54 protein-coding genes and 1 other RNA gene (2 of these 55 running past the window's edge) are annotated in these 55836 nt (G+C 66.8%); 27 read left to right on the top strand and 28 right to left on the bottom strand.

Features of this window, described 5'->3' with window-relative positions:
- A protein-coding gene (locus PXD02_RS05495; protein ID WP_275105904.1) for an acetyl-CoA carboxylase biotin carboxylase subunit crosses the window boundary here: on the bottom strand, positions 1-537 show its beginning. 1392 nt of this gene lie to the left of the window's left edge; 537 of the gene's 1929 nt are visible here — the first part of the coding sequence; the start codon lies at positions 535-537; the stop codon falls past the left edge of the window.
- A 95-nt stretch (positions 538-632) separates the two neighbouring features.
- Complete coding sequence (locus PXD02_RS05490) at positions 633-2237, bottom strand: carboxyl transferase domain-containing protein (protein ID WP_275105903.1); 1605 nt, start codon at positions 2235-2237, stop codon at positions 633-635.
- 134 nt (positions 2238-2371) lie between these two features.
- Between PXD02_RS05490 and PXD02_RS05485 the strand changes: the two genes are divergently transcribed.
- Positions 2372-2983 carry an OmpW/AlkL family protein gene (locus tag PXD02_RS05485; protein WP_275105902.1) on the top strand — a complete coding sequence of 204 codons (612 nt, stop codon included), beginning with the start codon at positions 2372-2374 and terminating at the stop codon, positions 2981-2983.
- A gap of 41 nt (positions 2984-3024) precedes the next feature.
- Here the strand turns inward: PXD02_RS05485 and PXD02_RS05480 are convergent, their stop codons facing one another.
- From PXD02_RS05480 to PXD02_RS05460, 5 genes are all read right to left on the bottom strand, one after another.
- On the bottom strand, positions 3025-3498 hold the full coding sequence (locus tag PXD02_RS05480) for a lysozyme inhibitor LprI family protein (RefSeq protein ID WP_275105901.1): 474 nt from the start codon (positions 3496-3498) through the stop codon (positions 3025-3027).
- Positions 3499-3509: 11 nt separating this feature from the next.
- Positions 3510-4034: a lysozyme inhibitor LprI family protein gene (locus PXD02_RS05475; protein ID WP_275105900.1), complete on the bottom strand. Its 525-nt coding sequence runs from the start codon at positions 4032-4034 to the stop codon at positions 3510-3512.
- Entirely contained in the window at positions 4034-5194 is a 1161-nt protein-coding gene (locus tag PXD02_RS05470) for an isovaleryl-CoA dehydrogenase (protein ID WP_275105899.1), read from the bottom strand. The genes PXD02_RS05475 and PXD02_RS05470 overlap by 1 nt, the downstream gene beginning before the upstream one ends.
- 102 nt (positions 5195-5296) lie before the next feature.
- On the bottom strand, positions 5297-6082 hold the full coding sequence (locus PXD02_RS05465) for a transglutaminase-like domain-containing protein (RefSeq protein ID WP_275105898.1): 786 nt from the start codon (positions 6080-6082) through the stop codon (positions 5297-5299).
- Between the two features lie 72 nt (positions 6083-6154).
- On the bottom strand, positions 6155-8443 hold the full coding sequence (locus PXD02_RS05460; RefSeq protein WP_275105897.1) for a Tex family protein: 2289 nt from the start codon (positions 8441-8443) through the stop codon (positions 6155-6157).
- 169 nt (positions 8444-8612) lie between these two features.
- Between PXD02_RS05460 and PXD02_RS05455 the strand changes: the two genes are divergently transcribed.
- Positions 8613-9671 (top strand): alkene reductase, encoded by a 1059-nt coding sequence (locus tag PXD02_RS05455; RefSeq protein ID WP_275105896.1) that lies wholly within the window; start codon positions 8613-8615, stop codon positions 9669-9671.
- A 37-nt stretch (positions 9672-9708) separates the two neighbouring features.
- Here the strand turns inward: PXD02_RS05455 and cobS are convergent, their stop codons facing one another.
- Positions 9709-10683: a cobaltochelatase subunit CobS gene (gene cobS / locus PXD02_RS05450; protein ID WP_275105895.1), complete on the bottom strand. Its 975-nt coding sequence runs from the start codon at positions 10681-10683 to the stop codon at positions 9709-9711.
- Positions 10684-10810: 127 nt separating this feature from the next.
- On the opposite strand from cobS, the gene PXD02_RS05445 reads away from it, so the two are divergent.
- Positions 10811-11560: a sigma factor gene (locus PXD02_RS05445; protein ID WP_275105894.1), complete on the top strand. Its 750-nt coding sequence runs from the start codon at positions 10811-10813 to the stop codon at positions 11558-11560.
- Positions 11561-11563: 3 nt separating this feature from the next.
- Here the strand turns inward: PXD02_RS05445 and ychF are convergent, their stop codons facing one another.
- The 6 genes from ychF to cysS all read right to left on the bottom strand — a co-directional run bounded on the left by ychF (position 11564) and on the right by cysS (position 18072).
- On the bottom strand, positions 11564-12661 hold the full coding sequence (gene ychF, locus PXD02_RS05440) for a redox-regulated ATPase YchF (protein WP_275105893.1): 1098 nt from the start codon (positions 12659-12661) through the stop codon (positions 11564-11566).
- 320 nt (positions 12662-12981) lie between these two features.
- Positions 12982-14082, bottom strand: a complete 1101-nt coding sequence (locus PXD02_RS05435) for an ABC transporter ATP-binding protein (protein ID WP_275106364.1) — start codon at positions 14080-14082, stop codon at positions 12982-12984.
- Positions 14083-14120: 38 nt separating this feature from the next.
- On the bottom strand, positions 14121-14933 hold the full coding sequence (locus tag PXD02_RS05430; protein WP_275105892.1) for an ABC transporter permease: 813 nt from the start codon (positions 14931-14933) through the stop codon (positions 14121-14123).
- Entirely contained in the window at positions 14930-15799 is an 870-nt protein-coding gene (locus PXD02_RS05425; RefSeq protein ID WP_275105891.1) for an ABC transporter permease, read from the bottom strand. The genes PXD02_RS05430 and PXD02_RS05425 overlap by 4 nt, the downstream gene beginning before the upstream one ends.
- Positions 15800-15877: 78 nt before the next feature.
- Positions 15878-16657, bottom strand: a complete 780-nt coding sequence (locus tag PXD02_RS05420; protein WP_275105890.1) for a squalene/phytoene synthase family protein — start codon at positions 16655-16657, stop codon at positions 15878-15880.
- Positions 16654-18072: a cysteine--tRNA ligase gene (gene cysS, locus PXD02_RS05415; RefSeq protein ID WP_275105889.1), complete on the bottom strand. Its 1419-nt coding sequence runs from the start codon at positions 18070-18072 to the stop codon at positions 16654-16656. The genes PXD02_RS05420 and cysS overlap by 4 nt, the downstream gene beginning before the upstream one ends.
- Here cysS and PXD02_RS05410 point away from each other — a divergent pair.
- Complete coding sequence (locus PXD02_RS05410; protein ID WP_275105888.1) at positions 18071-18271, top strand: hypothetical protein; 201 nt, start codon at positions 18071-18073, stop codon at positions 18269-18271. The genes cysS and PXD02_RS05410 overlap by 2 nt on opposite strands.
- Here the strand turns inward: PXD02_RS05410 and PXD02_RS05405 are convergent.
- The 5 genes from PXD02_RS05405 to PXD02_RS05385 all read right to left on the bottom strand — a co-directional run bounded on the left by PXD02_RS05405 (position 18262) and on the right by PXD02_RS05385 (position 24659).
- Positions 18262-19860, bottom strand: coding sequence for an ABC transporter ATP-binding protein (locus tag PXD02_RS05405; protein WP_275105887.1), 1599 nt, complete (start codon positions 19858-19860; stop codon positions 18262-18264). The genes PXD02_RS05410 and PXD02_RS05405 overlap by 10 nt on opposite strands.
- Complete coding sequence (locus PXD02_RS05400; protein WP_275105886.1) at positions 19857-20960, bottom strand: ABC transporter permease; 1104 nt, start codon at positions 20958-20960, stop codon at positions 19857-19859. The genes PXD02_RS05405 and PXD02_RS05400 overlap by 4 nt, the downstream gene beginning before the upstream one ends.
- Complete coding sequence (locus PXD02_RS05395) at positions 20960-22033, bottom strand: microcin C ABC transporter permease YejB (RefSeq protein ID WP_275105885.1); 1074 nt, start codon at positions 22031-22033, stop codon at positions 20960-20962. Before PXD02_RS05395 ends, PXD02_RS05400 begins: the two co-directional genes overlap by 1 nt.
- Before the next feature lie 94 nt (positions 22034-22127).
- On the bottom strand, positions 22128-23987 hold the full coding sequence (locus PXD02_RS05390; RefSeq protein WP_275105884.1) for an extracellular solute-binding protein: 1860 nt from the start codon (positions 23985-23987) through the stop codon (positions 22128-22130).
- A 135-nt stretch (positions 23988-24122) separates the two neighbouring features.
- Positions 24123-24659 (bottom strand): c-type cytochrome, encoded by a 537-nt coding sequence (locus PXD02_RS05385; protein ID WP_275106363.1) that lies wholly within the window; start codon positions 24657-24659, stop codon positions 24123-24125.
- Positions 24660-24774: 115 nt separating this feature from the next.
- On the opposite strand from PXD02_RS05385, the gene PXD02_RS05380 reads away from it, so the two are divergent.
- The 10 genes from PXD02_RS05380 (at position 24775) to PXD02_RS05335 (ending at position 33855) form a co-directional block, all read left to right on the top strand.
- Positions 24775-25632 (top strand): prephenate dehydratase, encoded by an 858-nt coding sequence (locus tag PXD02_RS05380; RefSeq protein WP_275105883.1) that lies wholly within the window; start codon positions 24775-24777, stop codon positions 25630-25632.
- 204 nt (positions 25633-25836) lie between these two features.
- The gene (locus PXD02_RS05375) at positions 25837-27690 is read left to right on the top strand and encodes a bifunctional 2',3'-cyclic-nucleotide 2'-phosphodiesterase/3'-nucleotidase (RefSeq protein ID WP_275105882.1); all 1854 of its coding nucleotides are present in this window, start codon (positions 25837-25839) and stop codon (positions 27688-27690) included.
- 39 nt (positions 27691-27729) lie between these two features.
- An RNA gene (gene ffs, locus PXD02_RS05370) (signal recognition particle sRNA small type) lies at positions 27730-27826 on the top strand.
- A gap of 173 nt (positions 27827-27999) precedes the next feature.
- Positions 28000-29532, top strand: coding sequence for an acyl-CoA carboxylase subunit beta (locus tag PXD02_RS05365; protein WP_275105881.1), 1533 nt, complete (start codon positions 28000-28002; stop codon positions 29530-29532).
- A 198-nt stretch (positions 29533-29730) separates the two neighbouring features.
- Positions 29731-29877, top strand: a complete 147-nt coding sequence (locus PXD02_RS05360) for a hypothetical protein (protein ID WP_275105880.1) — start codon at positions 29731-29733, stop codon at positions 29875-29877.
- Between the two features lie 81 nt (positions 29878-29958).
- Positions 29959-30378: a hypothetical protein gene (locus PXD02_RS05355; protein WP_275105879.1), complete on the top strand. Its 420-nt coding sequence runs from the start codon at positions 29959-29961 to the stop codon at positions 30376-30378.
- 130 nt (positions 30379-30508) lie between these two features.
- The gene (locus PXD02_RS05350) at positions 30509-30754 is read left to right on the top strand and encodes a hypothetical protein (protein WP_275105878.1); all 246 of its coding nucleotides are present in this window, start codon (positions 30509-30511) and stop codon (positions 30752-30754) included.
- Between the two features lie 57 nt (positions 30755-30811).
- A complete protein-coding gene (locus tag PXD02_RS05345; RefSeq protein WP_275105877.1) occupies positions 30812-31024 on the top strand; it encodes a hypothetical protein in 213 nt (70 codons plus the stop codon).
- A 99-nt stretch (positions 31025-31123) separates the two neighbouring features.
- Entirely contained in the window at positions 31124-33181 is a 2058-nt protein-coding gene (locus PXD02_RS05340) for an acetyl-CoA carboxylase biotin carboxylase subunit (RefSeq protein ID WP_275105876.1), read from the top strand.
- A complete protein-coding gene (locus tag PXD02_RS05335; RefSeq protein WP_275105875.1) occupies positions 33178-33855 on the top strand; it encodes a hypothetical protein in 678 nt (225 codons plus the stop codon). Before PXD02_RS05340 ends, PXD02_RS05335 begins: the two co-directional genes overlap by 4 nt.
- 89 nt (positions 33856-33944) lie before the next feature.
- Here PXD02_RS05335 and PXD02_RS05330 read toward each other — a convergent pair whose 3' ends face one another.
- Positions 33945-34448: a DUF4174 domain-containing protein gene (locus PXD02_RS05330; RefSeq protein WP_275105874.1), complete on the bottom strand. Its 504-nt coding sequence runs from the start codon at positions 34446-34448 to the stop codon at positions 33945-33947.
- 57 nt (positions 34449-34505) lie between these two features.
- Here PXD02_RS05330 and scpA point away from each other — a divergent pair, with 57 nt between their 5' ends.
- The 4 genes from scpA (at position 34506) to PXD02_RS05310 (ending at position 39535) form a co-directional block, all read left to right on the top strand.
- Positions 34506-36641, top strand: coding sequence for a methylmalonyl-CoA mutase (scpA, locus tag PXD02_RS05325; RefSeq protein WP_275105873.1), 2136 nt, complete (start codon positions 34506-34508; stop codon positions 36639-36641).
- Between the two features lie 186 nt (positions 36642-36827).
- On the top strand, positions 36828-37643 hold the full coding sequence (locus PXD02_RS05320; protein ID WP_275105872.1) for a glycosyl transferase: 816 nt from the start codon (positions 36828-36830) through the stop codon (positions 37641-37643).
- 2 nt (positions 37644-37645) lie between these two features.
- A complete protein-coding gene (locus PXD02_RS05315) occupies positions 37646-38167 on the top strand; it encodes a hypothetical protein (RefSeq protein WP_275105871.1) in 522 nt (173 codons plus the stop codon).
- A gap of 63 nt (positions 38168-38230) precedes the next feature.
- Positions 38231-39535 (top strand): homoserine dehydrogenase, encoded by a 1305-nt coding sequence (locus PXD02_RS05310; RefSeq protein ID WP_275105870.1) that lies wholly within the window; start codon positions 38231-38233, stop codon positions 39533-39535.
- A 12-nt stretch (positions 39536-39547) separates the two neighbouring features.
- On the opposite strand, the gene PXD02_RS05305 is transcribed toward PXD02_RS05310, so the two are convergent.
- The gene (locus PXD02_RS05305; RefSeq protein WP_275105869.1) at positions 39548-40627 is read right to left on the bottom strand and encodes a glycosyltransferase family 2 protein; all 1080 of its coding nucleotides are present in this window, start codon (positions 40625-40627) and stop codon (positions 39548-39550) included.
- A gap of 204 nt (positions 40628-40831) precedes the next feature.
- Entirely contained in the window at positions 40832-41479 is a 648-nt protein-coding gene (locus PXD02_RS05300; RefSeq protein WP_473092057.1) for a lytic transglycosylase domain-containing protein, read from the bottom strand.
- A 165-nt stretch (positions 41480-41644) separates the two neighbouring features.
- On the opposite strand from PXD02_RS05300, the gene ssb reads away from it, so the two are divergent.
- Positions 41645-42142, top strand: coding sequence for a single-stranded DNA-binding protein (gene ssb / locus PXD02_RS05295; protein WP_275105868.1), 498 nt, complete (start codon positions 41645-41647; stop codon positions 42140-42142).
- A gap of 98 nt (positions 42143-42240) precedes the next feature.
- Here ssb and PXD02_RS05290 read toward each other — a convergent pair whose 3' ends face one another.
- Genes PXD02_RS05290 through PXD02_RS05275 form a run of 4 tightly spaced genes read right to left on the bottom strand, consistent with a single transcriptional unit; the run spans position 42241 to position 46383 of the window.
- On the bottom strand, positions 42241-43449 hold the full coding sequence (locus PXD02_RS05290; RefSeq protein WP_275106361.1) for a beta-ketoacyl-[acyl-carrier-protein] synthase family protein: 1209 nt from the start codon (positions 43447-43449) through the stop codon (positions 42241-42243).
- A gap of 44 nt (positions 43450-43493) precedes the next feature.
- On the bottom strand, positions 43494-43760 hold the full coding sequence (locus tag PXD02_RS05285) for an acyl carrier protein (RefSeq protein ID WP_126155292.1): 267 nt from the start codon (positions 43758-43760) through the stop codon (positions 43494-43496).
- Between the two features lie 12 nt (positions 43761-43772).
- Positions 43773-44873 carry a UDP-3-O-(3-hydroxymyristoyl)glucosamine N-acyltransferase gene (gene lpxD, locus PXD02_RS05280; protein ID WP_275105867.1) on the bottom strand — a complete coding sequence of 367 codons (1101 nt, stop codon included), beginning with the start codon at positions 44871-44873 and terminating at the stop codon, positions 43773-43775.
- Positions 44874-44913: 40 nt separating this feature from the next.
- Positions 44914-46383, bottom strand: a complete 1470-nt coding sequence (locus PXD02_RS05275; RefSeq protein ID WP_275105866.1) for a L,D-transpeptidase family protein — start codon at positions 46381-46383, stop codon at positions 44914-44916.
- 440 nt (positions 46384-46823) lie between these two features.
- Here PXD02_RS05275 and mepK point away from each other — a divergent pair, with 440 nt between their 5' ends.
- Together mepK and PXD02_RS05265 are read left to right on the top strand one after the other, a co-directional pair.
- Complete coding sequence (gene mepK, locus PXD02_RS05270) at positions 46824-47384, top strand: peptidoglycan L,D-endopeptidase MepK (protein WP_275105865.1); 561 nt, start codon at positions 46824-46826, stop codon at positions 47382-47384.
- A 160-nt stretch (positions 47385-47544) separates the two neighbouring features.
- Positions 47545-48120 carry a TetR/AcrR family transcriptional regulator gene (locus tag PXD02_RS05265; RefSeq protein ID WP_275105864.1) on the top strand — a complete coding sequence of 192 codons (576 nt, stop codon included), beginning with the start codon at positions 47545-47547 and terminating at the stop codon, positions 48118-48120.
- On the opposite strand, the gene PXD02_RS05260 is transcribed toward PXD02_RS05265, so the two are convergent.
- Positions 48117-48734: a TetR family transcriptional regulator C-terminal domain-containing protein gene (locus PXD02_RS05260; protein ID WP_275105863.1), complete on the bottom strand. Its 618-nt coding sequence runs from the start codon at positions 48732-48734 to the stop codon at positions 48117-48119. The two genes, PXD02_RS05265 and PXD02_RS05260, sit on opposite strands and share 4 nt — an antisense overlap.
- Positions 48735-48936: 202 nt before the next feature.
- Between PXD02_RS05260 and PXD02_RS05255 the strand changes: the two genes are divergently transcribed.
- The 6 genes from PXD02_RS05255 (at position 48937) to PXD02_RS05230 (ending at position 55201) form a co-directional block, all read left to right on the top strand.
- The gene (locus PXD02_RS05255; protein WP_275105862.1) at positions 48937-50202 is read left to right on the top strand and encodes a Zn-dependent hydrolase; all 1266 of its coding nucleotides are present in this window, start codon (positions 48937-48939) and stop codon (positions 50200-50202) included.
- A gap of 71 nt (positions 50203-50273) precedes the next feature.
- Positions 50274-51725: a dihydropyrimidinase gene (gene hydA / locus PXD02_RS05250; RefSeq protein WP_275105861.1), complete on the top strand. Its 1452-nt coding sequence runs from the start codon at positions 50274-50276 to the stop codon at positions 51723-51725.
- Between the two features lies 1 nt (position 51726).
- Positions 51727-52500, top strand: a complete 774-nt coding sequence (locus tag PXD02_RS05245) for an ABC transporter ATP-binding protein (RefSeq protein ID WP_275105860.1) — start codon at positions 51727-51729, stop codon at positions 52498-52500.
- Positions 52493-53359, top strand: a complete 867-nt coding sequence (locus PXD02_RS05240; RefSeq protein WP_275105859.1) for an ABC transporter permease — start codon at positions 52493-52495, stop codon at positions 53357-53359. The genes PXD02_RS05245 and PXD02_RS05240 overlap by 8 nt, the downstream gene beginning before the upstream one ends.
- 35 nt (positions 53360-53394) lie before the next feature.
- Positions 53395-54198, top strand: a complete 804-nt coding sequence (locus PXD02_RS05235) for an ABC transporter permease (protein ID WP_473092070.1) — start codon at positions 53395-53397, stop codon at positions 54196-54198.
- Positions 54199-54220: 22 nt separating this feature from the next.
- On the top strand, positions 54221-55201 hold the full coding sequence (locus PXD02_RS05230) for an ABC transporter substrate-binding protein (RefSeq protein ID WP_275105857.1): 981 nt from the start codon (positions 54221-54223) through the stop codon (positions 55199-55201).
- 100 nt (positions 55202-55301) lie between these two features.
- On the opposite strand, the gene PXD02_RS05225 is transcribed toward PXD02_RS05230, so the two are convergent.
- Positions 55302-55836, bottom strand: partial view of a hypothetical protein gene (locus PXD02_RS05225; protein WP_275105856.1) — the 3' portion only. 230 nt of this gene lie beyond the right edge of the window; 535 of the gene's 765 nt are visible here — the last part of the coding sequence; the start codon falls outside the window, past its right edge; it ends in the stop codon at positions 55302-55304.

Raw genomic sequence — 55836 nt, 5'->3', positions numbered from 1 at the left:
GGCGGCGAAGTCCTGCGGGCGTTCCACCAGCCGCATCCCCTTGCCGCCGCCGCCCGCCACGGCCTTGATCAGCACCGGATAGCCGACTTGGCCCGCCTGCGCCTTTAGATGCGCGGGATCCTGGTTTTCGCCGTGATAGCCGGGGACGACCGGCACGCCTGCCTTGGCCATCAGCGCCTTGGCGGCGTCCTTCAGCCCCATGGCGCGGATCGCCTGGGCCGAGGGACCGATGAAGACCAGCCCCGCCGCCGTCACCGCATCGACGAAATCGGGGTTTTCCGACAGGAAGCCATAGCCCGGATGGATCGCCTGCGCGCCGGTATCCAGCGCCGCCTGAATGATCGCATCGCCGCGCAGATAGCTGTCCTTGGGCGCGGGCCCGCCGATATGGACCGCCTCGTCGGCCATGGCCACATGGCGGGCGGCGCGGTCGGCGTCGGAAAAGACCGCCACCGTGCGCACCCCCAGCCTGCGGGCGGTGTCGATGACGCGGCAGGCGATCTCGCCCCGGTTGGCGATCAGGATTTTCTGGAACATGGCGGCACCTGGATGGGGCGGGCCAAGCCGGGGGCTTCGCGCCCCCGGACCCCCGCGGGATATTTGGACCAAGGCAAAAGAGGCATGTCCGCGCCCTACATTCGGAACAGGCCGAAGCGCGTCGGCTTAATGGGGGCGTTCAGGCTGGCGCGCAGGGACAGGGCCAGCACCTCGCGGGTCTTGCGGGGGTCGATGATGCCGTCGTCCCAGAGCCGCGCCGAGGCGTAGAGCGGGTGGGACTGGCGGTCGAACATCTCGATGGTGGGGCGCTTGAATTCGGCCTCGTCCTCGGCCGTCCAGGTGCCGCCGGCGCGTTCGATGCCGTCGCGTCGCACGGTCGCCAGCACCCCCGCCGCCTGTTCGCCGCCCATCACGCTGATGCGCGAGTTGGGCCAGGTCCAGAGGAAGCGCGGCGAATAGGCGCGGCCCGCCATGCCGTAATTGCCCGCGCCGAAGCTGCCGCCGACCAGCATGGTGATCTTCGGGACATTCGTGGTCGCCACCGCCGTCACCATCTTGGCGCCGTGCCGGGCGATGCCTTCGTTTTCGTATTTGCGCCCGACCATGAAGCCGGTGATGTTTTGCAGGAACACCAGCGGGATGGACCGCTGCGAACACAGTTCGATGAAATGCGCGCCCTTCTGCGCGGCCTCGGAAAACAGCACGCCGTTATTGGCGACGATGCCGACCGGGCAGCCCTCGACATGGGCGAAGCCCGTGACCAGCGTTTCGCCGAAGCGGGCCTTGAATTCGTCGAAGCGCGAGCCGTCCACCACGCGGGCGATCACCTCGCGGATGTCATAGGGGGTGCGCAGGTCGGCGGGGACGACGCCCAGGATCTCCTCGGGGTCATGGGCCGGGGGTTCGGGCGTTTGCCAGGCCACCGTGTCGGGCATCCGGCGGTTCAGGTTGGCGATGGCGCGGCGGGCCATGGCCAGGGCATGGGCGTCATCCTCGGCCAGGTAATCGGCCACGCCGGACAGGCGGGTGTGAACGTCGCCGCCGCCCAGATCCTCGGCGGTCACGACCTCTCCGGTCGCGGCCTTCACCAGCGGCGGACCGGCCAGGAAGATGGTTCCCTGGTCGCGCACGATGATCGTCACGTCGGACATGGCCGGGACATAGGCGCCGCCCGCCGTGCAGGAACCCATCACCACGGCGATCTGCGGGATGCCCTTGGCGCTCATCTGCGCCTGGTTGTAGAAGATGCGGCCGAAATGGTCGCGGTCGGGAAAGACCTCGTCCTGGTTGGGCAGGTTGGCGCCGCCCGAATCGACCAGATAGACGCAGGGCAGATGGCATTCCTGGGCGATCTCCTGCGCGCGCAGGTGCTTTTTCACCGATAGCGGGTAATAGGTGCCGCCCTTCACGGTGGCGTCGTTGGCGACGACCATCACGTCCTGGCCGTGGACCCGGCCCACGCCCGCGATCACCCCCGCGCCGGGCGCCGCGTCCTCGTACAGGCCATGCGCGGCGGTGGCGCCGATTTCGAGAAACGGGCTGCCGGGATCCAGCAGGTTCGCCACCCGTTCGCGCGGGGGCATCTTGCCGCGGCTGGTATGGCGCTCCATCGCGCGGGGGCCGCCCCCGGCGGCTGCGGCCAGCGCCGCCTGCCGCGCGACCTCGATCAGCGCCAGATGGGCCTGACGATTGGCGCGAAAGCTGTCCGATGTGGTCAGGGCGGAGGATGTCAGCTTCATGGGCAGGCTTTCCCGACAGGGGCGCGGCGCTTTGCCGCAGCCGAGCTTTTGTTCACAGTGATTTGATCCAGATCATGTTTTCGGCGCCACACCGGATCCATGCCGCGACCTGTAACCTTTGAAGGAGTCGTGTGATGAAAACCCTGTGTCTTGCCGTTGCAGCCGCGTTGGCTGTCCTGTCCCCGGCGGCTGCGCAACAGGCGGGCGACCTGACCGTCGGTCTGGGCATCCATAATGTGAACCCCAAGTCCGACAACGGCTCGCTGGCGGGGGGCACCGTTCCGGTCAGCATCGGCGACGGCACGCGTCCGACGATCACGGCGGAATATTTCTTCCGCGACAATATCGGGGTCGAGCTGCTGGCGGCGCTGCCCTTCAAGCACTCGATCGATTCGAATGGCGCGCGGATCGGCACCGTGAAGCACCTGCCCCCGGTCGTCTCGCTGCAATACCATTTCGACGCCACGCCGCAGTTGAAGCCCTTTGTCGGAATCGGCGTGAACTTCACCGGCTTCTATGACGCCGAGGCCGAGGGGCCGCTGGCCGGATCCGACCTGCGCGTCAAGAACAGTTGGGGCCTGGCCGCGCATCTGGGTGCGGATTACTGGATCAACGACCGCTCGGCCCTGCGCGCGGACCTTCGCTGGATCGACATCGACGCCGATGTGACGCTGGACGGCGCCGATATCGGCACGGTCGAGGTCGACCCGGTGGTCGCGGGCGTCAGCTATGTGATGAAGTTCTGACAGCCGGAAAGGGCGCCCGTCCCCGGATTCGCGGCGCGCCCTTACCATTCCCGCATGTCCCGCAATTCGAATGTGCGGCGTGCCGTCGCCGTCATCCGGCAGCCCGTCCCCGCGATGGAGCGCATGGAGCCGCCGCCATAGCGGTCATACTGAAAATCGCATTCCGCGTCGCGCCAGGCGATCCAGGCCCGCTGCGCCTTGAGCAGGCTGTCCGAGGCGGTCTGGTCATCCTTGAAGACGCCACGGACCTGGTTCCATTCCTCGTTCAGCAGCCGGTCCCAGGCATCGTGTTCAGCCGACAGGCATCCGCCGATCCCGATGGTGCCGCTGCCTCCCGGCGCCTCCTGGCACTGGTTCGCGGCCGCGCCGATGCAATCGGGGTCGATCCGGCCGCGCGGCGTATCGGCAAAGCAGGCCTCGACCACGCCGGGCGGCAGGGTCGGCTCTGCCTGGGCCGGGGCGGGCGCCGGCAGCGCGGTCGCCGCGAGGATCGATGCAAGCGTTGCGATGCGCATTGGCTTCCCCCTTATTGTTCCGGCTCCCAGGCGCGCAGGCGGAAATATTGCTGCGCGGTCAGTTGCATGGCGCAATCGACACCCGCCGGACCGGCGCCGGTGCCGCCGCCCCAGCGGCTGCCCTCGTAGGCACAGGCCGAATCGTGAAAGGCGATCCAGTCGCGCTGCATCTGGCGCAGCAGCGGTTCCTGCTTTTCGGCGGCCGATCCCAGTTCCGTCATCTCGGCATCGGTGGTCCGGGCGGCGTCCAGCACGCGGGCATAGCTGTCGTTCAGCTTCCTGTCCCAGACGGCCAGTTCCTTGGACAGGCAATAGGACATGGCGACGGTGGTGTATCCCTGGGGACTGTCCATGCAGGGGCCCGAGGCCGCGCCGATGCAGGCGGCAAAATCCGCATCGCCGTCAGGACCGGCCTTCCGGGCCGCGCCCTCCAGGCAGGCGTCGATCGGCGCGGCGTCGAAGGGCGGCCATTCGGGTTCGTCCTGCGCCCAGGCGGGCGATGCCGCCAAGGCCGCCGCCGCCAGCCAGGGCCGCATCAGACCAGCCCCATCAGTTCGCGCCCGATCAGCATCCGGCGGATTTCGCTGGTGCCCGCGCCGATCTCCATCAGCTTGGCGTCGCGGAACAGCCGGCTGACCACGCTGTCGTTCAGGAAGCCCGCCCCGCCAAGCGCCTGCACCGCCTGATGGGCCTGCACCATCGCCTGTTCGCTGGCGTAAAGCACCGCCCCCGCCGCGTCCTGCCGCGTCACCTTGCCCGCGTCGCAGGCGCGCGCGACCTCGTAGACATAGGCGCGGGCGGTATTCAGCGCGACATACATGTCGGCGATCTTGGCCTGCATCAACTGGAAATTCCCGATCGGCTGGCCGAACTGCCTGCGGTCGCGGATATAGGGCATCACCTCGTCCAGGCAGGCGGCCATGATGCCGGTGCCGATGCCCGACAGCACCAGACGTTCGTAATCCAGCCCCGACATCAGCACGCGCACGCCCCGGCCTTCCTGACCCAGGACATTCTCGAACGGAATCTCGCAGTTTTCGAAGATCAGCTCGCCCGTGTTCGACCCCCGCATCCCCAGCTTGTCGAAATGGGGCGAGGTGCTGAACCCCGCCATGCCGCGTTCGACGATAAAGGCGGTGATGCCCTTGCTGCCCGCCTCGGGGTCGGTCTTGGCATAGACGACCAGGGTCTGCGCATCGGGGGCGTTGGTGATCCAGTATTTGTTGCCGTTCAGAACAAAGCGGTCGTTCTTCTTGTCCGCCCGCAGCTTCATGCCGACGACATCGCTGCCCGCGCCCTCCTCGGACATGGCCAAGGCCCCCACGGCCTTGCCGGAACACAGGTCGGGCAGGTATTTGCGGCGCTGTTCGTCGGTGCCGTTCAGCTTGATCTGGTTCACGCACAGGTTCGAATGCGCGCCATAGGACAGGCTGACCGAGGCGCTGGCCCGCGCGATCTCCTCGGTCGCGACCACATGGGCCAGATAGCCCATGCCCGCGCCACCGAACTCCTCGGGGACGGTGATGCCCAGAAGGCCCAGATCGCCCATCTCGGTCCACAATTCGTTCGGGAAGGCGTTGGTCCGGTCGACCTCGGCCGCGATAGGCTTCACGCGGTCCTGCGCCCAGCGATGCACCATGTCGCGCAGGGCGTTCACATCCTCGCCCAGATCGAATTCCATCCCCCGCGTGAACATCGGCAAACCCCCTCGCGATTTATTGAACGAACGTTCATTTCCGATATAGACCGTCCGCCCCCCGACCGTCAAGGCAAAGCCTGCGCCGGAAGGGCGCGCCGGTCAACCTCGCCGGGCCTCGGTCACATTGACCGTCTGCGTCAGCAGTTCCGTCCCGGCGAAGGTCGTGAGGAACGCCACATCCACCGCGTCGCGGCCCACGGCGATCAGCGCCATCTGGTCGGCGGTGGCCATGCCGGTCGGGTCGATCAGGTGCCAGGTGCCGTCCAGATAGACCTCGGCGACGGCGTGGAAATCCGGCGGCTCGACCCCCGGCGCGAAGACGCTGGCGATGCGGGCGGGGATCTGGGCGGCGCGGCACAGCGCGATCATCAGATGGGCGTAATCGCGGCAGACGCCGCGCCGTTCCAGAAAGGTGTCGGCCGCCGTGGTGTTCGAATCGCTGACGCCGGACACATAATCCAGCCGCTGTTCGATCCAGTCCCGGATCGCCAGGATCTTGGCCCCGCCCTGCCTGTCGCCGAATCGCTGCCGCGCGAAGGGCACGAAGCGTTCCGCCTGGCAGTATCGCGACGACAGCAGATAGCGCAGCGCGTCGCCCGGCATCTCGTCCACATCGGCCGCAGACATGCGTTCGAAGACCGGGCAGGGCCGCGTCACGATCACATCGGCGGAATAGATGCAGCGCAGATCCTCGGCCGTGCGGATGATGATCTTTTCGCCGATCCCTTCTTCGCCCGGAACGCGGGCCAGGTGTTCGACGGGGCCGAAGTCGATGGCCGCATTGCTGATTTCCTGGCCGAAGGCCCCGGCGGCCTCGACCGCCAGGATCGCCGGGCTGGGGGTGGTGAAGGTGTAGTGAAGCTCGACCTCGATCCTGATTCGCATCGCATCCGCCCTGTTGCCACCGCACCGAACGATGGCCGCGCCGCATCGGATCCGTGCCGGCGGAAAGATCGCCTATTTGCGCCGCATCGCCTCGGCCAAGGCGGCGCCGAATCCGCCCGGACTGCTGCTTTTCGGGGCAGAGACGGCGGATCCCGGCCCTGCCTTGCCCTGGGCCTTCGGCACGGGCTTCGCGGCATCGGCGTCGCTGCGCATGGTCAGACCGATGCGCTTGCGGGGCACGTCGATTTCGGTCACGCGGACGCGGACGACATCGCCGACCTTCACCACCTCGTTCGGATCCTTGACGAAGCGGTTGGCAAGCTGGCTGACATGGACCAGCCCGTCCTGATGGACGCCGATATCCACGAAGGCCCCGAAGGCCGCGACATTGGTGACGGTGCCTTCCAGGACCATGCCGGGCTTCAGGTCGGTGATCGTCTCGACCCCTTCGGCGAAGCTGGCGGTGACGAAGCCGGGGCGCGGGTCGCGGCCGGGCTTTTCCAGTTCCGACAGGATGTCGCGGATGGTGGGCAGGCCGAAATGCTCGTCTACGAACTGTTCCGCGCGGACGGATTTCAGCGCCGCCCCGTCGCCCAGGATCGCGCGGATGTCGCGTCCGCAGGTGGCGACGATCTTGCGCGCCACGCCGTAAGCCTCGGGGTGGACGGCCGAGGCGTCCAGCGGCTCCTTACCGCCCCGGATGCGCAGGAAGCCCGCGCATTGCTCGAAGGCGCGCGGGCCAAGGCCCGCCACCTTCTTCAGCGCCGCGCGCGACGGGAAGGCGCCGTTCTGATCGCGCCAGGCGACGATGTTCTGGGCCAGCGACGGCCCCAGCCCCGCGACATGGGCCAGAAGCGGGGCCGAGGCCATGTTCAGGTCCACCCCAACCGCGTTCACCGCATCCTCGACCACGGCTTCCAGCGTCCGTGCCAGTTGCCGCTGGTCCACGTCGTGCTGATACTGCCCGACGCCGATGGATTCCGGCGGCACCTTGACCAGTTCGGCCAGCGGATCCTGCAAGCGCCGCGCGATCGAGACCGCGCCGCGCAGCGACACGTCAAGTTGCGGAAACTCTTTCGCGGCCAGTTCCGACGCCGAATAGACCGAGGCCCCGGCCTCGCTGACCACCACCTTGGTCGGCACGCGGGCGCCCTTGGGCAGGCGCTTCAGCACCTCGGCCACCAGCCGTTCGGTTTCCCGGCTGGCGGTGCCGTTGCCGATGGCGATCAGGTCCACGCCGTGCTTCGCGATCAGCGCCAGCAGCACGGCTTCGGACCCGCGCAGGTCGTTTTTCGGCTGGAAGGGATAGATCGTCGCGGTGTCCAGCAGCTTGCCGGTGGCATCGACCACCGCGATCTTGCAGCCGGTGCGGATCCCCGGATCGACGCCCAGCGTCACGCGCGACCCGGCGGGCGCGGCCAGCAGCAGGTCGCGCAGGTTGCGGCCGAAGACGCGGATCGCCTCGTCATGGGCGCGTTTGCGCAACTCGGACATCAGGTCGATATACATGGTGTTCGACAGCCTGACCCGCCAGGTCCAGCCCGCCACCTGCCGCAGCCATCTGTCGCCCGGCTGGTCGCCCAGGGGCCCGATGGCCCGCGCGACGATCCCTTCGGCACGCCGGGCGCCGGTCTCGGGGTCGGGCGCGATGTCGATGGTGACGATCTCCTCCTTGGCGGCGCGCAGGACCGCCAGGGCGCGATGGGCCGGGATGGCCGACCATTTCTCGCGGTGGTCGAAATAGTCACTGAACTTGGCGCCCGCCTGGTCCTTGCCCGCGATCAGCCTGGCGGCGATGAAGGCCTCGGCCCGCATGAAATCGCGCAGCGATCCCAGCAGGGCGGCGTTTTCCGACAGTTCCTCGACCAGGATGTCGCGCGCGCCGTCCAGAGCGGCTTTGGTATCGGACACCGCGTCCGAGACAAAGCCCGCCGCCAGCACGGCGGGATCGGCGGCCCGGTCGTCCTGGATCGCGCGCAGCAGCGGCTCCAACCCGTTTTCGCGCGCGATCATCGCCTTGGTGCGGCGCTTGGGCTTGAAGGGCAGATAGATGTCCTCCAGCGCGGCCTTGGTCTCGGCCCCGGCAATCGCGCGGGCCAGGTCGTCGGTCAGCTTCCCCTGGTCCCGGATGGACGACAGGATCGCCGCCCGCCGCGATTCCCTGTCGCGCAGATAGGCCAGCCGGTCGGACAGCGTGCGCAGCTGCGTGTCGTCCAGACCGCCCGTCGCCTCTTTCCGATAGCGCGCGACAAAGGGGACCGTCGCGCCCCCGTCCAGCAGGTCCGCCGCCGCCGTCACCTGGCTGGTCGAGGCGCCGATTTCGGCGGCGATGGTGCGGGCGATGCGGGCGGCTGTGTCCATGCGATCCTCCTTGGCCGGGGACTCGTTCTAGCCGCCCGCCGCGCCTGCGCCAAGCCCCAGGGCGCAAGCCCGCCTTGCGCGGGACAAAGAAAAAATTGCCGGGCGCGCGGTTGACAGCATCGCTGCCCGCGCACAGGTGCAGGCGATAGACCAAGGAAGGACGCTTTTCATGCCGACCCTTTTCGATCCCCTGCAAATCGGGCCGCTGACGCTGAAGAACCGCATCGTCATGGCCCCGCTGACCCGCAGCCGCGCCGGGACCGCGCGCGTGCCGAATGCGCTGATGGCCGAGTATTACGCGCAGCGCGCCGGCGCCGGGCTGATCCTGTCCGAGGCGACCAGCGTCACCCCGATGGGCGTGGGCTATGCCGACACGCCGGGCATCTGGAACGATGCGCAGATGGAAGGCTGGAAGCTGGTCACGAAGGCCGTCCATGACGCGGGCGGGCTGATCTTTCTGCAACTATGGCATGTCGGGCGGATTTCCGACCCGGTCTTTCTGAACGGCGAAACCCCCGTCGCGCCCAGTGCCGTCCGCCCCGCCGGGCATGTCAGCCTGCTGCGCCCGAAAAAGGACTACGAAACGCCGCGCGCCCTGGACGCCGACGAAATCCCCGGCATCGTCGACGCCTATCGGCAGGCCGCGATCCGCGCCAAGGAAGCAGGCTTCGACGGCGTCGAGATCCACGGCGCGAACGGCTATCTGATCGACCAGTTCCTGCAAGACGGCAGCAACAGGCGGACCGACCAGTATGGCGGATCGATCCAGAACCGGGTGCGTTTCCTGAACCAGATCGCCGACGCGATCATTCCGGTCTGGGGCGCGGACCGGGTGGGCCTGCACCTGTCGCCGCGCGGCGACAGCCACGACATGGGCGACAGCGATCCCCGCGCGTTGTTCACCCATGTCGCGAAAGGGATGGCGGCCCGCAAGATCGCCTTCATCTGCCTGCGCGAATATCAGGGGCCTGACAGCCTGATCGACGATATCAAGGCGGCCTTCGGCGGCGTGGTGATCGCCAATGAAAGGCTGACCCCCGACAGCGCGCGCGATCTGGTCGCCTCGGGCCGCGCGGATGCGGTGGCCTTCGGCAAGGACTTCATCGCCACGCCCGACCTGCCCGCCCGCCTGCGCAGCGGTCTGGCCCTGAACCATCCGGATCCGGCGACCTTCTATGGCAGCGGGCCCAAGGGCTATGTGGATTATCCGGTGGCGGAAGAGGTCTGATGACCGGGACGGCGGGCCGATCCGGCCCGCCTGCCCGTCACTTCGCCCTGGCGGCGGCGCTTTCCGGCAGTTCCTCGTCGAACAGCCGCTGATAGAATTCGGCGACGGTCTGGCGTTCCAGTTCGTCGCATTTGTTCAGGAAGGTCAGCCGGAAGGCATAGCCGATATTGTCGCCGAAGATCCGCGCGTTCTGCGCCCAGGTGATGACCGTGCGCGGCGACATGACGGTGGACAGATCGCCCTGCATGAAGGCCGTCCGCGTCAGGTCGGCCAGCGTCACCATCTGGTTGATGGTCTTGCGGCCCTTTTCGGTGTTGTAGGTCGGGTTCTTGGCCAGCACGATGGCGGCCTCGGCGTCGTGGGACAGATAGTTGAGCGTGCTGACCAGCGACCAGCGGTCCATCTGGCCCTGGTTGATCTGCTGGGTGCCGTGATAAAGCCCGGTGGTATCGCCCAGGCCCACGGTGTTGGCGGTGGCAAACAGCCGGAAATAGGGGTTGGGCGTGATCACCTCGTTCTGGTCCAGCAGGGTCAGCTTGCCGTCGGTCTCCAGAACCCGCTGGATCACGAACATCACGTCGGCCCGGCCCGCGTCGTATTCGTCAAAGACGATGGCGGTCGGGTTGCGCAGCGCCCAGGGCAGGATGCCTTCGTGGAACACCGTGACCTGCTTGCCGTCCACCAGCTTGATCGCGTCCTTGCCGATCAGGTCGATGCGGCTGACATGGCTGTCCAGGTTCACCCGCACGCAGGGCCAGTTCAGCCGCGCCGCCACCTGCTCGATATGCGTGGATTTCCCGGTGCCGTGATAGCCCTGGATCATCACCCGGCGGTTATAGGCGAAGCCCGCCAGGATCGCCATCGTGGTGTCGGGATCGAACTTGTAGGTGCTGTCGATCTCGGGCACCCGGTCGCTGCGTTCGGCGAACCCCTTGACCTTCATGTCGCTGTCCAGACCGAACACCTCGCGCAGGTCGATCTCGTCAGTCGGTTTGGCGTTCATGTCGAGCATCGCAAGGCCCTTTCATCGTATCGTTGCCTTGATTGCGCATAAGTCCGCCATGCGCAAGCCGCCGCTGCGTTGACGGGGCCGGGACGGCTGCTAAGTTGGCCGCGCAACCATAAGAGGATCGTGGCCATTGCCGGAAGCCCATCACAGGATGCTGTCGGATCTGATCGCGCGCGTCGCCAAGGCCGACCGCCGCGCCTTCGACGCGCTGTATCAGGCCAGCTCGGCCCGGCTGAACGCGCTGTGCCTGTCGATCCTGAAGGACCGCCGAGAGGCCGAGGAGGTGCTGGAACAGGTCTATATCGGCATCTGGAAGGAGGCCGCGCGTTTCCCGGACAGCGGGCTGTCGCCGACGGCTTGGCTGGCCGTGCAGGCCCGCGACCGGGCGATGGCGCGCCGCGGCGGGCTGGCCCTGCCCCCGGTCCCCGCGGGGGGCGGAGGGGGTGATGCGCTGGCCCTGCTGCGCGCCGCCTATCTTGAGGGCCTGGATTATCGCCAGCTTGCCGACCGCCAGGGCATGTCCACCGATGAGGCGCGCCACGCCCTGCACGAGGGGTTGGAGCGGCTGGCCGGCCATGCCGCCGACGATGCCGACAGCGTCGCGGCGGCCGAACAGGCGCTTGGGCTGCGCGGGGGCGAATCCCAGGACAGGGCGCGGCTTGCGGACTGGCAGGAACGGCTGGCGCGGTTCGCCGATGGCCTGACGCCGGTCATGGCCCCGGCCCGCGCCTGGCAGCGGATTCGCGAAAGCCTGGGGCACGGGGTCGCGCCCCTGTCGGTCGATCCGCTGGAGCGCGCGCCCTGGTGGCGCGGCACCGGCGGCATCCTGGCCCTGATCCTGCTGGCCGCCCTCGCGGCCTGGTTCCTGTGGGGCCGCTGACGGTCAGGCGTTGAACAGGAAATGCAGCACGTCGCCGTCCTTGACGGCATAGGTCTTGCCCTCAATCCGGAACTTGCCCGCCTCGCGCGCGCCCGCCTCGCCCTTGCAGGCGACGTAATCGTCATAGGCGATGGTCTCGGCCCGGATGAAGCCGCGTTCGAAATCGCCGTGGATCACGCCGGCCGCCTGCGGGGCCAGGGTGCCCTTGTGGATGGTCCAGGCGCGGGCCTCCTTGGGGCCGACGGTGAAATAGGTGTCCAGGCCCAGCAGCTTGTAACCCTCGCGGATCAGGCGGTCCAGACCGGCCTCGTGCAGGCCCATCTCCTCCAGGAACATCGCGGCTTCCTCGGCGGGAAGCTGGCTGATCTCCTCCTCGATCCGGGCCGAGATCACCACATGGCCCGCCCCCTGCGCGCGGGCCATCTCGGCCACGCGGTCGGACTGGGCGTTGCCGGTGGCGGCCTTGTCCTCCTCGACATTGCAGACGAACAGGACGGGCTTGGCGGTCAGCAGTTGCAGCATCTCCCAGGCGCGCCGGTCCTCGTCGGCGACCTGCACGGTGCGGGCGGGCTTGCCGGATTCCAGCGCCGCCTGCGCGGCCTTCAGCAGCTTTTCCTGCGCCACCGCATCCTTGTCGCCGCCCTTCAGCTTGCGGGCGATGTTGGCAAGGCGGCGTTCGACCGATTCCAGGTCGGCGATCATCAGCTCGGTCTCGATGGTTTCGGCATCGGCGACGGGATCGACGCGGCCCTCGACATGGGTCACGTCGCCGTCCTCGAAACAGCGCAGCACATGGGCGATGGCGTCGACCTCGCGGATATTGGCCAGGAACTGGTTGCCCAACCCCTCGCCCTTGCTGGCGCCCTTCACAAGGCCCGCGATGTCCACGAAGGTGATGCGCGTCGGGATGATCTGCTTGCTGCCAGCGATCCCGGCCAAGGTATCCAGGCGCGGATCGGGAACCGCCACATCGCCCACATTCGGTTCGATGGTGCAGAAGGGAAAATTCGCGGCCTGCGCGGCGGCGGTTTTCGTCAGCGCGTTGAACAGCGTCGATTTGCCCACATTCGGCAAGCCGACAATTCCCATGCGAAAGCCCATGACGCGCCCCTTTCAGCCAAGTCAGGGCGCGTTCTAGGCAAGCGGCCGGGGTTTCGCAAGCGGGCGCCCCTTATGCTTGCAGGCGGGATCAGGAAACGCATCGCGTTTTCCCCGCCCTTTGTGTGACGGTGCCACAAAAGACGGCCCAATCCCATGACCACGGAAAGGCCAGCGCCCGACCCGAGGGGGGCGGGTAAGCGCCCGCCTGGGGGCGGGGCGGGCGCTGGCCGGGCCTTCGGGGCCCGGCGGCGCGGGAAGGCAAGGACATCGCGTGGCGAAGGCGATGGCCTTCGCCAATCGCAGCTTGGGCATCCCGGCCCCTAACGAAACAGCACCAGCGACCCCGGCGACCAGGCCAGCCGGGTGCGCGTGCCCACGTCCTGTACGTCGCGGCCGAAGACATTGCGCATGGAAATCCGCACCGGCCGCGCCTTGCCGTCCGTGGCCCCCGCGCCATCCAGCCGCAGGTCGTAATAGGTCATGTCGCCGTAATAGACGACCTCGTCGATGGTGGCGTTCGTCTCGCGCGGCTGGGTATGGGTCTGGGTCGGCCCCACAAGGGTCATCGTTTCCGGGCGGAAACCGATGGTCGGGCCGTCATCGTCGGGATTCGCGCGGCTGACCTGCCGGGCGGGCAGGTCCACCACGCCCAGGCCCGGAGCCTCGGCCGTGACGATCCCGTCCTTCTCGCCCAGGATCCGCGCGGGCAGGAAGTTCATCACGCCGATGAAATCCGCGACGCGGCGGTTGGCGGGGCGGGCATAGAGCGCCTCGGGGCCGTCAAGCTGGGCGATCTCGCCCTCGAACATGACGGCGATGCGGTCGGACATGACCAGGGCTTCCTCCTGGTCATGGGTCACCAGGACGAAGGTGATGCCGACCTGGCGTTGCAGCTTGATCAGCTCCACCTGCATCTGTTCGCGCATCTTGCGGTCCAGCGCCGACAGCGGCTCGTCCAAGAGCAGCACCTTGGGCTTGAGGATCAACGCGCGGGCCAGCGCGACCCGCTGGCGCTGTCCGCCCGACAGCGCGTGCGCGGCGCGGTTGCCATAGCCGCGCAGGCCCACCATGGCCAGCGCCTCGTCCACCAGGGCCGCCTTCTCCGCCTTGCCGCGCGGATCCCGGCGCAAGCCGAAGGCGACGTTCTGCGCGACGGTCAGGTGCGGAAAGATCGCATAGGACTGGAACACCATGTTGGTGGGCCGCTTGTTCGCGGGCACCTCCTCCATGCGCTTTTCGTCGATCAGGATGGCGCCGTCCGAGATATCCTCGAACCCCGCGATGGTGCGCAGCAGCGTGGTTTTGCCACAGCCAGACGGCCCCAGAAGCGAGAAGAACTCGCCCGCACGGATGGTCAGGTCGATGCCGCGCAGGGCGTGGTAATCGCCGTAATGCTTGTGAACGCCCCGGCATTCGATCATCGGCTTCGCGGCATCCAGCCGATCGCAACGGGAATCGGTCACAGGAACCCTCCGGTCGGTTTGCCGCCCAGCCGGGCATTGCCGCGGCGGCGGAAATATTCGCCCATCGCCAGAAGCACGATGGACAGGGCGACCAGCACGGTGCCAAGCGCCATGATCATCGGGATCTGCTTGGGGAACCGCAACTGGCTGAAGATATAGGTGGGCAGCGTCGGCTGGTTGCCCGCCAGGAAGAAGGCGATGATGAATTCGTCCAGGCTGATGGTGAAGGCGATCAGCAGCGAGCTGACGATCCCCGGCATCACCAGGGGCAGCGTGACCAGCCGGAACGCGCTCCACTTCGTTTCGCCCAGGTCATAGGCCGCCTCCTCAAGCGACTTGTCGAGGCTGGAAAACGCGGTGGACAGGATCGCGATGGCATAGGGCATGCAGATCAGCGTGTGGCCCACGATCACCGTCAGGATCGACAGTTGCACGCCCATGCCCAGAAGAACCACCAGCAGCGACATGGCGACGATGATTTCCGGCAGCACCATCGGCAGCAGGATGAACCCCATCATGCCGCCCTTGCCCGGAAATTCGAACCGGGTCGAGGCGCGCGCCGCGAAGACCCCCAGGCAGGTCGCCAGGATCGACGCGCTGACCGCGATCAGCAGCGAATTGGCCAGCGCGCTGCGCAGCGTCGCATTGGCCCACATCTGCCCGAACCAGCCGGTCGTGAAGCCTTGCAGCGGGAAGGCGATGATGGTGCCGGAATTGAAGGCGAACAGCGGCAGCAGGATGATCGGCGCATAAAGGAAAAGCAGGTAGAACAACGCATAGACCTGCAAGCCGCGGCCCTTCCCGGTCATGACCGCACCTTCAGGAAGCGGCGGTTGACGAACAGGAAGACCACGCTGACAAGCGCCACGATGGCCATGGCGGTCACCGCCAGCGCGGATCCCAGCGGCCGGTTGTCCAGCGCCAGCATCTGCACCTGGATCAGGTTAGCGATCATCGGGATCTTGCCGCCGCCGATCAGTTCGGGCGTGACGTAATCGCCGATGGTGGGGATGAACACGATCAGCACCGCCGCCAGAACGCCCGGCATGGCCAGCGGCAGCGTCACCCGCCAGAAGGTCATCGCCCGGCTTTCGCCCAGATCCCGCCCGGCCTCCAGCAGGGAACGGTCGATCTTTTCCAGGGCCACGAAGATCGGCAGGATCGCGAAGGGCGCATAGGCATGGGCCAGCGTGATGACGATGGAGTTGACGTTATAAAGGATGAAGGTCAGCGGTTCGTCGATGATCCCCAGCCCGGTCAGGGTCGAGTTGATGACGCCGTTATAGCCCAGGATCACCTTCCACAGGAACACCCGGATCAGATAGCTGGTCCAGAAGGGAATCGTGATCAGGAACAGCCAGGTCGCCTTCTTTTCGGGCCGCACCATGAAGCTGACGTAATAGGCCACCGGAAAGGCCAGCAGCACCGTGACCAGCGTCACCAGGGCCGAGACCATCAGCGACCGCATCATCACCGTTCGGACGATGGGGTCGGTCCAGACCTGGACGTAATTGGCCAGGGTGACGTCGCGCACGACCTCAAGATAGCCGTCGGTCAGAAAGCTGTAGGTCAGGATGGTCAGCAGGGGCGCGGCCAGGATCAGCAGCGCATACAGGAACGGCGGCGCGATCAGGGCATAGCCCTGCCTGGCCTGTGCATCCAACCCCTTGGCCATGAGATCCTTCCCGCCCTGCGCCCGTCCAATTCCTTTCATATCGGGGAAAGGGTGAAAAGAGGGTTTATGCGGCGAATTTTATCCGCTCCGCCGCCGCCAGCGGCCGGTCAGCGCCAGCCAGGCCAAAGAAGATCGGCGTTGAAACGGCGTGATGTCAGTATCTTGCTTGAAGAAATTGATGTCGCCTCGACGAACCGACGCCAGGAACGGCAGGACGCGCGGGCCGGGATATAGCGCCGCCGCTGCCCGCTTTGGCAGCATGGCCCGCGACCGGGCTGCGCGGGCCAGGGCGTCGCGCGCCATGCCCGCCAAGGCGGCAGTCTCTGCGGTGTTTTCGGCGGCCAGTCCCAGGCCGATGGGCTGCAACCGGGGCAGCGCGCGCAGCCAGGCGGCCAGCCCCGCCCCCAGGCCCTGATCGGCGGCCACATCCAGCGCCGCGCCCTGCGCGCCCAGCCGTCCGGCAGCCCCGGCCATCAGCCGTCCCGCCGTATCCGCGACATAGGCCGCGACGGCATCGGCGCTGTCGAAGGGCTGTCTTTCGCAGTCGCGGCGGCGCGCCTCGGCCAGCGGCGCCAGCCGTCCGGCGTCGGCTCCCCAGGCGTCCCACAGCGGCGTCAGCACATCGTGCAGCGGCGGCGGCCTGCCCGCCCCCATCCCCTCCAGCCGGTCGATCCACCATTGCAGCCGCATCTCGGCCAGCATGGGTTCCGCCGACTGGAACGGCGCCCGCGCGATTTCGAGGTTCAGCGCGTAAAGCGTTATCAAAGCGGGACGATCCTGCGGCGCGGCGACCAGCGTCGCGCCGAAGCGGTCGGGATCCTGCGTCCGCACCAGTTCGGTGCAGGCGACAAGCGTCACGTCAGCAGCCGCTCGGCGATGCAGGCGACATCCTTCTGGACCGTGGTGGGGCGGACCAGCAGTTCGATCCCCGCCTTGGACATGCGCACCTCCAGCCCGGCGGCGGTCAGGTCGGACTTGGCCCGGTCCAGATGCGAGAAATCCTTGCTGTCCCTCGCCTGGGCGCGGATCGCGGCCAGCCGGTCCTGCAAGGCGGCCAGGATCTGGTCGAAATCCCTGTAATCCGACTGGCTGTCGAGCGCCTGATAATCCTTGTGCATCCAGCCGTCGTCGCCCGCCTGCAACAGCCCGATGAACCGGGCCGAGGCCAGCAGCGTGGCCGGGTCGTCCTTCAGCCGGTGCAGCACGGCGATGGCGCCGGGGGTGTTCAGGTCGTTGGCGATGGCCTCGACCACCTCGGGGTGCGGCGCGGCGGCGGGATCCACGTCCTTGGTCAGCAGCCGCCATTGCCACAGGATGTCGCGCGCCTCGTCGGCCTTGGCCTGGGTCCAGTCCATCGGCTTGCGGTAATGGGTGGACAGCAGGACATAGCGGATCACCTCGCCGGCGATGCGGCGGTCCAGCAGGTCGCGGACGGTGAAGAAGTTGCCCAGGCTCTTGGACATCTTCTTGCCCTCGACCTGCAACATCTCGTTATGCAGCCAGACATTGGCGAAACCGGCCCCCGGATGGGCGCAGCAGCTTTGCGCGACCTCGTTCTCGTGATGCGGGAATTGCAGGTCGATGCCGCCGCCGTGGATGTCGAAGCTGGGCCCCAGCAGCGCCTCGGACATGGCCGAGCATTCGATATGCCAGCCCGGACGGCCCCGGCCCCAGGGGCTGTCCCAGCCGGGCTGATCGGGATCGGACGGCTTCCACAGCACGAAATCCAGCGGATCGCGCTTGAAGGGCGCCACCTCGACCCGCGCGCCCGCGATCATGTCGTCGACCGACCGGCCCGACAGGCGGCCGTATTCGGGAAAGGAGCGCACGTCGAACAGGACATGGCCTTCGGCGGCATAGGCGTTGCCGCGCGCGACCAGGGTTTCGATCATCGCGACCATCTGCACGATATATTCGGTCGCGCGCGGCTCGTGATCGGGACGGTCGGCGCCAAGCGCGTCCATGTCCTCGTGATACCAGGCCACCGTTTGCTCGGTGATCTCGCGGATGGTGCGGCCGGTGGCGGCGGCGCGGGCGTTGATCTTGTCGTCCACATCGGTGAAGTTGCGCACATAGGTGACGTGATCCGCGCCATAGACATGGCGCAGCAGCCGCACCAGCACGTCGAAGACCAGCACCGGCCGGGCATTGCCCAGATGCGCGCGGTCATAGACGGTCGGTCCGCACAGATACAGGCGCACGTTCCGCGGATCCAGCGGCGTGAAGGGCTGCTTGGCTCGGGTGCGGGTATTCGTCAGCCGGATGTCGACCATGATGCGCCTTTCTTCCAACGCTGCGGGCTTAGCCCATCGGCGAGCGGCTTTCCACCCATTCGATCTGGCGCGGCAGGCTGTGGCGATGCAGGTCACAGCCGCCCAGGATGGTCGCCCGCAAGGCCCCGAATCAGTGGGCTGGGGCCAGATGCGGCTGGCCGGGGAAATTCCGGTGGACGAACAGGATCTTCATCGGTGATGGTCGCGGAACGCCGCCGCCAGCAGCGCGCGGGTGTAATCCTGCTGCGGCGCGTCGAAGATCTCGGCGGTCGTGCCCTGCTCGACCACCTCGCCCGCGCGCATGACCATGATCTTGTGCGACATGGCGCGGACCACGCGCAGGTCGTGGCTGATGAACAGGAAGGCCAGCCCGTATTTCCGCTGCAAGCCGCGCAGCAGCCCGACGATCTGCACCTGCACCGTCATGTCGAGCGCGCTTGTCGGTTCGTCCAGGACCACCACCTTGGGGCGCAGGATCATGGCGCGGGCTATGGCGATGCGCTGGCGCTGGCCGCCGGAAAATTCGTGCGGATAGCGGTGCATGGTGTCGGGGTTCAGCCCGACCTCGGCCATGATCTCGGCGACCATCCGGCGGCGGTCGCGGCCTTTCTCGACGCCGTGGACAGTCAGGCCCTCGGCGATGATCTGTTCCACGGTCATGCGCGGCGAGAGGCTGCCAAAGGGATCCTGGAAGACGATCTGCATGTCGCGGCGCAGCCTTCGCAACTGGCGCGACTGCCAGCGGGAAATGTCCTGGCCCAGGAACAGGATCGGACCGTCGCTGTCGATCAGCCGCATGATGGCCAGCGCCAGCGTGGTCTTGCCGCTGCCCGATTCGCCGACGATGCCCAACGTTTCCCCGGCCCGCACGGTCAGCGTGGCGCCATCCACCGCCTTCACATGACCCACGGTCCTGCGCAGCAGCCCCCGCTGGATCGGAAACCAGACCTTCAGGTCGCGCGTCTCGACCATCGTCTCGGCGCCCTCGGGCACGGGATCGGCAAGGCCGGTCGGCTCGGCCGCCAGCAGCTTGCGGGTATAGTCGTGCTGCGGATTGGCGAAGATCGCCTCGACCGGGCCTTGTTCCACGATCTCGCCGTCCTTCATCACGCAGACGCGGTCGGCAATGCGGCGCACGATGCCCAGGTCGTGGCTGATGAACAGCATCGACAGCCCCTCGTCTGCCTTGAGTTCCGCCAGCAGGTCCAGGATCTGCGCCTGGATCGTCACGTCCAGCGCGGTGGTGGGTTCATCCGCGATCAGCAGTTCCGGGCCGTTGGCCAGCGCCATGGCGATCATCACCCGCTGCCGCTGCCCGCCGGAGAGCTGGTGCGGATAATCCGCCAGCCGCGATTCGGGGTCGCGGATGCCCACGCGGGTCAGCAGGTCCACGATCCGCGCCCGCGCCCGCGCGCCGGTCAGGCCCTGGTGCAGCGCCAGGCTTTCGCCCAGCTGCTTTTCCAGCGTGTGCAGCGGGTTCAAGGAGGTCATCGGTTCCTGGAAGATGAAGCTGATGTCGTCGCCACGAATGTCGCGCAGCACACTGGCCGGGGCGTCGACCATCTCTCGGCCCGCATATTTCACCGACCCCTCGATGACGGCGGAATCGCCCAGCAGGCGCACGGTGGACAGCGCCGTGACCGACTTTCCCGATCCGGATTCGCCGACCAGGGCGACCGTCTCGCCCTTGCCGATCTGGAAGCTGACGCCCTTGACGGCGGGCACGATCCGGCCCTCCTGGCGGAAGCTGATGCGCAGGTCTTGGACCGACAGGACGGCTTCGGTCATTTGAAGGTCTTTCGGGGATCGAAGGCATCGCGCACGCCTTCGAAGATGAAGACCAGCAGCGACAGCATGATGGCGAAGGTGAAGAAGGCCGTGAAGGCCAGCCAGGGCGCTTGCAGGTTCTGCTTGGCCTGAAGCGCCAGTTCCCCCAGCGAGGGCGCGGATGCGGGCAGGCCGTAGCCCAGGTAATCCAGCGCCGCCAGCCCGCTGATCGTGCCGGTGACGACGAAGGGCAGCATGGTCAGCGTGGCGACCATGGCATTGGGCAGGATATGGCGGAACATGATGGTGCGATCGCCGACCCCCAGGGCGCGGGCGGCGCGGACATATTCGAAGTTCCGCGCCCGCAGGAATTCGGCCCGCACCACGCCCACAAGCGCGGGCCAGCCGAACAGGATCGTCACGAAGACCAGCAGCCAGAAGCTTCGCCCCAGGATCGCGAACAGGATGATGATGACGTAAAGCGACGGCGTGGACGCCCAGATCTCCAGCACCCGCTGAAACACCAGATCGGTGCGCCCGCCGAAATAGCCCTGGATCGCCCCCGCCGCGATGCCGACGATGGACGCCACCACCGTCACGATCAGCGTGAACAGGATCGAGATGCGGAAGCCGTAGATCACCCGCGCCAGCACGTCGCGCGCGGTGTCGTCGGTGCCCAGCCAATGCGTGGCGTCCGGGGCGCTTGGGGCGCTGCCCACGTTGTTGATGGTGGAATAGTGGAACGGGATCGGCGGCCAGATCATCCAGCCCTGCTGGTCCCTCGGGATGTCGCTGGTGCCCGCGTCCACGGCGGCGATCAGATCCTCGGGCGTGTCCCAGCAGTCCTGGCTGCCGCCGGTGACGATCAGGCATTGCACGGCCTCGTCGCGATAGATCGCCTCGGTCCCGAAATCGCCGCCGAAGGCGGTTTCGGGATAAAAGCGATAGGCGGGGAAATACAGTTCCCCGCGATAGCTGGCGACGATGGGCTTGTCGTTGGCGACGATCTCGGCGCACATCGCCAGCACGAACAGCACCGAGAAGATCACCAGCGACCAGAAGGCCCGGCCGTTGCGGCGAAAGTTGCGCCAGCGGCGGCGGTTGAGTTCCGACAGCGCCATCAGCCGGCCCTCGATTCGAAGTCGATGCGCGGATCGACAAAGACATACATCATGTCCGACAGGATCCCCACCACCAGGCTGAGAAGGCCGAAGACGTAAAGCGTGCCGAAGATCACCGGATAGTCGCGCTGCACCGCCGCCTCGAACCCCAGGCGGCCCAGACCGTCCAGCGAGAACACCGTCTCGATCAGGATGCTGGCGCCGAAGAACACGCCCAGGAATACGGCGGGAAAGCCCGCGATCACGATCAGCATGGCGTTGCGGAAGACATGGCCGTAAAGGACGCGCCCCTCGGTCAGGCCCTTGGCGCGGGCGGTCATCACGTATTGCTTGTTGATCTCGTCCAGGAAGCTGTTCTTGGTCAGCAGGGTCAGCGTGGCAAAGCTGGAAATGGTCGAGGCGACGACCGGCAGCGTGGCGTGCCAGGCATAGTCCTTGATCTTGCCCCACAGGGAAAGCTCCGCGAAATTGTCGCTGGTCAGGCCTCGCAGCGGGAAGATCTGCCAATAGCTGCCGCCCGCGAACAGCACCATCAGCAGCACCGCGAACAGGAAGGCCGGGATCGCATAGGCCATGATGATGACGGCCGAGGTCCAGGTGTCGAAGCGCGTCCCGTCCCGCATCGCCTTGCGGATTCCCAGCGGGATCGAGATCAGATAGGCCAGAAGCGTCGACCACAGCCCCAGCGTGATCGACACCGGCATCTTTTCCACCACCAGGTCGATGACGCTGATCGAGCGGAACCAACTGGTGCCGAAATCGAAGGTCAGGTAATTGCCCATCATCGACAGGAACCGCTGCAAGGGCGGCTTGTCGAAGCCGAACTCTTTCTCAAGCTGGGCGATGAATTCGGGCGGCAGGCCCCGCGCGCCCTCGTATCCCTCGACCGCGCCGGTATCGGCGCCGGATGCGCCCGAGATATTGCTGAAGGCGTCGCCCGACCCCTGGACCTGCGCGGCGATCTGTTCGATGGGACCACCGGGGACGAATTGCGTCAGGGTGAAGTTCACCACCATGATCCCGATCAGCGTCGGGATGATCAGCAGCAACCGCCGCAGGATATAGGCGCCCATCGGATCGACCTTGCCCCTTGCGGGCCTTTGCGGCCCCGTCCTTGTTGTCCCGCCCTTGTGGGTCGGGACCGGCTGGAAATCAAGTGCGGCCCGATCAGCGGATCGCGCCCTTGGCTTTCAGCTCGGCCTCGCGCGCGGTATCGGCCCACCAGAAATCCAGCGTGCCGAGCGCATAGGGCGGCATGGCTTCGGGATGGCGATAGATGTCGTAATAGGCCAGCGTGTATTCCGCCTTGAACCATTTCGGCACCCAGAAGCGCAGGCTGCGCAGCGCCCGGTCAAGCGCGTTGATGGCGACGATATTGTCTTCCTGCGTGGTGGCCTGCTGGCCGATTTCCAGCAGCCTGTCGATGGCCGGATTCGCCAGGCCCATCGGGTTGAACACGTCGTCCTTGTCCTCGGACCCGAAGACCTGGCTCGCATAGCCGCCGATGGCATAGGCCTGACCCAGGCTGTCCTCGACCATGTCGAAGTCCTTGGATCGGGTGCGAAGCTCCATCTCGGCATTGTCGACGCGGCGGTTGACGGCGTCGATGCCGATGGCGCGCAGGTTCTGGATGAAGGGGTTGATGATCCGGTCGTTGCCCACGTCGTCGTTCAGGATCTCGACCGTCAGGGTCTGGCCCTCGGCGTTGCGGCGCATCCCGTCGCTTCCCACGGTCCAGCCCGCTTCGTCCAGCAGGGCCACGGCGCGGCGCATGTTCCGGCGGTCGAGCTGGCGTTCGCCCGATACCGGCTGGACCACCGCGTCGTCGGTCAGGATGCCGTCCGGCAGATCGCCCGCGATGGGCTCCAGAAGCGCGGCCTCGGCGGGCGACGGGGGGCCGTCGGCGCCGAATTCGCTGTTGTCCCAGAAGGAATTGACACGGGTTTCCAGACCATACAGCAGCGTCTGGTTGGTCCATTCGAAATTGAACATCAGCCCGATCGCCTCGCGCACGCGGATGTCCTGGAACTTCGCGCGCCGCAGGTTGAAGACCCAGCCGTCGCCGCTGGCGATCTGCCCGTCGGGCAGCGTCTCGCGCACCACCACCCCCGAGGCGAGCGCCGGGAAATCATAGCGCGTCGACCAGTGCATCGACGAGGTTTCGTTGCGGAACGTGTATTCACCCGCCTTGAACGCCTCGAACGCGCTGTCGAAATCGCCGAACATTTCATAGCGGATACGGTCGAAGTTGAAGCGGCCCTTGTTGATAGGCAGATCCTTGCCCCAGTAATCGGGGTTGCGCTTGACGACCATGGTGCGGCCCATGTCGGCGCGGTCGAACAGATAGGGGCCGGAACCGATGAAGGGCGTATTGCTGCTTTGTTCCAGATCGCGCTTGTTCTCCTCGAAATCCTTTTTCGAGAAGACGATCTGGTTGCCCATCTGGGAAATCACGTCGCGGCGGGGATAGCCTTCGGCGAAGGTGAACTTGATGCGGTGATCGTCCAGCACCTCGGCCTTGGCGATCATCTGCTTCATGCCAACGCGGAAGGACGACAGGCCCTTGTCGCGCAGGGTTTCAAAGCTGAACAGCACGTCATGGGCGGTCAGGGGGGTTCCGTCGCTGAACCTCGCCTCGGGGCGCAGGTTGAAGATCACCCAATCCTTGCTTTCGGGATATTCCAGCGTTTCGCACAGCAGGCAGTAATCCACGCCCAGCTCATCGGCCGGGCTGTCCATCAGCCACTCCAACTGGATGATCGACAGGGCAATGGCGCGGCCCCGGTGGGTAAAGGGGTTGAAGCTGTCAAAGCCGCCGACCGCGCCGAAGGAAATCTCGCCCCCCTTGGGCGCATCGGGGTTCACATAGGGGTAATGCGGGAAATCGGCGGGCAGCGCCGGATCGCCGAACAGGGCGATGGCGTGGGTCTTGATAACCGTCCCCTCCCCTTCGGCCGGTGCGTCTTGCGACAGGGCGGCGGCAGCCGGGGCAAGAGCAAGGACGGCGATCAGGGCAAGGCGGCGCATCGGCAATCTCCGGTCAAGGCGTGTGCTGCACGCTAGGCAGCGCCGGGGGCGCGATCAAGCCGCGATTTCGTGAGGGGCTGCAACGAAAAAGGGCGCATCCGAAAATGCGCCCTTCCAGCCGGTTCCATGCAAGCCTTACTGCTGGGATTGCAGATAGGTGATGATGTCGGCGCGGTCCTGCGGATCCTTGAGGCCCGCGAAGGACATCTTGGTGCCCGACACGACGCCCTTGGGGTTGGCCAGGAATTCCTGCAACGCCTCGGGCGTCCATTCGGGCGCCTCGGCGGCGTGTTCCACCATGGCGGGCGAATAGCTGAAGCCGCTGATCGAGGCGACCGGGCGGCCCACGACGCCGTTCAGGTGCGGGCCGACGCCATCGGTGCCGTCCAGCTTGTGGCAGGCCTTGCACTTGCCGAAATCCTTTTCGCCCGCGGCGGCATCGGCCGAGGCCAGCAGGGCGGCAAAGTCGATGGTCTCCTCGGCCGCTTCCTCGCCGCCCGCCGCTTCCTCGACCGGGATGGTATAGGCCTGCGCGTGCTCCTCGCCCTCGCCGCCGTGGCCGGCGGCGCCGACGTGATACAGGCCGCTTGCCGCCCAGTTGGCCAGCATCAGAAACAGCAGCGCGCCGATCAGCGCGCCTGCGGCCTTGGTCACGGTCATGGTGTTGAACATCGCGTGCGATCCCCGCATTGGTAAGCTCGTCAATTCGACGGGTATCTATCCGCTTTCTCTTTGAGGGATCAAGGTATAGTTACCGCGCCACCAGTCAAAATTCGGACAGCGGCCCATGACGACCCCCACCAACCGCATCGCCTTCCAGGGCGAACCCGGCGCCTACAGCCACGAGGCCTGCCGCAAGGCCCGCCCCGACATGCAGGCGCTGCCCTGCCGCACCTTCGAGGACGTGATCGAGGCGGTGCGCAGCCAGCAGGCCGACCTGGCGATGCTGCCGGTGGAAAATTCCACCTATGGCCGGGTGGCCGACATCCATCACCTGCTGCCCGAATCCGGCCTGCACATCATCGAGGAAGCCTTCGTCCGCGTCCATATCAGCCTGCTGGCGGTTCCCGGCACGCCGCTGTCCGAGGTGCGCGAGGCGATGAGCCACACGGTGCTTCTGGGCCAGTGCCGGGGCTTCATGCGCCGCCACGGCATCCGCGCCGTGACCGGGGCCGACACCGCCGGATCCGCGAAAGAGGTGGCGTCCCGCGGCAATCCGTCGCTGGCGGCGCTGGCCTCGCCCCTGGCGGGCGAGATCTATGGCCTGGAGCGCCTTGCCGACCAGATCGAGGACCGGCAGAACAACACCACGCGCTTCCTGATCATGTCGCGCCAGCCCGATTACAGCCGCCGGTCCGACCGGATGCTGACCAGCTTCGTCTTCCGGGTCCGCAACATTCCCGCCGCGCTCTACAAGGCGATGGGCGGGTTCGCGACGAACGGCGTCAACATGACCAAGCTGGAGAGCTATATGGTCGACGGCGTGTTCACCGCGACGCAGTTCTATGCCGATGTGGAAGGCCATCCCGAGGATCCGGCCCTGCAACGCGCGCTTGAGGAACTGCGCTATTTCACCTCGTCGCTAGACATGCTGGGCGTCTATCCCGCCGACCCCTTGCGCGAGGCGCAGCTCCAGGACGCCTAGGCCGCGCGCAGGTCGTGTTCAACCGCAAGGACGGCGCCCTGCGGCGGCCCGCCGATCGCCTTCCGGCGACTGTGACGAATATGCTCTGACGGGGTCATTAATCCTCCGGGTTGACAATCCAGGGTTGAGAAGATGCACTCCGACCGGGTAAGTTCCGGTTTGGCGCGGATGACGTAGCGGTCTGTAGTCGGGGGTTTTTTTGTGATGCGGGACGCAACTGACGAGATCTGCGAACGTGATCGTCCTGCCGGTGCTGTCGACACCGTGGCCCTGCGGATCCTGGCCACCACCGACATGCACATGAAGCTGCTGCCCCACGATTACCTGGCCGACCGGCCCTGCGCACGCGGCAGCCTGGCGCAAATCGCCTCGCTGGTGGACCGGCACAGGGCGGCGGCGCGCAACACCCTGCTGCTCGACAACGGCGATTTCCTTCAGGGAACCCCCCTGGGCGATCAGGCGGCGCGGGCGGGCGCCAAGACCCATCCCGCCATCGCCGCCATGAACCTGATGGGCTATGACGCCGCCGCCATCGGCAATCACGACTTTGCCTTCGGGCTGGATGTGCTGCAATCGGCGGCGCGGCAGGCGCGGTTTCCCTTTCTGGCGGCCAACCTGCGGCTGCGGGGCCGGGCGGATTTTCCGGGCTTCGCGATTCTGGACAGGCCGGTCCTGACCGCCTCGGGACGCCGGGCGGTGCTGCGCATCGGCGTGGTGGGCTTTCTGCCGCCGCAGACGACCGCCTGGGACCGCGACCTGTCGCGGCAGATGGCCTGCGCCGACATCCTGGAGACCGCGCGCCGCGTCCTGCCCCGGATCCGCGCGGCGGGCGCCGATCTGGTCGTCGCCCTGGCCCATAGCGGGATTTCCGACCGCCCGGCCGGTCCCGGCGCGGAAAACGTCGCCGCCGAACTGGCCGCCCTGGACGGGGTGGACGTGATCGTCGCGGGCCACACGCACGAGGTGTTTCCACCTCCGAGCAGCGGGCCTGCGGACGCGACCCTGTCGGGCAAGCCCGCCGTGATGCCCGGTTTCGGCGGATCGCATCTGGGGGTGATCGACCTGTCGCTGACCCAGGATCCGGGAACGGGATGGCGCCTGTCCCATGCCGCCGCCCGGTGCGAGAGGGTGGCGCCCGACCAGCCGGCCGCGCCCGCCGTCCTGCGCGCGGTGGCGGCCACGCATCGGCTGACCCAGACCCACCTGCGCCGCCGCATCGGTCACAACGACCGCCGCATCAGCAGCTATTTCGCCCTGGTCGGGGTCGATCCCGCGCTGCGCCTGGTCAACATGGCGCAACGCTGGTTCGTGCGCAAAAGCCTGAAGGGCACGCGGCTGGACGGAGTCCCGGTCCTGTCCGCCGCGGCGCCCTTCCGGGCGGGGGGCCGGGGCGGGCCGGACCATTACACCGATGTCGCGCCGGGGCGGCTGCGGCTGGGCAATCTGACCGACATCTATTCCTTTCCGAACCGGATCTGCGCCCTGCTGGTCACCGGGGCGGACCTGCGCGGCTGGCTGGAGCGGTCGGCCAGCCTGTTCCGGCAGATCCGGCCGGGCTGCCCCGACCAGCCGCTGACCGATCCGGGCTTTCCGGCCTATCAGTTCGACGTCATCCAGGATGTCCGCTGGCGCATCGACCTGTCCCGGCCCCCCGCCTTCGCGCGCGACGGCCGCGCGACCGGCGGCGGCCGCGTGCGCGATCTGACCTGGCGCGGCGGCCCGCTGGGCGATGATGACCGTTTCGTGCTGGCGACCAATTCCTATCGCCTCGCGGCCTGCGGGCTGTTCGCGCCGCTGACGGCGGGAACGCCGGTGATCCTGCCGCCCGGACCGCAGACCCGCGACGTGATCCGCGATTACCTGCGCCAACGCCGCCGCCTGTCCATCGAGGCCGCCCCCGCCTGGCATTTCCTGCCGATGCCCGGAACCTCCGCCCTGTTCGAGACTGGACCCCAGGGCCTGCCGCTTCTGCCCGACATCGCCGCCTTTTGCGGCAGGCGCATGGAGCATGTAGGCCAATCCGATGGCGGCTTCGCGGTGATGCGCCTGCATCTTTGACGGTTGCATCGCGCGGCGCGGCGCACTATCTATCCGCTTGAGAGGTTGGCGCGGGCAGGCGCCTCGCCAACCCGGTCAGGTCCGGAAGGAAGCAGCCGTAACGAGCCCCGCTTGGGTCGTTGTCCAGCCTCTCACCCCTTCCCCCTCCGGTCCGAACGACAGCAGCGCGCCGCCCTTGCGCGCCGGTTGATTTGCAGGTTTTCAGTTTCCTGTTGGGACGCAAAACATAGTTTGCAAATTTTCTCGATTTTGCTTCCCCGCCCTGCCCCGCCTGACTAGGCTGCGGCGCAGCAAGCGGGAGGTGCTGCGATGAAGGACATTCTTCAGGAACTGGAAGACCGCAGGACGCAGGCCCGCCTGGGCGGCGGTCAGCGGCGGATCGACGCGCAGCACGCGCGGGGCAAGCTGACGGCGCGCGAACGCATCGAAATCCTGCTGGACGAGGGCAGCTTCGAGGAATTCGACATGTTCGTCACCCACCGATCGACCGATTTCGGGATGGAGGCCGACCGGCCCTATGGCGACGGCGTGGTGACCGGCTGGGGCACGATCAACGGCCGCATGGTCTATGTCTTTTCGCAGGACTTCACCGTCTTCGGCGGGTCGCTGTCGGAAACCCATGCCCAGAAGATCTGCAAGATCATGGACATGGCGATGCAGAACGGCGCGCCGGTGATTGGCTTGAACGATTCGGGCGGCGCGCGGATCCAGGAAGGCGTGGCCTCGCTGGCCGGTTATGCCGACGTGTTCCAGCGCAACATCATGGCCTCGGGCGTGGTGCCGCAGATCAGCGTCATCATGGGGCCTTGCGCGGGCGGCGCGGTCTATAGCCCGGCGATGACCGACTTCATCTTCATGGTGAAGGACACCTCTTACATGTTCGTGACCGGCCCGGACGTGGTCAAGACGGTGACGAACGAGGTCGTGACCGCCGAACAGCTTGGCGGCGCCTCGACCCACACCAGGAAATCCTCGGTCGCCGACGGCGCCTTCGAGAATGACGTGGAAGCCCTGACCGAAATCCGCCGCCTGTTCGACTTCCTGCCGCTGAACAACCGCGACAAGGCGCCGGTGCGCCCCTTCTTCGATGATCCCGCGCGGATCGAGGAGAGCCTGGACACGCTGATCCCCGACAACCCGAACCAGCCCTATGACATGAAAGAGCTGATCGTGAAGATCGCGGACGAGGGCGATTTCTACGAAATCCAGAAGGATTTCGCGGGCAACATCGTCGTGGGCTTCATCCGCATCGAAGGCCGCACGGTGGGCATTGTCGCCAACCAGCCGATGGTTCTGGCGGGGTGCCTGGACATCGACAGCTCGCGCAAGGCGGCGCGCTTCGTGCGCTTTTGCGACGCCTTCGAAATTCCGATCCTGACCTTCGTGGACGTGCCGGGCTTCCTGCCGGGCACGGGCCAGGAATATGGCGGCGTCATCAAGCACGGCGCCAAGCTGCTGTTCGCCTATGGCGAGGCGACGGTGCCGAAGGTCACGGTCATCACCCGCAAGGCCTATGGCGGCGCCTATGACGTCATGGCCTCCAAGCATCTGCGCGGCGATTTCAACTATGCCTGGCCCACGGCGGAAATCGCGGTGATGGGCGCCAAGGGCGCGGTCGAGATCCTGTATCGCAGCGAGTTGGGCGACAGCGACAAGATCGCCGCCCGGACCCGCGATTACGAAGGCCGCTTCGCCAATCCCTTCGTCGCCGCCGAAAAGGGCTTCATCGACGAGGTGATCCAGCCCCATTCGACCCGCAAGCGCATCGCCCGCGCCTTCGCCAGCCTGCGCGGCAAGCGGCTGCCGAATCCCTGGAAGAAGCACGACAACATTCCTTTGTAAGATGCTAACGGTGCTGCACAAACGCGTGAATGATGCAGGCTGGCCACAGGCTGCGGGACATTTGATCCCCGCCGCCCGCCCCGCCTGTCTGCGCCTGCCTGCCGCCGCTATCATGCCCTGCGGGGCGGTGCATGAAGACATCCCCCTGAACCCGAGCAGACGGGCGCGCCCGCGCCCGCTTTACAGGAGCATGACGACATGTCGAAGAAAATCATCCTCAGCCTCGTGCTGGTCTCGGCCTTTGCTGCGTGCCAGCGTCAGGCCCCCGAACCCGAAGTCTATGTGCCCACCGCCAACCCGGTCACGACCGAGCCGGTCTATCAGGGCAAATACGGCGCCAACTGAGCCGAACCGACTGTCATTGCGCGGGCGGTCCGGCTGCCCGCGCCTTTCCGGCCCGGCCCGCCCCGACAAAAGGGGCACATCATGCTGAAACACCGGGGCTTTCCGGGACGCCTTCCCGGCACCGATTTCCAGTTCGTCATCCGCCGCGAGAACCGCAAGAAGGGCGCGACGCCGATCACCCGGCGCGAACGCTTCCGCGACCGCAAACCCGCCGACCACCGCGCCGATGCCGGTTTCCTGGCGGCGCTGATCGCCCATTTCGGCGACGAACCCTTCCTTCGCGGCAACCTGGACGCGGGCCGCCTGGGCTGGCTGATCGGGCGCGAGGTCAAGCCGGTCGGCGCCTTCGATCCCGCCGATTACGACCAGCTGCTGCAAGTCGACATGGCCGCCGCCGAGGCGTCCTTCCCCGAACTGTTCGCCCAGGACAGCCCGCCCGATTTCGGCTGGGACGACGACGATTGGGACGACGGCGACGACGACCTTCCGGCGGACCGCTGAGAATGCGCAATTTGCTGCCTAGGGCCTTGAAGTCACACCCATGTCAGTTTGACCTCGCGCCCGGCTGTGCGATAGTCGGTCACCATCCTTCAACGGTCGGTCATCCGGCCCATTATACAGGCAAATCTTCATGCAGACTTCGCTGTTCACCCGTGTCGCCGCTGGCGCTTTCGTTCTTCTGGGCCTGGCGGCCTGCGACCAAGGCTATGGCACCGCGACCGGCCTGTCGCCCGACGCGCAGCGCGCCGCGGGCGGCGCTGTCGCCGGTGCGGTCATCGCCAAGGCCCTGGATGAGGATCTGGCAACCGGCGCGGCCGTCGGCGCCGTCGGCGGCGCGCTGTGCGACGACGCCGGCGTCTGTCAGCGTCGTTACTGAACCTGGCTGGCTGGGCGGGCGTTCCCGTCCAGCCGATCACCTCACAGGAAGACAGACATGTCCAAGTTCCTTGCCATTGCCGCCCTTCTCGGCGCAACCGCCGTTGCGGGCTGCACCCAGGGCATCAACCCGACCGACACCGACCGCGCACTTATCGGCGCGGGCGTCGGCGCGACCGTTGCCAGCGTCGGCGGCCACAACGTCGTCAAGGGTGCCGCCATCGGCGGCGCAGCCGGTGCGCTGTGCAACGACGTGCGGCTTTGCCAATAGCACGCTGATCCCGGCGCGCCCCGCGCGCCGCGACCCATTGATCGCCGTCCAGGGCCTCGCGCCCTTGGGCGGCTTTTTCATGTCTGGCCGGGGGGGCCCATGTTCAAGAAAATCCTGATCGCCAATCGGGGCGAGATCGCCTGCCGCGTCATCAAGACCGCCCGCAAGATGGGCATCGCCACCGTCGCCGTCTATTCCGACGCCGACCGCGCCGCCCTGCACGTCAAGATGGCAGACGAGGCCGTCCCTATCGGCCCGCCCCCCGCCAACCAGTCCTATATCGTGATCGACAGGATCATGGAGGCCATCCGCCGGACCGGCGCCGAGGCCGTCCATCCCGGCTACGGCTTCCTGTCCGAGAACATGAAATTCGCCGAGGCGCTTGAGAAGGAAGGCGTCATCTTCGTCGGCCCGCCCTCCCCCGCGATCGAGGCGATGGGCGACAAGATCACCTCGAAGAAGATCGCGCAGGAAGCGGGCGTCAGCACCGTGCCGGGCTATATGGGCCTGATCGCCGATGCCGATGAGGCGGTGAAGATCAGCGACCAGATCGGCTATCCGGTGATGATCAAGGCCTCGGCGGGCGGCGGCGGCAAGGGGATGCGGATCGCCTGGAACGCCGAGGAGGCGCGCGAGGGCTTCCAGTCCTCGAAGAACGAGGCGGCCAGCAGCTTCGGCGACGACCGCATCTTCATCGAGAAATTCGTGACCCAGCCGCGCCACATCGAAATCCAGGTGCTGGCCGACAAGCACGGCAACGCGGTCTATCTGCACGAACGCGAATGCTCGATCCAGCGGCGCAACCAGAAGGTCATCGAAGAGGCGCCCTCGCCCTTCCTCGACCCCGAAACCCGCCGGGCGATGGGCGAACAGGCCGTCGCCCTGGCGAAGGCGGTGGGCTACACAAGCGCGGGGACGGTGGAATTCATCGTCGACGGACAGAAGAATTTCTATTTCCTGGAGATGAACACCCGGCTTCAGGTGGAACATCCGGTCACCGAACTGATCACCGGAATCGACCTGGTGGAACAGATGATCCGCGTCGCCGCGGGCGAGCCCCTGCCCTTCGCGCAGTCCGACCTGACCATCAACGGCTGGGCGATGGAAAGCCGCCTTTACGCCGAGGATCCCTATCGCAACTTCCTGCCCTCGATCGGGCGGCTGAGCCGCTATCGCCCGCCGGTCGAAAAGGCGGCCGGGCCGATGCAGCAGACCGACCGCTGGGTGCCCGCCCATCCCGGCGACACGCCCGCCATCGCCCCGACCGGCGTGCGCAACGATACCGGCGTCTACGAAGGCGGCGAGATCAGCATGTTCTATGACCCGATGATCGCCAAGCTGTGCACCTGGGCGCCGACGCGGGCCGAGGCCATCGAAGGGATGCGCGTGGCGCTCGACGAATTCGAGGTCGAGGGCATCGGCCACAACCTGCCCTTCCTGTCGGCGGTGATGGATCATCCGAAATTCGTCTCGGGCGACATCACCACCGCCTTCATCGCCGAGGAATATCCCGAGGGCTTCCAGGGGGCCTCCCTGCCCGAGGACGACCTGGCCCGCGTCGCGGCGGCGGCATCCGCCATGCACCGCGTGGCCGAGATCCGCCGCACCCGGATCAGCGGGCGGCTGGACAACCACGAACGCCGCGTCGGCGAAAACTGGGTGGTCTTCATCGGCGACCGCGAGGTGCCGGTACGCATCCGCGCCGACCGCGACGGGGCGACGGTCGTCGTGAACGGCCGCGACCTGCGCGTCGAAAGCGACTGGAAACCCGGCCAGACCCTGGCCCGGCTGCTGGTCGACGGCCGCCCGCTGGTGCTGAAGGTCGACAAGATCCCCGCCGGATTCCGCCTGCGCACGCGCGGCGCCGACCTGAAGGTGCAGGTCCGCCGCCCCCGCACCGCCGAACTGGCCCGGCTGATGCCCGAAAAGCTGCCGCCGGATACGTCGAAGTTCCTGCTGTGTCCGATGCCGGGCCTGGTGGTGAAGATCACCGTGGCCGTAGGCGACGAGGTTCAGGAAGGCCAGGCCCTGGCCACGGTCGAGGCGATGAAGATGGAAAACATCCTGCGCGCCGAACGCAAGTCGGTGGTGAAGTCGGTCAATGCCGAACCGGGCCAGAGCCTCAAGGTCGATGACGTGATCCTGGAATTCGAATGAGCTTCGCCGCCACCCTCTCCGACGCCCGCGTCGTCGCCGCCATGATCGGCGGCGCGGTGGTGGCGGGCGGCTGGGTGGTGACGCATCTGCTCAGCGCGGCGCGGGATCGTGCCGCGCGCGCCGAACGGGTCCGCGACGTGCAGGGCGCGCTTTACGCCGAAATCCGCGTGCATGTCGCGACGCTGAAGGGCCAGAACCTGCCCCGTTACGGCGCCGAGATCGAGGCGCTGATCCTGAAGGGCGACGGCTTCTTTCCGGTGATCCCGACCGAACATAACGACCGCCTGTTCAGCGCCATCGTCGAGGACATCCACGTCCTGCCCTTCCGCGTGGTCGATCCGGTGGTGCAGTATTACAACCAGCTTGCCACCATCGGCGCGATGATCGCCGACCTGCGCGCCCTGCGGCTGAACCGGATCGGCGCGCAGCGCGCCGCGCGGATGTATCGCCACTATATCGAGATGAAGATCGAGGCGATCGACCTGGGCGAAGAGGCGATGGCCTTCCTGCTGGCCCATCTGACCGGCGGCAGCGAGGCCGTCGCGCGGCTGAGCGATTCGCGCGAAAAAGCCCGCCTTGCGGAAACCAAAGCGGGCGTCACGACGTGGATTCAGGCTGAAAAGACGCGGCTCAGCGCCGGGAATAACCCGGCATCGGGCCGGTTCGGCCAGTGATGGGGCGCGGGTTGTAGGATGTCGTGCTCATGTCGAACCTCCTTGTCCTTCGGGCTGAATATAGGCGGTGCGCGCCGGTATTTCAATCCTTACGGCAACAGCCCGGCCCGGCCGATTTCCTGCCGGCGCAGGGGCAGCCTGTCGATGGCGCGGCTGATCTCGCGCACGTCCCAGGGCAAGGGGCGGCGCTGCTTCACCTGCCCGTCCTTGTCGATGATGACCAGCGAAAAGCCGCGCGGATGCAGTTGCCGCCGCCAGGCGCTGTCGGCCTGCGGGTCGCTGTCGGCGATCACCACCACGTCGCGTTCGACCAACGCCTCGCTGCGGCCTTCCAGGGCGCCCATCTGCTGGCGGAAGGCGGGATCGTCGGGCGTGTCGGCAAAGACCACCACCGGACGCGCGTTCCACAGGAAGTCCGCCGGATCCGTCTCGGCGGCCGACAGGATGCGCACCACGGGGCGCGCGGGCGGCGCCGTCGCGACCGGCGCTTCCTGGGGGCTTGCGGGCTGGGCCTCGACCTGTGGCGGGGGCGCTTCCCTGGCCGGGCCCATGGCTGCGGCCAGGATCGCGAATATCAGCAATTTCAACTTCATCGGCACCCCTTCCTGTCCTGAATATAGGGCAGGCCGCGCCGTGCGAAAGGATGGATCATGACGAAACCCACGCTGGACGACTGGCGGAAGCTGGCGGCGAAGGAACTGAAGGGCGCCGATCCCGAAAGCCTGACCTGGAACACGCTGGAAGGCATCCCGGTCAAGCCGCTCTATACCCAGGCCGATCTGGAGGGGCTGGACCATCTGGGTTCCCTGCCCGGCATCGCCCCCTTCACGCGCGGGCCACGCGCCACGATGTATGCGGGCCGCCCCTGGACCATCCGCCAATATGCGGGCTTTTCCACGGCCGAGGAATCGAACGCCTTCTATCGCAAGGCGCTTGCCGCCGGTCAGCAGGGCGTCTCGGTGGCCTTCGACCTGGCCACGCACCGGGGCTATGACAGCGACCACCCGCGCGTGGTGGGCGACGTGGGCAAGGCGGGCGTCGCCATCGATTCGGTCGAGGACATGAAGATCCTGTTCGACGGCATCCCGCTGGACAAGGTCTCGGTCTCGATGACGATGAACGGCGCGGTGATCCCGATCCTGGCGAATTTCATCGTCACCGGAGAGGAGCAGGGCCATCCGCGTTCGGTGCTGTCGGGCACGATCCAGAACGACATCCTCAAGGAGTTCATGGTCCGCAACACCTATATCTATCCGCCCGAGCCCTCGATGCGGATCATCGCGGACATCATCGAATACACCTCGAACGAGATGCCCAAGTTCAACTCGATCTCGATTTCCGGCTATCACATGCAGGAAGCGGGCGCGAACCTGGTGCAGGAACTGGCCTATACGCTGGCCGACGGGCGCGAATATGTCCGCGCCGCGCTGTCGGCGGGGATGGATGTGGACCAGTTCGCGGGACGGCTGTCCTTCTTCTTCGCCATCGGCATGAACTTCTTCATGGAGATCGCCAAGCTGCGCGCCGCCCGCCTGCTGTGGCACCGGATCATGTCGGATTTCAACCCGAAGAAGGACAGCAGCCTGATGCTGCGCACCCATTGCCAGACCTCGGGCGTGTCCTTGCAGGAACAGGATCCCTATAACAACGTGATCCGCACCGCCTATGAGGCGATGAGCGCGGCGCTTGGCGGCACCCAGTCGCTGCACACCAATGCCCTGGACGAGGCCATCGCCCTGCCGACCGAGTTTTCGGCCCGCATCGCGCGCAACACCCAGCTGATCCTGCAAGAGGAAACCGGCATCACCCATGTCGTCGATCCGCTGGCGGGGTCGTATTACATCGAAAGCCTGACGGCGGAACTGGCCGACAAGGCCTGGGCGCTGATCGAGGAGGTCGAGGCGATGGGCGGCATGACCAAGGCGGTCGCCACCGGGATGCCCAAGCTGCGGATCGAGGAAACCGCCGCCCGCCGCCAGGCCCAGATCGACCGGGGCGAAGAGGTGATCGTCGGCGTTAACAAGTATCGCAAGGACCGCGAGGATCCGATCGACATCCTGGACATCGACAACATGAAGGTCCGCGACAGCCAGATCGCCCGGCTGGAGCGGATCCGGGCCACCCGCGACCAGGCGGCCTGCGACGCGGCGCTGCTGGAACTGGGCCGCCGCACCGTCGAGGGCGGAAACCTGCTGGAGGCGGCGGTCGAATGCGCCCGCGCCCGCGCCAGCGTCGGCGAAATCAGCCTGGCGATGGAAGCCACATTCGGGCGGCACAGGGCGGAGGTGACGACTTTGGCAGGTGTCTATGGAGCCGCCTATGAGGGCGACGAGGGTTTCGCCGCCATCCAGCGCGACATCGAATCCTTCGCCGAGAAGGAAGGCCGCCGCCCCCGGATGCTGGTCGTCAAGATGGGCCAGGACGGCCATGACCGGGGCGCCAAGGTGATCGCCACGGCCTTCGCCGATATCGGCTTCGACGTGGATGTGGGACCGCTGTTCCAGACCCCCGAGGAAGCCGCCCAGGACGCGGTGGACAACGACGTGCATGTGGTGGGGATCAGTTCGCAGGCGGCGGGCCACAAGACCTTGGCGCCCAAGCTGATCGAGGCGCTGAAGGCGCAGGGGGCCGAGGATATCCTGGTCATCTGCGGCGGCGTGATCCCCCAGCAGGATTACGATTACCTGCGCAAGGCGGGCGTCAAGGCGATCTTCGGGCCGGGCACCAACATCCCCGCGGCGGCGGCCGATATCCTGAAGCTGATCCGGGAAAACCGCGCGGCGTGATGGACGTCCCTCGCCGGGGCGCTTCTCCCCCCTGCCTGCCGCATGGCGGCAGGCGTTCGCCGCTGAAAAAGGTCCGGTGGACCTTTTTCCGGGCGCGGCTCACCCCGAGGATGTTTCCGTCAAGGCAAAGGACGTTGCCTTGGTTCTGCCGCTGTGAAACGGTGCGCCCGAACAGGAGGGCCGTGGATGGACGCGCCAGAGATCAAGCAGATCATCTGCATCAAATGGGGCACGAAATACGGGCCGGAATACGCCAACCGGCTGCTCGCCATGATCGCGCGCAACATCACGCCGCCCTTCCGGCTGTTCTGCTTTACCGATGACGGGGCGGGGCTGCATCCCGACATCGCCGTCCGGCCGCTGCCGGAATTCGACTATGAAGCCCCCGTCAACACGCGCGGCAAGTGGCCCAAGTCCCGGCTGTGGGGCGATCTGGGCGATGTGACGGGCGTCGTGCTGTTTCTGGATCTGGACGTGATCATCACCGGCAATCTGGATCCGTTCTTCACCTTCGGCGATGCCGACGACACCATCCTGGGGCGCAATCCGAACACGCCCTTCGAACGGCTTGGCCAGACCTCGGTCTATCGGATGCGGGTGGGCAAGCTGGCGCCGTTGCAGGACATCTTTCGCGCCGATCCGCAGGGGGTGGCGGACACGTACAAATACGAGCAGCGCTTCGTCACCCGCAACGCGCCGGGCGGTGTCCGGTTCTGGCCGCGCGGATGGCTGGCGCATTTCAGGATGCATTCGGTCCCGTCCTTTCCGATGAACTATCTGCGCGAACCGCAGGTGCCCAGGAACAGCCGGATCGTGATCTTCGCGGGCCACCTGAATCCGCCCGACGCCATCGCGGGCCGCTGGCACGACGATGACGTGCATCGCACGCCGATGGATCACCTGCGCCGGGCCTTTTCCGGTCAGCGCCGGGAAAGCCTGCCCAAGCACCTGCGCCATTACCTGCTGCCCGCGACCTGGGTCAGGGATCTGTGGCGCGAATAGCCATGGCCCTGCCCCGCGCCCCCGACCGCCTGTCCGACGAGATGGCAGCGGCCATCGGCCATGCCGTGGCGGGCTTCGGCTTTCTCGAGGAGGCGCTGAAGCGGGCGATCTTTTCCCTGTCCCGCAAGCAACTGGGCGAGGAGGCGGACGACAAGGCATTGCAGCGCTGGCTGCGGCGAATGGAGGAGATCGCCGACGATACCCTGGGCACCCTGATCGACAGCTTCGCGGCCTCGATGCGGCAGGCCGAGGTCCGGGGCCGCGAGGGACTGGCCGAGGATCTGCGCGCCGTCCGCCTGAACCGAAACCTGCTGTGCCACGCATCCTGGCGTCCCGGACGCCAGCCCGGCCATTGGCACCCGACCTTCATCAACACGCGCGGCGAACGCTATCCCGACGAGATGGACCCCGCCGCCGTGCACGCCATCCATGCCGAGACGCTGCGGACCGCGCGGCGGGTGGTGTCGATCATGCGCGGAACGGGCATCGACGGGGAATGGGCGGGGCATGAAGAAGGCGGCTGACTCGCGCGTTGCATGACGGCGCGGCCCGCGCTAACAGCAGGCAGTCGCAGACAAGAGGCCTTCATGTCGTCCCCCCTTCGCCCCGATCCCCTCAGACTTGGCATCGCCGGGCTTGGCACCGTCGGGATCGGTGTCGTCAAGATCGTCCAGAAACACGCCGATCTGCTGGCGCGCCGCACCGGCCGCACCGTCGCGATCACCGCCATCTGCGCGCGCGACAAGCGCAAGAACCGCGACGCCGACCTGTCATCCTATCGCTGGGAGGACAATGCGATGGTGGTGGCGACGGCGGATGACGTGGATGTCTTCGTCGAACTGGTGGGCGGCGACAGCGGCATCGCCAAGGACAGCATCGAGGCGGCCTTGCGGTCGGGCAAGGATGTCGTCACCGCGAACAAGGCGCTGCTGGCGGTCCACGGGCAGGCGCTTGCGGAACTGGCCGAAAGCCTGGGCCGCACCCTGCGGTTCGAGGCCGCGGTGGCGGGCGGCATCCCGGTCATCAAGGCGATGACGGAATCGCTGGCCGGCAACGAGATCCGCCGCGTGATGGGCGTGATGAACGGCACCTGCAACTATATCCTGACGCGGATGGGAAGCGCGGGCCTGCCCTATGACGCGGTGTTCGAGGAAGCGCGGCAGCTGGGATATCTGGAAGCCGACCCGACGCTGGACGTGGGCGGCATCGACGCGGGCCACAAGCTGGCGATTCTGTCCTCGATCGCCTTCGGCACGCGGGTGAATTTCGACGCGGTCGAGATCGAGGGGATCGAGCGCGTCAGCATCGACGACATCCGCCGCGCCGCCGACATGGGATACCGGATCAAGCTGCTGGGCGTGGCGCAGATGACGCCGCGCGGCCTGGAACAGCGCATGTCGCCCTGCCTGGTCCCCGCCGACAGCCCGCTGGGGCAGCTGATGGGCGGCACCAACATGGTGGTGGTCGAAGGCGACAGCGTGGGCCAGCTTGTGCTGCGCGGCGCGGGGGCGGGCGAAGGCCCGACCGCCAGCGCGGTCCTGTCCGACGTGGTGGAAATCGCGCGCGGCGTGCGGATGCCGGTCTTCGGCCAACCCGCCACGACCCTGAAGGCCGCCCAGCCCGCCCGCACCGCCGTTCCGGCGGCCTATTACATCCGCCTGGAATTGCAGGACAAGCCGGGCGCCCTGGCCAAGGTGGCGACGGTCCTGGGCGATGCCGGGATCTCGATCGACCGGATGCGGCAATACGGCCAGCACAGCCCCGACAGCGTGCCGGTGCTGGTGGTGACCCACAAGACCACGCCCGAGGCGATCGACTTTGCCATCGAGACCCTGCCCCGCACCGGCGTCCTGGCGGGCGAGCCGGTCGAATTGCGGATCGAGGAAGTGTGAGGGAACCGACCGTTAAGGGCGTTTCAAAATATTCTGCTGCACCGAGATGTACCAGTCTTCAAGTCCTGCATCATCGGGAAAGGCCAGGATCTGCCGGCTGATCGCCGCCGCCCGCCGCGCGGCGCGCAGTTGGGGCAGACGCCATCGCCGCATCAAGCCATCCTTCAGAAATTCGGCCACCCGTCTGCGGGCCATCAATACTGCCCAACGGCGACGGTCTCGATCAAGATCAGGGCTGTGCTTGCGCACCAAAAAGGCAGCGTTGCAGATGGACAGCACCAGTTCCTGTTCGCGCCGGATCCGGCTGGCCGCAACCTCGTGGTGATAAATCCGCGCCGAGGGCACAGCGCAGATCATGCCGATGCGGCTGAGGCGATAGGACAGGTCGAAATCCTCGCCCGGACAATAGCTGCGGAAGGCAGGCTCGAACATTTCCCGCATCAGCGCGTTGCGACGAACGGTCATGCGGCCGGCGCCAATGTGTATCGTCGCCACGACTTCGGGCCTAAACGAGCTTGCCCATTCCGGGATCGGCGAACCGAACGGCCCGGCATAGGGGATGAACGTCACCGCCCGCCCCATCAGGAACAGTTCCCGCCACAGAAACTGGCCCAGGCGCGACTTCTTGATCATCGCCGCATACGAAGACAAATTCGCGACCGGCTTGCTGGTGACGCCGCCGATCTCCAAGGGCGACGGGCCGTTGCCGGCCGAGATGGCGACGATCTCATGATCCGTGTCGCGTTCGTAGACGCGCAGGATGGTTTCCATGCAGTCGTCGTGCATGAAGCTGTCGTCGTCGACAAACGTGCAGATGTCCGCGCTGCATTCGGTGATCGCGCTGTTGCGCTGAACGGCCGAGGATCGTTCCGTCGCGGGACGATAGATCAGCGGCACCCGCCCGGCGACGATCGCGGCGATCCGGTCGCGATGCGATTGCCAATCGTCGCTGGCATCCACGATCACGATCTCGGACGGCGGGCGCGTCTGGGCCAGGGCGCAGGTCACGCACAGTTCCAGCATATCGATGCGGTTGAGGGTGGCGACGCACAGCGCCCAGGTCAGGCGGGGGCTGGCGGCAACAGAACACAAGGGCGATTCTAACCCGGACAACACGAAAACCCCGCACTATTGACACGTAAAGCCGATGCACCCGACAAAAATACAACCGGCCGGTAATCGTCCGGAGTTTTCCGCGAGATCGGCGGAGATAAAAACCTGTCTTTAAGTTTGGTTAATAGCGCCCACGTCCGATCCGGCGGCTGCCGCCGCCGCCGCCCGGATCAGGGGGCTGGATCAGCCGCCCGCGATGATTCGCACATAGTTGCGGGTTTCGCGATAGGGCGGGATGCCGTTGTATTTCTGGACCGCGCCCGGACCGGCGTTATAGGCCGCAAGCGCCAGGTTCCAGTTGCCGAACTGGTTGTACATCATCCGCAGATAACGCGCGCCGCCATGCAGGTTCTGCACCGGATCATGCGGGTTGACGCCCAGCTTGGCCGCCGTTCCGGGCATCAGCTGCGCAAGGCCGGTGGCGCCCTTGTGGGACCGGGCGCCTGGGTTCCAGCCCGATTCCTGCTGGACCAGGCGCAGGAACAGATCCTCGGGGATGCCATAGCGGCGGGCGGCCGCGCGGGCATGGGGGATGAAGTCGCTGCGCTTGCCGCGATAGGCGGGAATGTTCGCCGAAAGCGCGATCTCGACCGAGCTGGAGGCGCCGCCGCGCGGCTGGAGCCGCGCCGATTGCTGGTATTGCCCGGCCAGCCGCGAATCCATCAGCCGGGTCTGGCGGGCGAACTGTTCTGCGCGCGATTTCGACGAACTGCCCGACAGGCGCAGCCCCTCGGCCCCGGCGGGCAGGGTCAGGCCGGCGATCAGCATCGCGCACAGACCCGCCTTGATGCCCGCCTTGATGCCCGCCTTGATGGTAGGGATGAATGTCATGTCCCGTCCCTCGTTGTTCTGGGTTTTGCAGGGACTATACAGAAATCGGACCGCATCGCCAGCATCGCTTTTCGGCCAGGCGCCGCGCGGCGGCAAAGCGCGCATTTGCATCGCGGCGGGGGCTGCGCTAGACCCGTCGCAAGACCATCTTTGCAGGAAAACGTCATGGCAGGCAGCGTCAACAAGGTCATCCTGATCGGCAATCTGGGCGCCGATCCCGAAATCCGCACCTTTCAGAACGGCGGCAAGATCGCGAACCTGCGCATCGCCACGTCCGAGACGTGGAAGGACCGCAATACCGGCGAACGCAAGGAGCGGACCGAATGGCATTCCGTCGTCATCCACTCGGAACCCCTGGTCCGCGTGGCCGAGCAATATCTGAAAAAGGGCAGCAAGATCTATGTCGAGGGTCAGCTTGAGACCCGGAAATGGCAGGATCAGTCCGGCGCCGACCGCTATACGACCGAGGTCGCCCTGCGCCCCTATCGCAGCGAACTGACGATGCTGGAAGGCCGGGGCGGATCCGGCGGCGGCGGTGGCGGCGGCGGTGGTGGTCGCGACAGCGGCGGTTATGACGATTACGACCGGGGCGGCTCGTCCTCGGGCGGCGGCAACCAGGGCGGCGGCAGCCGCAGCGATTACGACGACGAAATCCCGTTCTGAGCGCGCCGTTTTCTCTTCTTCAAGAGCTTATGTGAAATCGCAGGCATGGACCATCACGAGGTCCATTGCCAACCTGCCCGAGATCGCCGGTTCTCGACCTAGACCCGGCGTAGCGCGATCACCGCGTTCAGCCCGCCAAAGGCGAAGGCGTTCGACAGGACCGCATCGACGCGGGCCTGCCGCGCCTCGTTCGGAACCACGTCCAGGGCGCATTCGGGATCGGCTTCCTGATAGCCGATGGTCGGCGCGATCACGCCGTCGCGCAGCGCCATGATGCAGGCCAGCAGCTCCACCGCCCCCGTGCCGCCGATGATATGGCCGTGCATCGCCTTGGTGGAGGACATCATCAGCCGGTCGGCGTGATGGCCGAAGGCATGGGCCACGGCGGCGCATTCGGTCTTGTCATTGGCCGCCGTCCCGGTGCCGTGGGCGTTGATATAGCCCACGTCCTCGGGGTTGAGGCCCGCGTCCTGCAAGGCGCCGGTGATCGCGCGTTCCGCCCCCTGGGCCGAGGGCATGACGATGTCCTGCGCGTCGGACGACATGGCGAAGCCCACCACCTCGGCCAGGATGTCGGCGCCGCGCGCACGGGCGTTGTCGTAATCCTCGAAGACGAAGACGCCCGCGCCCTCGCCCTGGACCATGCCGTTGCGGTTGGCGCTGAAGGGACGGCAGGCGTCCTTGGACATGACGCGCAGCCCCTCCCATGCCTTGACGCCGCCAAAGCACAGCATCGCCTCGGACCCGCCGGTCAGCATCACCTGCGCCGCGCCCGACCGCACCATCTGGAAGGCCAGGCCCATCGCGTGGTTGGAACTGGCGCAGGCCGTGGCCACGGTAAAGGCCGGGCCGCGCAACCCGTATTCCATGCTGACATGGCTGGCGGCGGCGTTGTTCATCAGCTTGGGCACCACGAAGGGATGGACGCGGTTCTTCCCCTCCTCATAGACGGTGCGGTAATTCTCGTCCCAGGTGTTCAGCCCGCCGCCCGCCGTGCCCAGCACCACCCCGGACCGCAGGCCGAGCGCGCCCTGGAAATCCAGCCCCGCCTGCGCCACCGCCTGCTTGGCGGCCAGCAGGGCGAACTGGGTGAACTTGTCATAGAGCAGGATCTGCTGGCGATTGAAGTAATCCTCGGCCCGCCAGGGATGGACCTGCGCGCCGATCTGGATCGACAGCCGGTCCACGTCCCGGAAATCCAGCTGGCCGATGCCGCTGCGCCCGTCCCGGAACGCGGCCAGGGTCGTCGTCACGTCATGGCCAAGCGCGTTGATCGTGCCCGCCCCGGTGATGACGACCCGCCGCAGCCCGTCCGGCCGCTCGGTGGCTCTCTTGCCCCTCTTCTTCGGACTCATGCGGCCTTCTGCGCCACCAGCCGTTCGACGGCGGCGATGATCGTGCCCATGGTCGAGATGTCGAAATCCGACTTGTCCGGTTCGTTGGCGTTGAAGGGGATCGAGATGTCGAATTCCTCCTCGATCGCGAAGATCGATTCCACCAGCCCCAGGCTGTCGATGCCCAGATCCTGGGGGGTCGATTCGTCGGTGATCTGGTCGGGTTCCAGCATGGCCTGTTCGGCGATGATGGCCTTGATGCGGTCTTGGATCCGGTCGGTCATGAAGCCTCCTGCTCAGCCCTTTTCCAACAATCGTGTAACGGTTTCCTGAAGCCGCGCCAACTGTTCGGCGAATCGCGGCAGGCGGCGGACGGCCTTCTGGATGTCCATCTGGGTCTCCATCTTGACCGCCGGGTTGCCCAGCACCACCCGGCCGGCCGGAACGCGGGTGAAGATCTTGCTGGCCCCGCCCGCGATCACGTCGTCGCCCACCTCGATATTGTCGTTGACGCCGACCTTTCCGGCCAGCACCACGCGGTTGCCGATCCGCGCCGATCCGGCGATGCCCACCTGCGAACACAGCAGGCAGTCGTCTCCCACCGTGACGTTGTGGCCCAGCATCACCAGATTGTCGATCTTGGTGCCGTTGCCGACGCGGGTCGCACGGATCGTGCCCCGGTCGATGGTCGCGTTGGCGCCGATTTCAACATCGTCGCCGATCTCGACCCCGCCCAGCGAGTGGATCCGCGTCCAGTGCTGTTCCTTGATCCCCTGGCGCGAGCCCAGGGTGCGGCGGATCTCCTCGATCCCCGATTCCTCGGGGGTGACGAAGGAAAAGCCGTCGCCGCCGATCACGGCGTTCGACTGCACCATCAGCCGGTGGCCCGCCGTCACGCCATGGGCGATGCGCACGCCCGCGTGGATCAGCGCGTCATCGCCCAGACGCGTTCCGCGACCGATCGACACATGCGGCCCGATCCGCGCGCCCGACCCGATCCGCACGGCGGGACCGATCACCGCAAAGGGGCCGATGGCCGCGCCGACACCCACCTGCGCGGTCGGGTCGATCAGCGCGGTGGGATGGATGCCGGGGGCGATGTCGGGACCGGGATCGAAGGCCCGCGTCAGCCCCGCCATCAGCAGGCGCGGGCGCGGCGCGAAGATCGCGGCCCTGAGGCCCAGGGCCTCGGGGTCCATCCCCTCGGCCAGGATGGCGATGCTGCCGGGTTGCAGGAAGGCCGCATATTTCGGCGACATCGCCATGGCGATCACGCCGCCCTCGGGCCCGACCGGACCCGTAGCCTGCGGTTCCGCCGCGCCCGTCACCGGCAGATCCAGGTCGCCCCAGCCCTTTGCGTCCAGTGCCTGCGCCAGTTGCCCGATGGTGATTGCCATGTTCGCCCCCTTGTCGGAAAGGGGCTTAGACTTTTCGGCCCTATGAATCCAGCCCGGCCTTCTGGATCGCGTCCCACAGCGGGGCATCGCGGCCATAGACATCCTCGAACCGGCGGATGGTGCCGTCCTGATCGGGGAAGGCGGTGAAATAGACCAGATGCACGGGAACGGGCGGCGTCAGCTTCAACCAGGCCTCCTTGCCGCGATCCAGCGATCGGTGAAACATCGCCTGCGGATCGTCGGTCTGCCGGGACAGCAGCGCATAGGCTAGGTCGAACGGATCGCCGATGCGGATGCAGCCATGGGAATAGGCGCGGGCCGCGTTCTGGAACAGGTGCTTGGTCGGCGTGTCGTGCAGATAGATGTTCCAAGGGTTCGGAAAGATGAACTTGACCAGCCCCAAGGCATTGTCGTCGCTGGCCTTCTGCCGCATCCGATAGGGGAAATTCGCCGCCGTATAGCGGCCAAAGTCGATCCGGTCGCGGGCGATCACATTGCCGTTGCCGTCCACCACGTCCAGATGCGACACGGCATTCCGGTTGGCCTGCAATTTCGGCAGGTATTCCTTGACCGTGATCGACCGGGGCACGTTCCAGCGGGGATTGACCACGACATATTCGATCTCGTCCGAGAATTCGGGCGTCTGCCGGTCGTGGTCGGCGCTGCCCACGACGACGCGGGTGCGGAACATCTCGGCCCCGTTTTCCACGATGCGGGCGGTATATTCGGGGATGTTCACCCAGACATGGCGGGCGTCCAGATCCTCGGATCCCATCCAGCGCATCCGCTCCAGGGCGACGACGACGGCGCGGCTGCGGGCGTCCTGCGGCACGTCGCCGTTCAGATGGCCGATGGTCTTCGGTCCCGCCACGCCGTCCGGCGGCAGGCCCGCCGCCGCCTGATACCGCGCGACCGAATCGGCCAGGGCGGCGTCATAGAGCTGGGGATCGGTCGCGGTCGCGCCGAAGCCGATGGACTGAAGCCGGGCGCGCAGGGCAGCGATTCCCGGATCGCGCATCCCTGGCCGCCACAGACCCTGAGGCGCGCGCGGCAGATGGGCGGGCACGGCCAGACCCTGGTCGGCCCCCAGGGCGCGTTGCAGCGCCAGATAGGCCGGATGGCGGGGCTGCAAGTCCAGCAGGAACCGGGCCGGATCGGGGGACTGGGTGAAATCGCGGATCAGCCGGTCGATGGGGGGACGCCTGACCTCTCGCTTGATCAGGGGATCGACCGAGGCGGGGCGGATCATGCCGCCGGTCATGTCGCGCATATAGCGGACCAGGATCCGCGCCTGGGCGATCTCGGCCCTCACATCTGCGGCATCGGCGGCCAGCGAATCGGCGCCGTAGCGGCCTGCCGGAATGCCGTGCAGCGGCGCCGTCGCGGTCGCCTGGACCAGGGCGGCGCGCAATTCGCCCGCCCGTTCGCCCAGAAAGATCGGCCGCAACCCGTGCGATCCGTAAAAGGACGCCAGTTCCGGCACCGCCGCCGCAGCCTGGGCCAGTTCCATGTCACGCGCACTGAAATCAAGACGTGGTGCAACGGCAACACCCACGGCGGGCGCCAGCCCCGCCTGTGGTTGTGCAACCGCAGATTGTCCCGTGCAGATCAACAGAGTAGCCGCAATAACCGCCCAGCCGCGCATCGACATCCCTTTGCCCTCTTGCCAGGGATTCTGGCATTTCGGCCGGGGTTTCGCCAGCAATTGAAGGGCCGCCGGGGGTGGTATCGGACGATGGTTGCAGCCTTGCCACAGGGCCGCGACCGCCTCGCCACAGTCCCCGCATATCGGCAGGAATTCGCCCAATCTCCTGAAAACATGCCGCAGAAGACAGGAATCTGTTTCTGAGCGCACGGGCTTTTGACATATTGTTAGTCAACCGGGGATAACCTTGGCGGCGTCGCAGGACATGTGGCGGAAAAAAGACGAAGCGGGACAGGCGATCTGACATGACATTCGACCTTCTTTCACGTCGCGGCATTCTGGGTGTGTTCGCGGCTACAACCGTGGCGGCGGCACCGGTGATGGGCAACGCCTTCGGGTTGCTGCGGGGCGCGGGCGACATGCGCCGCGTCCGCATGTATTCAGGCCGCACGGGCGAAAGCCTCGACACCGTCTATTGGGTCGACGGAAAATACATCCGCGAGGCGCTGAACGAGATCAACATCTTCATGCGCGACTGGCGCACGGGCGAAGTGATCGGCATCGACCCGCGCACCGTCGATGTAGCTGCGGCCTCGCACCGGCTGCTGCAAACCAACGAACCCTACATGATGCTGTCGGGATACCGCTCGCCGCGAACCAACGCGATGCTGCGCCGGTCTTCCTCGGGCGTGGCGCGCAATTCGCTGCACATGGTGGGCAAGGCTGCCGACCTGCGGCTGAAATCGCGCTCGGTCGGGCAGATGTACAATGCCGCGCTGTCCTGCCGCGCCGGCGGCGTCGGCAAGTATTCCCGTTCGAACTTCGTCCACATGGACTGCGGCCCGGTCCGCAACTGGGGCGCCTGACGCGCCTTTGCCCTATCCGCTCTTGCAGCGCCGCTCGCCCCTTGCGCGCGGCGCTTTTGTCGTGCCAGGAGGCCGGACGGCACGCGCCTTGACGGCAGTGACGCTGTTCTGACACCATTTCATGACAATAAGCGCAACTGGAAGTCGCATGATGCCGCATATGACGCGTCGCTACAGAACGGCCAAGAAGATCCAGGCGACAGCGATCCAGTTGGCGATGCGGGACGGGCTTTCGCATGTCACGACCGAGGCGATCGCCAAGGAAGCCGGGATCAGCACCCGGACCTTCTTCAACTATTACCCCTATAAAGAGGCGGCCATGATGGGCCCGCCCCCCGACTATCCGGCCGAGGCGTCCGAGCAGTTCGTGACCGGGCGCGGCACCCTGATCGAGGATCTGGACCGCCTGATCACCGCCCATCTGGAGCGTTTTCTGGACGAACGGGAATTGCTGGCGCATATCCTGGTCCTGGCGACGACCGATCCCAAGCTGGATGCGCTGCGCAACTCCACCATCCTGTCGCGGCGCGTGCAGATGCGCGACCTTCTGCACCGCCGCTGCCCCAAGACGAATCCCGCGCAGATCGAGATCCTGGCGGCCGCCATCGTCGCCGCCACCAACGCCGCCACTAAGGACTGGGCCAGCGGCGCGGTCGACGACTTCATCGCCGCCGCGCGCGAAAACCTGGCGCTGATCCAGCCCGCCGCCGCGATGCTGACCCAGGCTCCGGGCTAGAGGCGCAACATGGTGCGGTAGAGGTTGTCCAGGAAGGGCCCGGCCTCGACGAAGGGATCGTGGCCGGGGCCCAGCACGGCGCGCACCTGCACGTCGAAATCCGCGTAATGCTGTGTCAGCGCCCAGATCGAGAAGATCAGGTGATGCGGATCGACCGGCGAAAGCCGTCCTTGATCCATCCAGCCTTGCAGGATCCCCGCCGCCCGGTCCACGATGTCGCGCAAGCCGCCGCCCAGGATCTCGGTCAGGTGGGGGGCGCCTTGCAGGATTTCATAGGCAAACAGGCGGCTTTCGCAGGGAAAACGGCGCGACATCTCCAGCTTGGCGCGGACATAGGCCATCACCTCCTCCAGCGGTTCGCCATTGGGGTCGATGCGGATCATGGGGGCCAGCCACATGTCCAGAAGCGTTGTCAGCAGGGTCTTGTGGATGTCGTCCTTGGACGCGAAGTAATAAAGGACATTGGGCTTGGACAGGCCCGCAGCCTCGGCGATCTGGTCGATGGTGGCGCCGCGAAAGCCGCTGGTCGAGAACACCGACAAGGCGCCCTTCAGGATCCGGTCGCGGTTCTTCTGCTGGATGCGGGTCACGGGCGGCTGCAACTGGTCTGCCATTCCGGGGCCTTTCGCCGCTGATGCATTTTTGGGCAACAGCCGGGGCGGCACCTTTCGGGACGCTTGACTGAACCCTGCCCCGTGCTAGCGTGATCCTGACCATCTGGTCAACAAAGGAAGGGCCGAAGGGGCGCATCGCCGCCCACGCCCCATCAAGCCGGTCCCGCGACAGAACGGGGCGGCCAGACAGGAAGGACGAACGATGACCGACGCCAGCGGGCTGGTTCCGGCTGCCAACATGAAGGTCGATGGCCAACGCTTGTGGGACAGCCTGATGCAGATGGCCCGGATCGGGCCGGGCGTCGCGGGCGGCAACAACCGCCAGACCCTGACCGATGCCGATGCCGAGGGCCGCGCCCTGTTCCGCCGCTGGTCCGAGGAGGCGGGCATGACCATGGGCTTGGACCGGATGGGCAGCATGTTCATGCGCCACGAGGGGGCCGAGCCGGATCTGGACCCGGTCTATATCGGCAGCCATCTGGATACCCAGCCGACGGGCGGCAAATATGACGGCGTGCTGGGCGTGCTGTCGGGGCTGGAGGTGATCCGCTCGATCCGCGACATGGGCATCGTGACCCGCCGTCCCATCGTCGTCGTGAACTGGACGAACGAGGAAGGCACCCGCTTCGCCCCCGCCATGCTGGCATCCGGCGTCTTTGCGGGCGTGCTGACCGAGGATTACGCCAACAGCCGAGAGGATGCCGAGGGCAAGCGGTTCGGGGATGAGCTGGCCCGCATCGGCTGGCGGGGCGACGAGGCGCCGGGCAACCGCAGGATCCACGCCATGTTCGAATACCATATCGAGCAAGGCCCGATCCTGGAGGCCGAAGGCAAGCAGATCGGCGTCGTCACCCATGGCCAGGGGCTGTGGTGGTTGCAGGTCACGCTGACCGGCAAGGACGCGCATACCGGATCGACGCCCATGTCCATGCGGGTGGACGCGGGCCTGGGCATGGCGCGCATCATCGAGGCCGTGCATCGCATCGCCATGGACCACCAGCCCGACACCGTGGGCGCGGTGGGCCAGGCCAATGTCTGGCCGAACAGCCGCAACGTGATCCCCGGCCGCGCGGTCTTCACCATCGACATCCGCTCGCCCGACCTGGGCAAACTGACCTCGATGCGGTCGAGGATCGAGGCCGAGGCCGCTGATATCGCCCGCCATCTGGGCCTGGGGATCGAGATCGAGCCGGTCGGGCATTTCGATCCTGTGGAATTCGATCCGGGTCTGGTCAGGGTGGTGCGGGCGGCGGCGGAGCGGCTGGGATACAGCCATCGCGACATCGTGTCGGGCGCCGGGCATGACGCCTGCTGGATCAATCGGGTGGCGCCGACGGTGATGATCATGTGCCCCTGCGTGGACGGGTTGTCGCACAACGAGGCCGAGGAGATCAGCCCGGAATGGGCCGAGGCAGGCGCGGATGTGCTGCTGCACGCGGTGCTGGATGCGGCAGAGGTCATGCGCTGAGATCGAAGCCGGGGGCTTCGCGCCCCCGGACCCCCGCGGGATATTTTCGTGAAGAAGATAGGGACAAGGCGATGAGCACGGTTATTCGGGGCGGAACCGTCGTGACGGCCGATCTGACCTGCAAGGCGGATGTGCTGGTCGAGGGCGGGCGGATCGCGGCCATCGGCCAGGGGCTGACCGGAGATCGCGTGCTGGACGCCTCGGGCTGCTATGTCATGCCGGGCGGGATCGACCCGCATACGCATCTGGAGATGCCCTTCATGGGCACCTATTCCGCCGACGATTTCGACAGCGGTACGCGCGCGGCTCTGGCGGGCGGGACGACGATGGTGGTCGATTTCGCCCTGCCCTCGCCCGGCCAGGGGCTGCTGGACGCGCTCACGATGTGGGACAACAAGTCGGGCCGGGCGCATTGCGACTACAGCTTCCACATGGCCGTGACCTGGTGGGATCGGCAGGTCTTCGACGAGATGGCGGCGGTGGTGGATCGCGGCATCACCAGCTTCAAGCATTTCATGGCCTACAAGGGCGCGCTGATGGTGAACGACGACGAGCTGTTCGCCAGCTTCCGCCGGGTGGGCGATCTGGGCGGGATCGCAATGGTCCATGCCGAGAACGGCGATGTGGTGGCCGAACTGTCGGCGCGGTTGCTGGCCGAAGGCAATACCGGCCCCGAGGCCCATGCCTATTCCCGCCCCCCGCAGGTCGAGGGCGAGGCCACCAACCGCGCCATCATGGTGGCGGACATGGCGGGGGTGCCGCTTTATGTGGTGCATGTGTCCTGCGAGGACAGCCACGAGGCGATCCGCCGCGCGCGGGCGCAGGGCAAGCGGGTCTGGGGAGAGCCGCTGATCCAGCACCTGACGCTGGACGAGAGCGAGTATTTCAACGCCGACTGGGACCATGCCGCCCGCCGCGTCATGTCGCCGCCCTTCCGCAACAGGCTGCATCAGGACAGCCTGTGGGCCGGGCTGCAATCGGGGTCGCTGTCGGTGGTGGCGACCGATCACTGCGCCTTCACGACGGACCAGAAGCGGTATGGGGTGGGCGATTTCACCAGGATTCCCAACGGCACCGGGGGCTTGGAGGATCGAATGCCGATGCTGTGGACGCATGGGGTGCAGACCGGGCGGCTGACGCCCAATGAATTCGTGGCCGTCACCTCGACCAACATCGCCAAGATCCTGGGGATGTATCCCCGGAAGGGCGCGGTGCTGGTGGGCAGCGATGCCGATCTGGTGGTCTGGGATCCCGAGGCCGAGAAGACCATCTCGGCAGGCAGCCAGCAATCGGCGATTGATTACAATGTCTTCGAGGGGCAGCAGGTGAAGGGCCTGCCGCGCTATGTCCTGACGCGGGGGGTGGTCGCGGTCGACGGCGGCAAGCTGGATTCCCGCGAGGGCCATGGCGAGTTCGTCGCCCGAGAGCCGCGCGGCACGGTGAACCGCGCCTTGTCGGCCTGGAAGGAACTGACCGCCCCGCGCCCGGTGGAACGGTCGGGCATTCCGGCAAGCGGGGTGTGACTTGACCGCCATCGAGGCCCGCGACGTTTCCCTGACCTTCCAGACCGCCGACGGCCCCGTCCATGCGCTGAAGGATGTCAGCCTGACGATCCAGCAAGGCGATTTCGTCAGCTTCATCGGGCCGTCAGGCTGCGGCAAGACCACCTTTCTGCGCGCCATCGCCGCGCTTGAGACACCCACCGCCGGGACGCTGCATGTGGCGGGCATGACGCCCGATCAGGCGCGGCGCAGGCGGGCCTATGGCTATGTCTTCCAGGCGCCGGGGTTGTATCCTTGGCGGACGATTGCCGGGAACATCAGCCTGCCGCTGGAGATCATGGGCTTCCACCGCGCCGACCGGCAGCAGCGGACCCAGCGGGTGCTGGATCTGGTGGACCTGACCGGCTTCGGCGGCAGATATCCCTGGCAGCTCTCGGGCGGGATGCAGCAGCGCGCCAGTATCGCCCGCGCCCTGGCCTTCGACGCCGATATCCTGCTGATGGATGAACCCTTCGGCGCGCTTGACGAAATCGTCCGCGACCGCCTGAACGAGGCGCTGCTGGATCTGTGGAAGAAGACCGGCAAGACCATCGGTTTCGTCACCCATTCGATCCCCGAGGCGGTCTATCTGTCCACCCGGATCGTCGTCATGTCGCCCCGCCCCGGCCGGATCACGCGGGTCATCGACAGCCCCCTGCCCCGCCACCGCCCGCTGGAGATCCGCGACACGCCGGACTTCATCGCCCTGGCGCATGAGGTCCGCGAAGGGCTGCGCGAAGGGCACGGCTATGACTAGTCGCCTTTTGCCGGTCCTGACCGTGCTTCTGGCGATCGTCGCCCTCTGGTATCTGGCGGCGATCTGGATGAATGCCCCTTGGGTCCGCGATCAGGCGGCGCGGGCCGAGACTGTGCTGACCACCGGCCAGTTGGTCAGCCAGACGCTGACGCTGGAACGCCCGGTCCTGCCCGCCCCGCATCAGGTCGCCGCCGGGTTGTGGGAGGGCGTCGCCGGCCAGAAGATCACCTCGAAGCGCAGCCTGGTCTGGCATGGCTGGGTCACGCTGTCTGCCACGCTGGCGGGGATTGCCATCGGCACAGCGGCGGGGATCGGGCTGGCGGTGGGGATCGTCCACAACCGCGCCATGGACCAGTCGGTGATGCCCTGGGCCGTCGCCAGCCAGACGGTGCCGATCCTGGCCATCGCGCCGATGGTGATCGTGGTCTTTGCCAGCGCGGGCGTGACGGGCCTGCTGCCCAAGGCGATCATCGCGGCCTGGCTGTCCTTCTTTCCGGTGCTGGTCGGCATGGTCAAGGGCCTGCGCACGCCCGACGGGATGCAGCTTGACCTGATGCGCAGTTGGAGCGCCGGCGCCGCGCAGGTGTTCTGGCGGCTGCGGCTACCAAGCTCGCTGCCCTATCTGTTCGCCAGCCTCAAGGTCGCCATCGCCGCCGCCCTGGTCGGCACCATCGTGGGCGAGCTTCCGGCGGGCGCCACGGCGGGCCTGGGCGCGCGGCTGCTGTCGGGCAGCTATTACGGGCAGACGGTGCAGATCTGGTCGGCGCTGTTCGCCGCCGCGATCCTGGCCGCGGCGCTTGTCGCGCTGATCGGCGCGGCCGAACGGCTGACCCTGCGCCGCATGGGGCTGGCGCGATGACCGCGCTGCCGATCATCGCCGTCTGGCTGGGGGCCATGGCGGTCAACACCTGGCTGGCCCGCTTCGACACCCGCGCGATGCGGCTGGCGGTGGCGCTGATCTTCGGCGCCACGGTGCTGGTCCTGTGGGAGATGGCGGTGCGGATCTACGCGATCCCGCCGGTGATCCTGCCCGCGCCCAGCCGGATCGGCGCCAGTTTCGCGCAGAACACCGCGATCCTCTGGACCGATTTCGTGCAGACCATCCTGAAAGGCGCGCTGACCGGCTGGCTGATCGGGGCCGCCGCCGCCGTGCTGACCGCCATCGCCATCGACCGCAGCCCGTTTTTGCAACGCGGGCTGCTGCCCATCGGCAATTTCGTGGCCGCCCTGCCCATCGTCGGGATCGCCCCGATCCTGGTGATGTGGTTCGGCTTCGACTGGCAGTCCAAGGCCGCCGTCGTGGTGGTCATGGTGTTCTTCCCGATCCTGGTCAACATGGTGGCAGGCCTTGCCGCGACAGACCCCATGCAGCGCGACCTGATGGCGACCTGGGCCGCGCCCTATGCCGCCCGCCTGTGGAAGCTGCGCCTGCCCGCCGCCATGCCGTTCCTGTTCAACGGGCTGAAGATCACCACCACCCTGGCCCTGATCGGCGCCATCGTCGCGGAATTCTTCGGCAGCCCGACGCGGGGCATGGGATTTCGCATCTCGACCGCCGTGGGGCGGCTGGATCTGCCGCTGGTCTGGGCGGAAATCCTTGTGGCGGCGATCGCGGGATCGCTGTTCTATGGCATCGTCGCGCTGATCGAAAAGAAGGTGACGTTCTGGCACCCGTCGCAGCGCCATCAGCGGGGCTGACGCCCCAGACAGGAGAGGGAAGATGAAGACAGGGATGCTGGGGGCCGCGCTGATCGCGGCAGGCGGCGCGGCCCAGGCGCAGGATCTGACCCTGCAACTGAAATGGGTGACGCAGGGCCAGTTCGCGGGCTATTACGTCGCCAAGGACAAGGGCTTCTACGAGGAAGAGGGCCTGGACGTGACGATCCTGCCCGGCGGGCCGGACATCGCGCCCACGCAGGTCTTGGCCGGGGGCGGCGCGGATGTGATCGTCGAATGGATGCCCGCCGCGCTGGCCGCGCGCGAAAAGGGCCTGCCGCTGGTCAATATCGCCCAGCCCTTCAAGTCGTCCGGGATGATGCTGACCTGCCTGAAGGAAAGCGGCATCACCGACCCCAAGACGGATTTCAAGGGCAAGACCCTGGGCGTCTGGTTCTCGGGCAACGAATACCCGTTCCTTTCGTGGATGAGCCAGCTTGGCCTGTCGACCGAAGGCGGACCCGAGGGCGTGACGGTCCTGAAACAGGGCTTCAACGTCGATCCGCTGCTGCAAAAGCAGGCTGCCTGCATCAGCACCATGACCTATAACGAATACGGCCAGGTGCTGGACGCGGGCATCGCCCCCGAGGATCTGGTGACCTTCAAATACGAGGACCAGGGCGTCGCCACGCTGGAAGACGGGCTCTATGTCCTGGACAGCACGCTTCAGGACAAGGCCAAGGTCACCAATCTGGTGAAATTCGTGCGCGCCAGCATGAAGGGCTGGAAATACGCCGAGGAAAACCCCGAGGAAGCCGCCCGGATCGTCCTGGACAATGACGAGACCGGCGCCCAGACCCTGCATCACCAGGTCCGCATGGTCCAGGAGATCGGCAAGCTGAGCGCAGGCAGCACCGGCGTTCTGGACGAGGCCGACTATCAGCGCACCGTCGACACGCTGATGGCCGAAGGCTCGGATCCGGTGATCTCGAAGGCGCCCGAGGGGGCCTTTACCCATCTCATCACCGACCGCGCCTTCGACTGAGGCTTTCTTCTTCCTGCAAATATCCTCGGGGCTTCCGAGCGCCCGCTATATCGCATGAAAAAGGGGGCGGTCGCCCGCCCCCCTCCGTGTCGCGGCGCGATCAGCGCGCGGTTTCCCGAACGACCTCTCCCTGACGGTCCAGTTCCAGCGTCACGGCCTCGCCCTGCGGGTTGGTCGCTTCCAGCAGCAGGCGCGGACCCTCGGCGCGCAGGAAGCCGAATCCGCTATAGCCCGCCTGGGTCAGCCGCTGATTGACCGCGACCGGATCGAAATCGGCCGGGACCGGGGCGGGACGGCGCGGACCGTCGCCGCGGCCGTCGCTCATGCGGTCGTCATGGCCGGGACCGCGGCCATGGCGGGGACCGTGATCGGCATGGCGGGCCTGGGCCCCGCGCGCGCCGCGCGGGCCATCCTCGCGGCCAAAGCGCAGGACGCGGCCATCCGCGTCGAAGTCGGCGCGCATGTCCTGGCCGCCGGAATCCTCGCCCTTGACCATCACGCGGCCGTCGCGGGTGACGATCTGCTCGATGCGGTCGAACTGGCCGATCACCTCGTTGTCGCGCACCGCCTGGGGCAGCAGCGTGCCCACCAGATCAGGGGGGATCGCCGCGTCATCGGCCTCGATTCCGACCAGG

The sequence above is a fragment of the Paracoccus sp. S3-43 genome, assembly GCF_029027965.1.
In the GTDB taxonomy this organism is placed as follows: Bacteria; Pseudomonadota; Alphaproteobacteria; order Rhodobacterales; family Rhodobacteraceae; genus Paracoccus.
The sequence above is the reverse complement of the archived record's forward strand: the minus strand, read 5'-3'. Positions and strand labels throughout refer to the sequence as shown.

Excerpts from the sequence above, each read along its gene's own strand:
- PXD02_RS05490 (WP_275105903.1), bottom strand. The coding sequence starts at position 2,237 with ATGAAGCTGACATCCTCCGCCCTGACCACATCGGACAGCTTTCGCGCC.
- PXD02_RS05485 (WP_275105902.1), top strand. The coding sequence starts at position 2,372 with ATGAAAACCCTGTGTCTTGCCGTTGCAGCCGCGTTGGCTGTCCTGTCC.
- PXD02_RS05480 (WP_275105901.1), bottom strand. The coding sequence starts at position 3,498 with ATGCGCATCGCAACGCTTGCATCGATCCTCGCGGCGACCGCGCTGCCG.
- PXD02_RS05475 (WP_275105900.1), bottom strand. The coding sequence starts at position 4,034 with ATGCGGCCCTGGCTGGCGGCGGCGGCCTTGGCGGCATCGCCCGCCTGG.
- PXD02_RS05470 (WP_275105899.1), bottom strand. The coding sequence starts at position 5,194 with ATGTTCACGCGGGGGATGGAATTCGATCTGGGCGAGGATGTGAACGCC.
- PXD02_RS05465 (WP_275105898.1), bottom strand. The coding sequence starts at position 6,082 with ATGCGAATCAGGATCGAGGTCGAGCTTCACTACACCTTCACCACCCCC.
- PXD02_RS05460 (WP_275105897.1), bottom strand. The coding sequence starts at position 8,443 with ATGGACACAGCCGCCCGCATCGCCCGCACCATCGCCGCCGAAATCGGC.
- PXD02_RS05455 (WP_275105896.1), top strand. The coding sequence starts at position 8,613 with ATGCCGACCCTTTTCGATCCCCTGCAAATCGGGCCGCTGACGCTGAAG.
- cobS (WP_275105895.1), bottom strand. The coding sequence starts at position 10,683 with ATGCTCGACATGAACGCCAAACCGACTGACGAGATCGACCTGCGCGAG.
- ychF (WP_275105893.1), bottom strand. The coding sequence starts at position 12,661 with ATGGGCTTTCGCATGGGAATTGTCGGCTTGCCGAATGTGGGCAAATCG.
- PXD02_RS05435 (WP_275106364.1), bottom strand. The coding sequence starts at position 14,082 with ATGATCGAATGCCGGGGCGTTCACAAGCATTACGGCGATTACCACGCC.
- PXD02_RS05430 (WP_275105892.1), bottom strand. The coding sequence starts at position 14,933 with ATGACCGGGAAGGGCCGCGGCTTGCAGGTCTATGCGTTGTTCTACCTG.
- PXD02_RS05425 (WP_275105891.1), bottom strand. The coding sequence starts at position 15,799 with ATGGCCAAGGGGTTGGATGCACAGGCCAGGCAGGGCTATGCCCTGATC.
- PXD02_RS05410 (WP_275105888.1), top strand. The coding sequence starts at position 18,071 with ATGATGCGCCTTTCTTCCAACGCTGCGGGCTTAGCCCATCGGCGAGCG.
- cysS (WP_275105889.1), bottom strand. The coding sequence starts at position 18,072 with ATGGTCGACATCCGGCTGACGAATACCCGCACCCGAGCCAAGCAGCCC.
- PXD02_RS05405 (WP_275105887.1), bottom strand. The coding sequence starts at position 19,860 with ATGACCGAAGCCGTCCTGTCGGTCCAAGACCTGCGCATCAGCTTCCGC.
- PXD02_RS05400 (WP_275105886.1), bottom strand. The coding sequence starts at position 20,960 with ATGGCGCTGTCGGAACTCAACCGCCGCCGCTGGCGCAACTTTCGCCGC.
- PXD02_RS05395 (WP_275105885.1), bottom strand. The coding sequence starts at position 22,033 with ATGGGCGCCTATATCCTGCGGCGGTTGCTGCTGATCATCCCGACGCTG.
- PXD02_RS05390 (WP_275105884.1), bottom strand. The coding sequence starts at position 23,987 with ATGCGCCGCCTTGCCCTGATCGCCGTCCTTGCTCTTGCCCCGGCTGCC.
- PXD02_RS05385 (WP_275106363.1), bottom strand. The coding sequence starts at position 24,659 with ATGTTCAACACCATGACCGTGACCAAGGCCGCAGGCGCGCTGATCGGC.
- PXD02_RS05380 (WP_275105883.1), top strand. The coding sequence starts at position 24,775 with ATGACGACCCCCACCAACCGCATCGCCTTCCAGGGCGAACCCGGCGCC.
- PXD02_RS05375 (WP_275105882.1), top strand. The coding sequence starts at position 25,837 with ATGCGGGACGCAACTGACGAGATCTGCGAACGTGATCGTCCTGCCGGT.
- PXD02_RS05365 (WP_275105881.1), top strand. The coding sequence starts at position 28,000 with ATGAAGGACATTCTTCAGGAACTGGAAGACCGCAGGACGCAGGCCCGC.
- PXD02_RS05360 (WP_275105880.1), top strand. The coding sequence starts at position 29,731 with ATGTCGAAGAAAATCATCCTCAGCCTCGTGCTGGTCTCGGCCTTTGCT.
- PXD02_RS05355 (WP_275105879.1), top strand. The coding sequence starts at position 29,959 with ATGCTGAAACACCGGGGCTTTCCGGGACGCCTTCCCGGCACCGATTTC.
- PXD02_RS05350 (WP_275105878.1), top strand. The coding sequence starts at position 30,509 with ATGCAGACTTCGCTGTTCACCCGTGTCGCCGCTGGCGCTTTCGTTCTT.
- PXD02_RS05345 (WP_275105877.1), top strand. The coding sequence starts at position 30,812 with ATGTCCAAGTTCCTTGCCATTGCCGCCCTTCTCGGCGCAACCGCCGTT.
- PXD02_RS05340 (WP_275105876.1), top strand. The coding sequence starts at position 31,124 with ATGTTCAAGAAAATCCTGATCGCCAATCGGGGCGAGATCGCCTGCCGC.
- PXD02_RS05335 (WP_275105875.1), top strand. The coding sequence starts at position 33,178 with ATGAGCTTCGCCGCCACCCTCTCCGACGCCCGCGTCGTCGCCGCCATG.
- PXD02_RS05330 (WP_275105874.1), bottom strand. The coding sequence starts at position 34,448 with ATGAAGTTGAAATTGCTGATATTCGCGATCCTGGCCGCAGCCATGGGC.
- scpA (WP_275105873.1), top strand. The coding sequence starts at position 34,506 with ATGACGAAACCCACGCTGGACGACTGGCGGAAGCTGGCGGCGAAGGAA.
- PXD02_RS05320 (WP_275105872.1), top strand. The coding sequence starts at position 36,828 with ATGGACGCGCCAGAGATCAAGCAGATCATCTGCATCAAATGGGGCACG.
- PXD02_RS05315 (WP_275105871.1), top strand. The coding sequence starts at position 37,646 with ATGGCCCTGCCCCGCGCCCCCGACCGCCTGTCCGACGAGATGGCAGCG.
- PXD02_RS05310 (WP_275105870.1), top strand. The coding sequence starts at position 38,231 with ATGTCGTCCCCCCTTCGCCCCGATCCCCTCAGACTTGGCATCGCCGGG.
- PXD02_RS05300 (WP_473092057.1), bottom strand. The coding sequence starts at position 41,479 with ATGACATTCATCCCTACCATCAAGGCGGGCATCAAGGCGGGCATCAAG.
- ssb (WP_275105868.1), top strand. The coding sequence starts at position 41,645 with ATGGCAGGCAGCGTCAACAAGGTCATCCTGATCGGCAATCTGGGCGCC.
- PXD02_RS05285 (WP_126155292.1), bottom strand. The coding sequence starts at position 43,760 with ATGACCGACCGGATCCAAGACCGCATCAAGGCCATCATCGCCGAACAG.
- lpxD (WP_275105867.1), bottom strand. The coding sequence starts at position 44,873 with ATGGCAATCACCATCGGGCAACTGGCGCAGGCACTGGACGCAAAGGGC.
- PXD02_RS05275 (WP_275105866.1), bottom strand. The coding sequence starts at position 46,383 with ATGGAACTGGCCCAGGCTGCGGCGGCGGTGCCGGAACTGGCGTCCTTT.
- mepK (WP_275105865.1), top strand. The coding sequence starts at position 46,824 with ATGACATTCGACCTTCTTTCACGTCGCGGCATTCTGGGTGTGTTCGCG.
- PXD02_RS05265 (WP_275105864.1), top strand. The coding sequence starts at position 47,545 with ATGACGCGTCGCTACAGAACGGCCAAGAAGATCCAGGCGACAGCGATC.
- PXD02_RS05260 (WP_275105863.1), bottom strand. The coding sequence starts at position 48,734 with ATGGCAGACCAGTTGCAGCCGCCCGTGACCCGCATCCAGCAGAAGAAC.
- PXD02_RS05255 (WP_275105862.1), top strand. The coding sequence starts at position 48,937 with ATGACCGACGCCAGCGGGCTGGTTCCGGCTGCCAACATGAAGGTCGAT.
- hydA (WP_275105861.1), top strand. The coding sequence starts at position 50,274 with ATGAGCACGGTTATTCGGGGCGGAACCGTCGTGACGGCCGATCTGACC.
- PXD02_RS05240 (WP_275105859.1), top strand. The coding sequence starts at position 52,493 with ATGACTAGTCGCCTTTTGCCGGTCCTGACCGTGCTTCTGGCGATCGTC.
- PXD02_RS05235 (WP_473092070.1), top strand. The coding sequence starts at position 53,395 with ATGGCGGTCAACACCTGGCTGGCCCGCTTCGACACCCGCGCGATGCGG.
- PXD02_RS05230 (WP_275105857.1), top strand. The coding sequence starts at position 54,221 with ATGAAGACAGGGATGCTGGGGGCCGCGCTGATCGCGGCAGGCGGCGCG.